Annotated in this window: 54 protein-coding genes, 1 other RNA gene and 1 riboswitch (2 of these 56 only partly in view); of the genes, 14 read left to right on the forward strand and 41 right to left on the reverse strand. The window is 69.5% G+C overall.

Annotation, left to right across the window (positions count from 1 at the left end; genetic code table 11):
• From AO398_RS13650 to rpmI, 7 genes are all read right to left on the reverse strand, one after another.
• Positions 1–383, reverse strand: the beginning of a protein-coding gene (locus AO398_RS13650) for a DUF1186 domain-containing protein (protein ID WP_058192659.1). 499 nt of this gene lie to the left of the window's left edge; only the first 383 of its 882 coding nucleotides appear in the window; the start codon lies at positions 381–383; its stop codon lies off the left edge, out of view.
• A 10-nt stretch (positions 384–393) separates the two neighbouring features.
• The gene (gene pheT / locus AO398_RS13655; RefSeq protein ID WP_058192660.1) at positions 394–2814 is read right to left on the reverse strand and encodes a phenylalanine--tRNA ligase subunit beta; all 2421 of its coding nucleotides are present in this window, start codon (positions 2812–2814) and stop codon (positions 394–396) included.
• Entirely contained in the window at positions 2811–3281 is a 471-nt protein-coding gene (locus AO398_RS13660) for a hypothetical protein (RefSeq protein ID WP_058192661.1), read from the reverse strand. The genes pheT and AO398_RS13660 overlap by 4 nt, the downstream gene beginning before the upstream one ends.
• 3 nt (positions 3282–3284) lie before the next feature.
• Positions 3285–3569 carry a hypothetical protein gene (locus tag AO398_RS13665; RefSeq protein ID WP_058192662.1) on the reverse strand — a complete coding sequence of 95 codons (285 nt, stop codon included), beginning with the start codon at positions 3567–3569 and terminating at the stop codon, positions 3285–3287.
• A 16-nt stretch (positions 3570–3585) separates the two neighbouring features.
• Positions 3586–4668: a phenylalanine--tRNA ligase subunit alpha gene (gene pheS, locus AO398_RS13670; protein WP_058192663.1), complete on the reverse strand. Its 1083-nt coding sequence runs from the start codon at positions 4666–4668 to the stop codon at positions 3586–3588.
• A gap of 161 nt (positions 4669–4829) precedes the next feature.
• Positions 4830–5207 (reverse strand): 50S ribosomal protein L20, encoded by a 378-nt coding sequence (gene rplT, locus AO398_RS13675; protein ID WP_007561402.1) that lies wholly within the window; start codon positions 5205–5207, stop codon positions 4830–4832.
• 50 nt (positions 5208–5257) lie between these two features.
• Positions 5258–5461, reverse strand: a complete 204-nt coding sequence (gene rpmI / locus AO398_RS13680) for a 50S ribosomal protein L35 (RefSeq protein ID WP_007561407.1) — start codon at positions 5459–5461, stop codon at positions 5258–5260.
• A gap of 384 nt (positions 5462–5845) precedes the next feature.
• Between rpmI and AO398_RS13685 the strand changes: the two genes are divergently transcribed.
• Both AO398_RS13685 and AO398_RS13690 read left to right on the forward strand, forming a co-directional pair.
• Complete coding sequence (locus AO398_RS13685) at positions 5846–6976, forward strand: glycosyltransferase family 4 protein (RefSeq protein WP_058192664.1); 1131 nt, start codon at positions 5846–5848, stop codon at positions 6974–6976.
• Positions 6977–7125: 149 nt separating this feature from the next.
• Entirely contained in the window at positions 7126–9468 is a 2343-nt protein-coding gene (locus AO398_RS13690; protein ID WP_058192665.1) for an amylo-alpha-1,6-glucosidase, read from the forward strand.
• Between the two features lie 55 nt (positions 9469–9523).
• Here the strand turns inward: AO398_RS13690 and AO398_RS13695 are convergent, their stop codons facing one another.
• Positions 9524–9823, reverse strand: a complete 300-nt coding sequence (locus AO398_RS13695; protein ID WP_160329331.1) for a PilZ domain-containing protein — start codon at positions 9821–9823, stop codon at positions 9524–9526.
• Between the two features lie 255 nt (positions 9824–10078).
• Between AO398_RS13695 and dapE the strand changes: the two genes are divergently transcribed.
• Positions 10079–11248 carry a succinyl-diaminopimelate desuccinylase gene (gene dapE / locus AO398_RS13700; protein WP_058192667.1) on the forward strand — a complete coding sequence of 390 codons (1170 nt, stop codon included), beginning with the start codon at positions 10079–10081 and terminating at the stop codon, positions 11246–11248.
• Positions 11249–11472: 224 nt separating this feature from the next.
• Here dapE and truA read toward each other — a convergent pair whose 3' ends face one another.
• The 4 genes from truA to recR form a co-directional block, all read right to left on the reverse strand.
• On the reverse strand, positions 11473–12225 hold the full coding sequence (gene truA, locus AO398_RS13705; RefSeq protein ID WP_058192668.1) for a tRNA pseudouridine(38-40) synthase TruA: 753 nt from the start codon (positions 12223–12225) through the stop codon (positions 11473–11475).
• On the reverse strand, positions 12225–13160 hold the full coding sequence (gene fmt / locus AO398_RS13710; protein ID WP_201025764.1) for a methionyl-tRNA formyltransferase: 936 nt from the start codon (positions 13158–13160) through the stop codon (positions 12225–12227). The genes truA and fmt overlap by 1 nt, the downstream gene beginning before the upstream one ends.
• On the reverse strand, positions 13160–13675 hold the full coding sequence (def, locus tag AO398_RS13715) for a peptide deformylase (protein WP_058192756.1): 516 nt from the start codon (positions 13673–13675) through the stop codon (positions 13160–13162). The genes fmt and def overlap by 1 nt, the downstream gene beginning before the upstream one ends.
• Positions 13676–13761: 86 nt before the next feature.
• Complete coding sequence (recR, locus tag AO398_RS13720) at positions 13762–14367, reverse strand: recombination mediator RecR (RefSeq protein WP_058192670.1); 606 nt, start codon at positions 14365–14367, stop codon at positions 13762–13764.
• Between the two features lie 410 nt (positions 14368–14777).
• Between recR and AO398_RS13725 the strand changes: the two genes are divergently transcribed.
• The gene (locus tag AO398_RS13725; protein WP_058192671.1) at positions 14778–16397 is read left to right on the forward strand and encodes a phosphoenolpyruvate carboxykinase; all 1620 of its coding nucleotides are present in this window, start codon (positions 14778–14780) and stop codon (positions 16395–16397) included.
• A gap of 58 nt (positions 16398–16455) precedes the next feature.
• On the opposite strand, the gene AO398_RS13730 is transcribed toward AO398_RS13725, so the two are convergent.
• The 4 genes from AO398_RS13730 to AO398_RS13740 form a co-directional block, all read right to left on the reverse strand.
• On the reverse strand, positions 16456–16779 hold the full coding sequence (locus AO398_RS13730) for a YbaB/EbfC family nucleoid-associated protein (protein ID WP_007561429.1): 324 nt from the start codon (positions 16777–16779) through the stop codon (positions 16456–16458).
• An 80-nt stretch (positions 16780–16859) separates the two neighbouring features.
• A complete protein-coding gene (locus AO398_RS13735; protein WP_058192672.1) occupies positions 16860–18758 on the reverse strand; it encodes a DNA polymerase III subunit gamma/tau in 1899 nt (632 codons plus the stop codon).
• Positions 18759–18793: 35 nt separating this feature from the next.
• Positions 18794–18892: signal recognition particle sRNA small type (gene ffs, locus AO398_RS27515), an RNA gene on the reverse strand.
• 41 nt (positions 18893–18933) lie between these two features.
• Positions 18934–19194, reverse strand: a complete 261-nt coding sequence (locus AO398_RS13740; RefSeq protein WP_058192673.1) for a PepSY domain-containing protein — start codon at positions 19192–19194, stop codon at positions 18934–18936.
• A gap of 157 nt (positions 19195–19351) precedes the next feature.
• On the opposite strand from AO398_RS13740, the gene AO398_RS13745 reads away from it, so the two are divergent.
• On the forward strand, positions 19352–20890 hold the full coding sequence (locus AO398_RS13745; protein ID WP_058192674.1) for a YifB family Mg chelatase-like AAA ATPase: 1539 nt from the start codon (positions 19352–19354) through the stop codon (positions 20888–20890).
• Positions 20887–22629 carry a bifunctional protein-serine/threonine kinase/phosphatase gene (locus AO398_RS13750; protein WP_058192675.1) on the forward strand — a complete coding sequence of 581 codons (1743 nt, stop codon included), beginning with the start codon at positions 20887–20889 and terminating at the stop codon, positions 22627–22629. The genes AO398_RS13745 and AO398_RS13750 overlap by 4 nt, the downstream gene beginning before the upstream one ends.
• Before the next feature lie 66 nt (positions 22630–22695).
• Here the strand turns inward: AO398_RS13750 and AO398_RS13755 are convergent, their stop codons facing one another.
• From AO398_RS13755 to AO398_RS13770, 4 genes are all read right to left on the reverse strand, one after another.
• A complete protein-coding gene (locus AO398_RS13755) occupies positions 22696–23415 on the reverse strand; it encodes a glutathione S-transferase (protein WP_058192676.1) in 720 nt (239 codons plus the stop codon).
• Positions 23416–23462: 47 nt separating this feature from the next.
• Entirely contained in the window at positions 23463–23909 is a 447-nt protein-coding gene (locus AO398_RS13760) for a hypothetical protein (protein ID WP_058192757.1), read from the reverse strand.
• 535 nt (positions 23910–24444) lie between these two features.
• Positions 24445–26325 carry a methylmalonyl-CoA mutase family protein gene (locus AO398_RS13765; RefSeq protein ID WP_058192677.1) on the reverse strand — a complete coding sequence of 627 codons (1881 nt, stop codon included), beginning with the start codon at positions 26323–26325 and terminating at the stop codon, positions 24445–24447.
• Between the two features lie 96 nt (positions 26326–26421).
• Complete coding sequence (locus AO398_RS13770) at positions 26422–27225, reverse strand: undecaprenyl-diphosphate phosphatase (RefSeq protein ID WP_058192678.1); 804 nt, start codon at positions 27223–27225, stop codon at positions 26422–26424.
• 255 nt (positions 27226–27480) lie between these two features.
• On the opposite strand from AO398_RS13770, the gene AO398_RS13775 reads away from it, so the two are divergent.
• From AO398_RS13775 to AO398_RS13785, 3 genes are read left to right on the forward strand one after another with little or no spacing between them, the layout of a single operon-like run.
• Positions 27481–28173, forward strand: a complete 693-nt coding sequence (locus AO398_RS13775; protein WP_058192679.1) for a glutathione S-transferase family protein — start codon at positions 27481–27483, stop codon at positions 28171–28173.
• A 29-nt stretch (positions 28174–28202) separates the two neighbouring features.
• A complete protein-coding gene (queG, locus tag AO398_RS13780) occupies positions 28203–29348 on the forward strand; it encodes a tRNA epoxyqueuosine(34) reductase QueG (RefSeq protein WP_082643278.1) in 1146 nt (381 codons plus the stop codon).
• Positions 29345–30208 carry an SDR family oxidoreductase gene (locus AO398_RS13785; RefSeq protein WP_058192680.1) on the forward strand — a complete coding sequence of 288 codons (864 nt, stop codon included), beginning with the start codon at positions 29345–29347 and terminating at the stop codon, positions 30206–30208. Before queG ends, AO398_RS13785 begins: the two co-directional genes overlap by 4 nt.
• Here the strand turns inward: AO398_RS13785 and AO398_RS13790 are convergent, their stop codons facing one another.
• From AO398_RS13790 to AO398_RS29680, 3 genes are read right to left on the reverse strand one after another with little or no spacing between them, the layout of a single operon-like run.
• Positions 30209–31033: a metal ABC transporter permease gene (locus AO398_RS13790; RefSeq protein ID WP_152997522.1), complete on the reverse strand. Its 825-nt coding sequence runs from the start codon at positions 31031–31033 to the stop codon at positions 30209–30211.
• A 47-nt stretch (positions 31034–31080) separates the two neighbouring features.
• Positions 31081–31887, reverse strand: a complete 807-nt coding sequence (locus AO398_RS13795) for an ABC transporter ATP-binding protein (RefSeq protein WP_058192682.1) — start codon at positions 31885–31887, stop codon at positions 31081–31083.
• Positions 31884–32018 carry a hypothetical protein gene (locus AO398_RS29680; protein ID WP_280139125.1) on the reverse strand — a complete coding sequence of 45 codons (135 nt, stop codon included), beginning with the start codon at positions 32016–32018 and terminating at the stop codon, positions 31884–31886. Before AO398_RS29680 ends, AO398_RS13795 begins: the two co-directional genes overlap by 4 nt.
• Positions 32019–32142: 124 nt before the next feature.
• Here AO398_RS29680 and AO398_RS13800 point away from each other — a divergent pair, with 124 nt between their 5' ends.
• On the forward strand, positions 32143–32628 hold the full coding sequence (locus tag AO398_RS13800) for a transcriptional repressor (protein WP_058192683.1): 486 nt from the start codon (positions 32143–32145) through the stop codon (positions 32626–32628).
• An 11-nt stretch (positions 32629–32639) separates the two neighbouring features.
• Here the strand turns inward: AO398_RS13800 and AO398_RS13805 are convergent, their stop codons facing one another.
• Positions 32640–34145, reverse strand: coding sequence for an undecaprenyl-phosphate glucose phosphotransferase (locus AO398_RS13805; RefSeq protein WP_058192759.1), 1506 nt, complete (start codon positions 34143–34145; stop codon positions 32640–32642).
• A gap of 427 nt (positions 34146–34572) precedes the next feature.
• Positions 34573–34920: an antibiotic biosynthesis monooxygenase gene (locus AO398_RS13810; protein WP_058192760.1), complete on the reverse strand. Its 348-nt coding sequence runs from the start codon at positions 34918–34920 to the stop codon at positions 34573–34575.
• A 487-nt stretch (positions 34921–35407) separates the two neighbouring features.
• Between AO398_RS13810 and AO398_RS13815 the strand changes: the two genes are divergently transcribed.
• Complete coding sequence (locus AO398_RS13815; RefSeq protein ID WP_058192761.1) at positions 35408–35815, forward strand: helix-turn-helix transcriptional regulator; 408 nt, start codon at positions 35408–35410, stop codon at positions 35813–35815.
• Positions 35816–35904: 89 nt separating this feature from the next.
• Here AO398_RS13815 and AO398_RS13820 read toward each other — a convergent pair whose 3' ends face one another.
• From AO398_RS13820 to AO398_RS13835, 4 genes are read right to left on the reverse strand one after another with little or no spacing between them, the layout of a single operon-like run.
• Positions 35905–37224, reverse strand: a complete 1320-nt coding sequence (locus AO398_RS13820; RefSeq protein ID WP_058192684.1) for a cobyrinate a,c-diamide synthase — start codon at positions 37222–37224, stop codon at positions 35905–35907.
• Positions 37221–37997 (reverse strand): precorrin-4 C(11)-methyltransferase, encoded by a 777-nt coding sequence (cobM, locus tag AO398_RS13825; protein WP_058192685.1) that lies wholly within the window; start codon positions 37995–37997, stop codon positions 37221–37223. The genes AO398_RS13820 and cobM overlap by 4 nt, the downstream gene beginning before the upstream one ends.
• Positions 37994–38398, reverse strand: coding sequence for a cobalamin biosynthesis protein (locus tag AO398_RS13830; RefSeq protein WP_244498768.1), 405 nt, complete (start codon positions 38396–38398; stop codon positions 37994–37996). The genes cobM and AO398_RS13830 overlap by 4 nt, the downstream gene beginning before the upstream one ends.
• Complete coding sequence (locus AO398_RS13835; protein ID WP_058192687.1) at positions 38395–39627, reverse strand: bifunctional cobalt-precorrin-7 (C(5))-methyltransferase/cobalt-precorrin-6B (C(15))-methyltransferase; 1233 nt, start codon at positions 39625–39627, stop codon at positions 38395–38397. Before AO398_RS13835 ends, AO398_RS13830 begins: the two co-directional genes overlap by 4 nt.
• On the opposite strand from AO398_RS13835, the gene AO398_RS13840 reads away from it, so the two are divergent.
• Positions 39626–40423 carry a cobalt-precorrin-6A reductase gene (locus AO398_RS13840; RefSeq protein WP_058192688.1) on the forward strand — a complete coding sequence of 266 codons (798 nt, stop codon included), beginning with the start codon at positions 39626–39628 and terminating at the stop codon, positions 40421–40423. The genes AO398_RS13835 and AO398_RS13840 overlap by 2 nt on opposite strands.
• Here AO398_RS13840 and cobJ read toward each other — a convergent pair.
• The 9 genes from cobJ to AO398_RS13885 form a co-directional block, all read right to left on the reverse strand.
• A complete protein-coding gene (gene cobJ / locus AO398_RS13845; RefSeq protein WP_058192689.1) occupies positions 40390–41151 on the reverse strand; it encodes a precorrin-3B C(17)-methyltransferase in 762 nt (253 codons plus the stop codon). The two genes, AO398_RS13840 and cobJ, sit on opposite strands and share 34 nt — an antisense overlap.
• Positions 41148–41927 carry a precorrin-2 C(20)-methyltransferase gene (locus tag AO398_RS13850; RefSeq protein WP_058192690.1) on the reverse strand — a complete coding sequence of 260 codons (780 nt, stop codon included), beginning with the start codon at positions 41925–41927 and terminating at the stop codon, positions 41148–41150. The genes cobJ and AO398_RS13850 overlap by 4 nt, the downstream gene beginning before the upstream one ends.
• Positions 41927–42607 carry a precorrin-8X methylmutase gene (locus AO398_RS13855; protein ID WP_058192691.1) on the reverse strand — a complete coding sequence of 227 codons (681 nt, stop codon included), beginning with the start codon at positions 42605–42607 and terminating at the stop codon, positions 41927–41929. Before AO398_RS13855 ends, AO398_RS13850 begins: the two co-directional genes overlap by 1 nt.
• Positions 42604–43962 (reverse strand): precorrin-3B synthase, encoded by a 1359-nt coding sequence (cobG, locus tag AO398_RS13860; RefSeq protein ID WP_058192692.1) that lies wholly within the window; start codon positions 43960–43962, stop codon positions 42604–42606. The genes AO398_RS13855 and cobG overlap by 4 nt, the downstream gene beginning before the upstream one ends.
• Complete coding sequence (gene cobN, locus AO398_RS13865) at positions 43959–47327, reverse strand: cobaltochelatase subunit CobN (RefSeq protein WP_058192693.1); 3369 nt, start codon at positions 47325–47327, stop codon at positions 43959–43961. The genes cobG and cobN overlap by 4 nt, the downstream gene beginning before the upstream one ends.
• A gap of 72 nt (positions 47328–47399) precedes the next feature.
• A complete protein-coding gene (cobW, locus tag AO398_RS13870; protein WP_058192694.1) occupies positions 47400–48434 on the reverse strand; it encodes a cobalamin biosynthesis protein CobW in 1035 nt (344 codons plus the stop codon).
• Positions 48431–48829 carry a DUF1636 domain-containing protein gene (locus tag AO398_RS13875; RefSeq protein ID WP_058192695.1) on the reverse strand — a complete coding sequence of 133 codons (399 nt, stop codon included), beginning with the start codon at positions 48827–48829 and terminating at the stop codon, positions 48431–48433. The genes cobW and AO398_RS13875 overlap by 4 nt, the downstream gene beginning before the upstream one ends.
• Positions 48822–49556, reverse strand: coding sequence for a CbtA family protein (locus AO398_RS13880; RefSeq protein ID WP_058192696.1), 735 nt, complete (start codon positions 49554–49556; stop codon positions 48822–48824). The genes AO398_RS13875 and AO398_RS13880 overlap by 8 nt, the downstream gene beginning before the upstream one ends.
• Before the next feature lie 16 nt (positions 49557–49572).
• Positions 49573–49755, reverse strand: coding sequence for a CbtB domain-containing protein (locus tag AO398_RS13885; protein WP_058192762.1), 183 nt, complete (start codon positions 49753–49755; stop codon positions 49573–49575).
• Between the two features lie 33 nt (positions 49756–49788).
• A riboswitch (cobalamin riboswitch) is annotated at positions 49789–49983 on the reverse strand.
• A gap of 225 nt (positions 49984–50208) precedes the next feature.
• On the opposite strand from AO398_RS13885, the gene AO398_RS13890 reads away from it, so the two are divergent.
• Together AO398_RS13890 and AO398_RS13895 are read left to right on the forward strand one after the other, a co-directional pair.
• On the forward strand, positions 50209–51243 hold the full coding sequence (locus AO398_RS13890; RefSeq protein ID WP_244498770.1) for a DUF4424 domain-containing protein: 1035 nt from the start codon (positions 50209–50211) through the stop codon (positions 51241–51243).
• 167 nt (positions 51244–51410) lie between these two features.
• Positions 51411–52763 (forward strand): discoidin domain-containing protein, encoded by a 1353-nt coding sequence (locus AO398_RS13895; protein WP_058192764.1) that lies wholly within the window; start codon positions 51411–51413, stop codon positions 52761–52763.
• A gap of 3 nt (positions 52764–52766) precedes the next feature.
• Here the strand turns inward: AO398_RS13895 and AO398_RS13900 are convergent, their stop codons facing one another.
• The 3 genes from AO398_RS13900 to AO398_RS13910 form a co-directional block, all read right to left on the reverse strand.
• Positions 52767–54356: a peptidase S10 gene (locus AO398_RS13900; protein WP_058192765.1), complete on the reverse strand. Its 1590-nt coding sequence runs from the start codon at positions 54354–54356 to the stop codon at positions 52767–52769.
• Between the two features lie 2 nt (positions 54357–54358).
• Positions 54359–54811, reverse strand: coding sequence for a DNA polymerase III subunit chi (locus tag AO398_RS13905; RefSeq protein ID WP_007561502.1), 453 nt, complete (start codon positions 54809–54811; stop codon positions 54359–54361).
• Between the two features lie 66 nt (positions 54812–54877).
• Positions 54878–55588, reverse strand: the final stretch of a protein-coding gene (locus tag AO398_RS13910) for a CTP synthase (RefSeq protein ID WP_058192697.1). It continues 918 nt past the right edge of the window; only the last 711 of its 1629 coding nucleotides appear in the window; its start codon lies beyond the right edge, outside the window; its stop codon occupies positions 54878–54880.

The following is a 55588-nucleotide window of genomic DNA, read 5'->3' on the forward strand; positions in this document are numbered from 1 at the left end:
CGGGTGAGGTCATCGACGGTGCTGTCGAGGATCAGCCGGAACAGGGGCTGGTGATCCCCGTCGAACAGGCTGCTGACGACCTTGGACAGGGTCGCGGTCACGGCGTCGCCCAGCACCGCGTCGAGCGTCTCTTCGTCCTGCCGAAGCAGCGTGAGGAGGGGGGGCAGGGCACGGGTATCGCGGGCCTGCGCCATGACGTGCAGGCCCCAGAACAGGAGGTTCTCCTGCTCCGGGGTGAGTTCGTCGCCCCTGGCCGCGGCCTCGATCAGCGGCAGTGTCGCCTCGGCGATCTCGGCCGGATGCGCCAGCGCCTCGCGCAGGGCCTTGGTCGGCCGGTACTCGGAGGCCGCCAGGTCTTCGATCAGCGCTGCGATTCGGCTCATGCCATCCTCCTCAAGCCCGCAGGGTCGCGCCGGGCGGGCGCGAGACCTCGGCCACGATCTTGGCGCTCACCGCCTCGATCTCGGCATCGGTCAGGGTGCGCTCCAGCGGTTGCAGACGCACGGCGATCGCCACCGATTTCGAGCCCTCCGGCACGCCGGGGCCCTCGTAAAGGTCGAACACCTCGACGCCGGTGACGAGCTTGCGCTCGGCCCCCTGGGCCGCCTTGACGATGTCGCCCGCCGGCACGTCACGGCCCACCACGAACGCGAAATCCCGGGACAGGGGCTGGAACTCGGACAACGCCAAAGCCGGTTTGGCCTTGGTCGGCTTGTGCTTGGGCAGAGGCAGCGCGTCGAGCACGATTTCGAACGCCACGAGGCTGCCCTTGAGGTCGAGGGCCTGCAGGGTCCTGGGATGGACCTCGCCGAACCAGCCGATCTCGGATTTCGGTCCGAAGCGCAGGGTGCCCGAGCGGCCCGGATGGAGCCAGGACGGCCCGCCCGCGGTCACCTGCAGGCCGCCGGTCGGCACGCCGAGGACACCCAGCAGCGCAAGGGCATCGGCCTTGGCGTCGAAGACGTCCACATTCTTGGTCGCTCCGTCCCAGTGACGCCCAGCGCCCGCCAGGATGGCACTGCCCCGCCGCACCGCCGCCGCGCGGATGCTTTGTCCCTCCGGCTCGTCCGTGGCGAAGCACTGGCCGACCTCGAACAGGGCCGTGTCCGGGTAGCCCCGGTCGGCGTTGCGCTGCGCCGCCCGCAGGAGCCCCGGCACCAGGCTCGGACGCATGTCCGACAGTTCCGAGGCGATCGGGTTGGCCAGCACCAGATCGGCACCACCGCCGCCGAACAGCTCGGCATCTGCGTGCGGGACGAACGACCAGGTCACCGCCTCCATCAGGCCACGGCTCGCGAGGGCGCGCTTGGCGATGCGGGTGCGCTTCTGCATCACGGTGAGCAGCGGCCGGCCGATCCCGGCGAGCCGCGGCAGAGGCTTCGGCTCAATCCGGTCGAGACCGGTGATGCGGATGACCTCCTCGACAAGGTCGGCCTTGCCCTCCACGTCCGGCCGCCAGGACGGCGTCGACACCTTCACCCGGTCGCCGGTGCCGGAGACGTGGAAGCCCAGCGTCTCGAGGATCAGCTTGATCTCGATCTGCGGCAGCTCGATGCCGGCCAGCCGCCGCACCTCGGTCCATGGGAAATCGATGATCCGTTCGGAGTCCGGCGGTTCGCCGGCGATCTTCGCCTCGGAGGGCGTGCCGCCGCACAGGTCGATCACGAGGCGCGTCGCCAGGTCGAGGCCCGGCAGCGTGAAGGCCGGATCGACGCCGCGCTCGAACCGGTACCGGGCATCGGTGATGATGCCGAGACGCCGCCCGGACTGGGCGATGTTGGCCGGATCCCACAGGGCCGATTCGATCAGCACGTCCGTGGTTGTCGCGTCGCAGCCGGAGGCCTGCCCGCCCATGATGCCGGCGATCGATTCGACGCCCGCCTGATCGGCGATCACCACGGTGTCGTCGGTGAGGGTGTAGGTGCGCCCATCCAGCGCCAGCAGGCTCTCGCCGTCCCGCGCCCGTCGAACCGTCACGCTGCCCGAGACCTTGGCGGCGTCGAACACGTGCAGCGGCCGGCCGCGATCGAAGGTGACGTAGTTGGTGATGTCCACCAGCGCGTTGATCGGGCGCAGGCCGATCGCCCGCAGGCGGGCCTGCATCCAGGCCGGCGACGGGCCGTTCTTGACGCCGCGTACCAGCCGGAGCGCGAAGAGCGGGCAGAGATGCCGGTCCTCCGGCGCGAGCGGCAGGCCGATCTCGACGGGGCAGGGGCCTTCGCCGCGCACGCTCGGCTGGGCCTCGTGCTTGAGCGTGCCGATCCCGGTCGCCGCGAGGTCGCGCGCGATGCCGTGCACCGAGGTGCAGTCCGGCCGGTTCGGCGTCAGGTTGATCTCGATGACCGGATCGTCGAGCCCGGCATAGAGCGCGTAGCCCTGGCCGACCGGCGCTTCAGCCGGAAGTTCGAGGATGCCGTCATGGTCCTCGCCGAGCCCGAGCTCAGAACCGGAGCACAGCATGCCGTGGCTCTCGACGCCGCGGATCGTGCCGACCGAGAGCGTGATCGCCTTGCCGGGCACGTAGGTGCCGGGCGGCGCGAACACCGTGACCAGGCCGGCCCGCGCGTTCGGCGCGCCGCAGACCACCTGCACCGGCGCGCCGGCGCCGGTCTCGACGGTGCAGACCCGGAGCCGGTCGGCGTTGGGATGCTGCTCGGCCGTCAGGATCCGGGCGACGACGTAGGGCTTGAGGGCGGCCGCCTTGTCCTCGACGCCTTCGACCTCGAGGCCGATCCGCGTCAGCGTCTCGGCGATGGTGTCGAGGGACGCCTCGGTGTCGAGGTGATCCTTGAGCCAGGAGAGGGTGAATTTCATTTTTTTCTTGGGGGAAAGAGGAGGTTCAAGGCCAGGGTTCGGCGATCCTGAGCAGTCAAGCTCGCAAGGCGTGAGAGGATTTCGCGAGCCCGCTCGACATGCTCCCGCGCTTTCGCCAGCGTGACTACGTTTGGCCGGGGCGGCGCATAATCCGCGAGTTTTCGGGCATCCTGTAACCGAATGATATCGTCGCCGATCTGCCTCAGCGCACTGTTTCGCTTCAAGGGGCCGTCGCTCACGAAAGCCTGTTTGAGCGGCCCGTGATCGATTTGACGATAGACGCGCTCGAACTCGGCGGACGCAGCGTCCGAACCAGGCAGGATTTCGTCTGCGCAAAGTTGCATGACGGCGTGGAACGCCGCGTAATAGGCTCCACTGACCGCACGCCGCTTCGCTGCCGAACTACCCGGGTTCCGCTCGATCAACTCCGTTGCTTGGTCGAGCATCTGTAAGACCATTGCGGTCATAGGCTATTCGACATCTTCCTCGACACGGCGCTCATCGGCAACTTCGTTGTCCAAGAACACCAATCGACTCTCTCCGCGCTCGATGAGGGCGGAACGGAGATCGTGAACGGCCGTGATCAGGGGATCCGGTCTCATGCTCGGCCGATGATCGTAGCGCGCGGTCACGCGGATGATCGGATCTCCGTCAAAATCGGTGTCCGACCAAACGTCCGCACTTCTGAACCTGGCCGCTGGAAGCCGGTCGCGCAGGACGCGATCAACGATCAGACTGATTTCCTGGTCGGTCATGACAACCTCCGTGGCCTTACCCCGTCAAACCCCCGATCAGGCTCGGCACATCCAGCGGCCGGAAGCCGTAATGATCGAGCCAGCGCACATCCGCCTCGAAGAACGGGCGCAGGTCCGGCATGCCGTATTTCAGCATGGCGATGCGGTCGATGCCGACCCCGAAGGCGAAGCCCTGCACCGCGTCCGGATCGAGGCCGCAATTGCGCAGGACGTTCGGGTGCACCATTCCGCAGCCCAGGATCTCCAGCCAGTCGGTGCCCTCGCCGAAGCGGATCTCACCGCCCTTGCGGGAGCACTGGATGTCGACCTCGGCCGACGGCTCGGTGAACGGGAAGAACGACGGGCGAAAGCGCATCTTCACGCCGTCGACCTCGAAGAATGCCTTGCAGAATTCCTCCAGCACCCATTTCAGGTTGGCGATATTGGCAGCCGTGTCGATCACCAGCCCCTCGACCTGATGGAACATCGGCGTGTGGGTCTGGTCGGAATCGTGCCGGTAGGTCCGGCCCGGGATGATGACGCGGATCGGGGGCGTCTGCGCACGCATCGTCCGAATCTGGACGGGTGACGTGTGGGTGCGCAGCACCTTCCGCTTCCCGGTCTGGTCCGGCGCCAGGAAGAACGTGTCGTGCATCTCGCGGGCCGGATGGCCGGGCGGGAAGTTGAGTGCGGTGAAGTTCAGCTCGTCGGTCTCGATATCCGGGCCCTCGGCCACGGCGAAGCCCATATCGGCGAAGATCGCGGTAATCTCGTCGATCACCTGCGTGATCGGATGGATCCGTCCGCGCACTTCCGGCGCCTCGCGCATGGGCAACGTCACGTCGACCCGCTCGGAAGCGAGGCGAGCCTCCAGAGCGGCCTCCACCAGGGCGGTCTTGCGCTCCGTGACGGCGCCCTGGATCCTGTCGCGCAGGCCGTTGATCAGCGGGCCGCGTTCCTTGCGCTCCTCGGGCGTCATGGAGCCCAGGGTCTTGAGCAGATCGGAGACGCTGCCCTTCTTGCCGAGCGCGGCCACGCGCACCGCGTCGAGGGCGGCCTCGTCGGACGCAGCCGTCACCTGGGCCAGGAGGTCGCGTTCGAGGGTGTCGAGATCGGTCATCGCTGTCTTCGAGCAGGGTTGTCGGAGCCGCCGTCGCGGCGTGCTCTCGCGCGTTGTTCGCCGTCACGCAAGCGCGTGCGTTCAACTGCGGCGTGAGAACGACGAAGGCGCGACTCTCGGGGGAGAGCCGCGCCTTCGGATGTCTCGCCGCGGGCCTGGGGTCAGGCGGCCTTGGCGGTGGTCTCGGGGAGGGCGGCCTTGGCCTTCTCGACCACGGCGGCAAAGCTCGCCGGCTCGTGGATCGCCAGTTCGGACAGCGCCTTGCGGTCGACGACGATGCCGGACTTGGCGAGGCCGTTGATGAAGCGCGAATAGGTCAGGCCATGCTCGCGCACGGCTGCGTTGAGGCGCTGGATCCAGAGAGCGCGGAACGTACGCTTCTTATTCTTACGGTCGCGGTAGGCATACTGCATGCCCTTCTCGACCGCCTGCTTGGCGATCCGGATCGTATTCTTGCGCCGGCCGTAATAGCCCTTGGCGGCCTTCAGAACTTTCTTGTGCTTCGCGTGACTGGTCACGCCGCGTTTGACGCGGGCCATCGGTTATCTCCTGGTTTCGACGAAAGACAGTGGCAACGGGTGCAGAAGGCTTACCGCGCGTTCGGCAGGAAGTACTTCTTCACGTTGGCGGCATCGCCCTCGAACAGGGTCGTGGTGCCGCGCAGGTTGCGGATCTGCTTGGTCGTCCGCTTGATCATCCCGTGGCGCTTGCCGGCCTGGGCGTACATAACCTTACCGGTGCCGGTGATCTTGAAGCGCTTCTTGGCGCCTGATTTGGTCTTCAGCTTGGGCATTTGGCTCTCCGTTGCGCGAAAATTCCTCTGAGCCGACCCGCGAGGGTCGGTTGAGGTGTGCGCGATGATGCTTCTGGTGGAGCAGCACGAGCCGCCACGGCAGCCCTATCGGCCGGGCGGTTCGACGCGGTGCGGCTTATGACAGAAACGCGCAGCCACGGCAACGGCTTCCGTCGCAGCAAGGCACCGCACCGCCAAGGTGCGGCCACGGCCGGGGGCAGGCGCGCATCGGGGAATGCGGGGACAGCTTCCGCGCTGCACAAAACTTGTCGAGACAACCTGCGGGCGCAGGAACCATAACCTTGGCCGTCGGTTTCATTCATGTCCCGCTCAGGCCGGCAGGGTTAGACCCCCCGTCAAATTCGGCCAACCAGGAGACACTTCGTGCGCATTGCCCAGATCGCTCCGTTGTCGGAGGCCGTTCCTCCGAAGTTCTACGGCGGCACCGAGCGCGTCGTCAGCTGGATCACAGAGGAACTGGTTCGCCAGGGCCACGACGTCACCCTGTTCGCCAGCGGCGACTCGGAGACGTCGGCGAAGCTGGCGGCTTGCACGCCGGAGGGGCTGCGGCTGCTGGGCTACCGCGATCACACGGCCAGTCACTTGGCCATGCTGCATCAGGTGCATCGCCGGGCACACGAATTCGACATCCTGCACTTCCACATCGACCTGCTTCAGTATCCCATGTTCGAGGATCTGAATCACAAGTGCATCACCACGATGCATGGTCGGCTCGATGTGCCAGACTTCATGCCGGTCTACCGGACCTTCACCGGCATGCCGCTCGTGTCGATCTCTGACAACCAGCGCGAGCCGATGCCGCCGAACGTCAACTGGCTGTCGACGATCCATCACGGTCTGCCCTCCCAGAATTGCCCCTACAGCCCCGAGGCCAAGGGCGGTTACCTGGCGTTCCTCGGTCGTATTTCGCCCGAGAAGCGCCCCGACCGGGCCATCGAAATGGCGATCCGTTCGGGCACGCCGCTGAAGATCGCCGCTAAGGTCGACAAGGCGGACCAGGATTACTGGGACGAAGTCATCGAACCGATGACGCACCACCCGCTGGTCGAATACATCGGCGAGATCAACGAGGAGCAGAAGAAGGCCTTCCTGGGCAATGCCCTGGCGCTCGCCTTCCCGATCGACTGGCCGGAGCCCTTCGGCCTGGTCATGATCGAGGCGATGTCGGCCGGAACCCCGGTGATCGCGTTCCGCAACGGCTCCGTGCCGGAAGTGATCAAGGACGGCGTGAGCGGCGTGCTCTGCGAGACCATGGACGACGCCGTCGAGGCGGTGGCCAAGGTCAAGGTCATGAGCCGCGAGGGGGTGCGCAAGCACTTCGAGAGCCAGTTCACCGCCGAGTGCATGGTCAAGAAATACGTCGCCGCTTACGAAGCGTTGCTCGCGCGCGGCGCCGACGTGATCCAGCTGCCGAAATCCGGCTTCACGCCGCAATACGGCGACGTCAATGGCTCGGCGCGGCCGTCGATGACGGTCGCGGCGATGCCGGCGTAATCTCTGGCCTCGGGCTTGCGAGCAATCGCCGGCCCGGCCTAGCGTCGTAAAGGCGCCTCATCTGAATGGTCACCAGGGGCCGCCGCATCCGAGCCGATGCGGCGGCCCTCTCGATTCGTACCCCACACACGCACTCGGAGACGTTCTGCATGGCGGCGGAGAATACGGCGGCACACGACGCGACCGCGCGGACACAGGCCAGCAACGTCACGGTGGCGCCCGGCTTTCAGGACGCTGACGATGTGCTGCCGACCTACCACATCGAGGCCCATACCTCCTTGGTCGAGCGGCCCCTGCGCGCGCTGAAGTTCGGTGAGGCCTTCGGGGTTTTGGATTCCTACGGTGATATCGGCGTCCAGCCTGGGCCGGAGGGCCTGTATTTCCAGGATACCCGCTATCTCTCCCGGCTCGAACTGACTGTCGAGGGCCAGCGTCCGCTGATGCTGTCCTCAGTGATGCAGGATGACAACGGCGCGCTCAGCGTCGACATGACGACGCCCGACATCCGCCTCGAGGCCCATGACGAGACCTCGATCCCCCGTGAGACGATCGCGATCGAGCGTACCAAGTTCCTGTTCCGGGGCGCCTGCTACGACCGGATCGGCCTGCGCTCCTTCGATTCCAAGCACCGCCGCCTGCGCATCGCCGTCACCTTCGACGCGGATTACCGCGACCTGTTCGAGGTGCGCGGCACCGACCGCAAGGAGCGCGGCAAGCGCGGCGTCCTGGTGGCGAGCGACCGGGAGGTGCAGTTCCGCTACGTCGGCCTCGACGAGATCGTGCGCACGACCTCGCTTCACTTCGGCCCGAAGCCGGATCAGATCGAGCCCGGCCGCGTCGTCTTCGACGTATCCCTGCCGCCCGAAGGCCGCGCGTCGCTGTTCATTCGCGTGTCCTTCGAAGCGCACCGGGCCTTCACGAAGCCGCCGAGCGGCGAGATGGTGGGTGAGGATGCCGCCGCGAAGCTGACCCTGGCCGCCAATGTCGGCGGCGCCCGGCGAGAGGCGAAGGATCTCGCCGAGGGTACGATCTTCGCCCGTGCCTACCGCGATTCGCGCCGCGACCTGCGCGAGATGACCGCCGGCATCACCACGATCATCTCGTCGAACGACCAGTTCAACGAGGGCCTCTGCCGGGCCACCGCCGACCTCTACATGCTGGCGAGCCGGACGCCCGAGGGGATCTACCCGTTCGCCGGCATACCCTGGTACTCCACGGTCTTCGGCCGGGACGGCATCATCACCGCCCTGATGGCGCTGTGGATCGACCCGAAATTCGGTCGCGGCGTCCTGCGCTATCTCGCGGCGACCCAGGCCAAGGCGGTCGATCCCGCGGCGGATGCCCAGCCCGGCAAGGTGCTGCACGAGACCCGCCGGGGCGAGATGGCCATGCTCGGCGAGGTGCCGTTCCGCCACTATTACGGCACCATCGACGGCACGCCGCTCTTCGTGATGCTGGCCTGGGAATACTACGCCGTCACGGGCGACCTAGAGACGATCCGGGCGATCTGGCCGTCCCTCGAGCTCGCACTGGAATGGATGGACCGCTACGGCGACCGGGACGGCGACGGCTTCGTCGAATACGCCCGCGACACCGACAAGGGCCTGGAGAACCAGGGCTGGAAGGACAGCCACGATTCGATCTTCCACGCCGACGGCCAGCTCGCCAAGGGCCCGATCGCGCTCTGTGAGGTCCAGGGCTACGTCTATGCCGCCAAGAAAGGCATGGCCAAGCTCGCGGCCCTGCTCGGGCACGACCCGATGGCCGAGCGGCTCTCGCAGGAGGCCACCGCCCTGCGCGAGCGCTTCGATGCGGCCTTCTGGAACGAGGAGATCGGCACCTACGCGCTGGCGCTGGACGGCGCCAAGAAGCAATGCGCGGTGCGCTCCTCGAATGCCGGGCACGCCCTGTTCACTGGCATCGCCAAGCCCGAGCGGGCGGCCCGGGTCGCCGAGACCCTGCTGGGCAAGGACGGCTTCAACGGCTGGGGCGTGCGCACCATCGCCAAGGGCGAGGCGCGCTACAACCCGATGTCCTACCACAACGGCTCGATCTGGCCGCACGACAACGCCCTCGTCGCGATGGGTCTCGCCCGCTACGACCGGAAGCACGAGGCCGCGCGCATCTTCCAGGGGATGTTCGACACCTCGCTCTACCAGGACCAGAAGCGCCTGCCCGAGCTGTTCTGCGGCTTCATGCGCCGCAAGCAGCGCGGTCCCGTGGCCTACCCGGTGGCCTGCAGCCCGCAGGCCTGGGCGGCGGCGGCACCGTTCGCGTTCCTAGCCGCCTGTCTCGGCCTCGAACTCGACCACGACCGCAACAGCGTCCGGCTCAAGAACCCGATCCTGCCGGGCTTCCTCGACGGCGTGACGCTCTACAACGTCAAGCTGGGATCCTCGCGCCTCGACATCCGCTTCCAGCGCTACGACGACGACGTCACGGTGTCGGTGATCCGCCGCCATGGCGACGTGCAGGTCGTCGTGACGAAATAGGCCCACGACCCCGCCGCAGCCTCACGATCAGGCTGCGGCGGCGAACGTCCGGCAGTCAGGACCCGGTGATTTCGGGCAGGTCGAGGACGACACCGGCGGCGTCGGCGCGCTGCCAGACGCGGCGGACGGGATAGCGCGTTTCGTGGCCCGTCACCGAGAGCGTGAAGGTCGGAGGCAGACGATGCCGACGGGAGACCGACAGCTTGGCACCGCCCGGTGACATATCCCGCAGGATGCAGCTGATGGATTCGCCGTCGGGGCACCGAATCGTCGCCGGAATTAGAACCTCCCGCCGATCGCCGTCGCGCCTGTTGGCCGCCGCATCGACCGGGAAGCCGGACTCGTTGCCCCTCATCTGCGCCATCCCATTGCGCTCTACTTAATTGCGCGCATGATGCGGCGGAAACGACTGACAAAGTCTGACTGCGCCGCCATGCACATCGGTCTTCACGCATTCGTGCGAGCGGTGAGCGTGTGGCGCCGGGAACTCGTTATGCCGACCCGGCTGCAGGGGGGCGGTCGAGCGCAGCGGAGGAATGGCGCACCATCCTCGGATCCCGCCGACTTGGTGTAAGGGGCAACGCGAGATTCTCCGTCCTGGGACCCGTGCATGCCGGCCGACCATTCCGCCCTGTCGCTCGCCCAAGAGCTGATCCGCTGCCCCTCGGTCACGCCGGAGGATCGCGGCGCCCTCGACGTGGTGGCGAAGGCGCTGGCCGAGGTGGGTTTCGCGATCGAGCGGCCAATCTTCTCCGAGCCCGGCTATCCCGATACGCCGAACCTCTACGCCCGGCTCGGCGCACGCGGGCCCTGCCTGGTCTTCGCCGGCCATACCGACGTGGTGCCCGAGGGCGATGGCGCCTGGCGCCATGGCCCGTTCGAGGCGGCGGTCGCGGATGGCCTGCTCTACGGGCGCGGCGCCGCCGACATGAAGGGCGGCATCGCCTGCATGCTGGCGGCGACCCTGGCCTTCGTCCAACGCCGGGGCGGAGCGTTTCCGGGCTCCATCGCCTTCCTGATCACCGGCGATGAGGAGGGGCCGGCCGTCAACGGCACCGTCAAGCTGCTCGACTGGGCCCGCGCCCGGGGTGAACGCTTCGATCATTGCCTGCTGGGCGAGCCGACTAATCCGGGGCGGCTCGGCGAGATGATCAAGATCGGCCGCCGCGGCTCGCTCACCGGCAAGCTCACGGTGCTGGGGCGCCAGGGCCACGTCGCCTATCCACACAAGGCCGAGAACCCGATCCCCGGGCTGCTGCGGCTCGCCTCGGCGCTGGTTGCCGAGCCGCTCGACGGCGGCACCGCGCATTTCGACGCCTCGAACCTCGAATTCACGACGATCGACGTCGGCAATCCCGCCACCAACGTGATCCCGGCCACTGCCCGGGCGACGTTCAATGTCCGCTTCAACGATGATTGGACCGCTGCCAGCCTCGGGGCCGAACTCCAAGAGCGGCTGGAGCGTGCAGCCGGCAACGCCGTGCGCTTCAGCCTCGACCTGCAGCCGTCGAACGCCCCGGCCTTTCTGACCCAGCCGGACGCTTTCGTGGATCTCGTCTCCCGGGCGATCGAGGCCGAGACCGGGCTGACGCCGACTTTGTCCACCACCGGCGGCACCTCGGATGCCCGGTTCATCAAGGATGCCTGTCCGGTGATCGAGTTCGGCTTGGTGGGCGAGACCATGCACCAGGTCGATGAATGCGTGGCCGTGGCGGATCTCGACCGCTTGACCACGATCTACGAGCGGGTGCTGGACGCGTATTTTTCGGCCTCGGATTGAAGGCGCTCGGCGCGCCGAGCCTATCGACCAATCCGTCCACCCCGCGCCCTTATCTTGAAGTGTCCGCGCCAGCGGGCCGCGCAGGAGCTGCCGGAACGGCTCAGCGAGCCCTGGAGGGCTGCTTCGCGGCGTCCGCTTTGCCAAGTCCCTCAGGATGAGGGGTCAGATCGGGATCCGCGTTGCTCGGACCGTCTTCCGCCTGAGATCAGGCCGTCAGAACGATCTCAGGCGTAATCCACCCCCACGAAGGTCAGCCCAGCCGCCGGCGCCAGCGGCCCGCACCGGCGCTTCTCGCGGGACTCCAAAATATCGGCGACGTCGTCGGCCGAGAGGCGGCCGCAGCCGGCGAGCATCAGCGTACCGACCATGGCCCGCACCTGGTGATGCAGGAAGGAACGCGCGCAGGTCGTCACCACGATCTCCTCGTGCAGCGCCATCGTGGCGCGCGCCACGTCGAGCCGTTCCAGTGTCCGCACGGGGCTGTTGGCCTGGCACTCGGCGGCCCGGAACGCGGAGAAGTCGTGCAGGCCGACGAGACGCTGGGCGGCGCGATGCATCGCCTCTGGATCGAGCGGCCAGTGCACCTGCCAGACATGCGCGCGGGTCAGCGCGGCCGGGCTGCGGCGGTTCAGGATGCGGTAGCGGTAGTGCCGGCGGATCGCCGAGTGTCGGGCGTTGAAGCTCGGCGGGACGATCTCGGCGGAGAGTAGCGCCACGGGATGCGGCCGCAGATGCGCGTTGATGGCGTCTCGCACCGTGTCGGTCCGCCAGTCCTTCGTGAGGTCGAGATGGGCGACCTGATGGATGGCGTGGACGCCGGTATCGGTCCGGCCCGCGCAGGTCAGCCGGGCATCCTCGCCGGAGAAGCGCGTCACCGCCGCTTCGATCGCCCCCTGCACCGTGGGTTGATCGGCCTGACGCTGCCATCCGGAGAATGGGCCTCCATCATACTCGATGACGAGCTTATAGCGTGGCATCAGCCGAGGCTTGCGCCGGGCGCGATGCGCGCGCCGCGCACGAACTCGGCTCCGCTGGCGCTGCCGCCCTTGCCGGCGCGGCGCAGTTCCAACAGGCGGACCGCCCCCGCGCCGCAGGCGACGAGGCCCTCGGCATCGAGGAGGGTTCCCGGCGTACCCGCGACGTCGCTGGCCGAGGCGCGCAGCACTTTCACCCGCTCCGGCCCCTTGCCGAGATCCACCTCGAAGAACGCTCCCGGGAACGGCGACAGGCCGTTGATCCGGTTCGCGACCTGCGCCGCCGGGAGCGACCAGTCGATCCGCGCCTCCGCGTTGTCGATCTTGTGCGCGTAGACGACACCCTCCTGTGCTTGCGACGTGAAGGTCAGGTCGCCGCGGTCCAGGCGTTCGAGGGCCTGGGACATCAGCTCGGCGCCGACGGGCATCAAAGCATCGTGGAGCGCGCCTGCGGTCATGCCCGAAGCGATCGGGACGTGCCCTTCCAGGGCGACGGGGCCGGTATCGAGGCCCGCCTCCATGCGCATGATTCCGACGCCGCTCTCGGCATCGCCCGCCATCACGGCGCGCTGGATCGGCGCGGCACCGCGCCAGCGCGGCAGCAGCGACCCGTGCAGATTGAGGCAGCCGTGCTTCGGCGCGTCGAGGATCGCCTGCGGCAGCAGCATCCCGTAGGCCACGACGACGCCGATATCGGCCCGATGCGCCGCGAAGGTCTCGGCCGCCTCGGGCGACCGCAAGGTGGCCGGCGTCAGGACCGGGATCCCGAGCGTGTCGGCCAGCATGTGGACCGGAGAGGGCCGCAGGCTCATTCCGCGGCCGGCCTTGGCGGGCGCGCGGGTATACACGGCCACGATGGTGTGGCCGTCCTGCGCGAGCCGCGCCAGCGTCGGCACCGCGAAATCCGGCGTGCCCATGAAGACGACGCGCATCGGGATCAGGCCGCGTCGCGCTTGGCAGCCTTGGTGAAGCGCTTGATCACACGGTCGCGCTTCAACTTCGAGATGTGGTCGATGAACAGCACGCCGTTGAGGTGGTCGATCTCGTGCTGGATGCAGGTCGCCAGCAGGCCGTCGGCCTCGATCTCCTGCTCGGTGCCCTCGAGATCGCGGAACTTCACCCGGACCCGGTCCGGCCGCTCGACCTCGGCGTAATATTCCGGGATCGACAGGCAGCCCTCGTCGTAGACCCGCTTCTCGTCCGAGGTCCAGACGACCTCCGGGTCGATGAAGACCCGCGGCTCCCGCACGCCCTCTTCCTTCGAGGTGTCGATGGTCACGACCCGCTTGGCGACGCCGACCTGGATCGCTGCGAGCCCGACGCCCGGGGCGTCGTACATCGTCTCGAACATGTCGGCCACAAGGGTACGGATCTCGGGCGTGATCGGCCCGACCGGATCGGAGACGCGGCGCAGGACGGCGTCGGGGAGGATGACGAGCGGGCGAATGGTCATGGCGGAAACCGGCGAGGGGAGCGCCACAGACGCGGACTCCGAGGATTCCGAGGCAATATGGCGTGGGTCGGGGCCGGTCAAATACCTCAGAAGGCCGTGCGGCTGCGGATCGCCGCAGTGAGCGTCCCCTCGTCGAGGTAGTCGAGCTCGCCGCCGACCGGGACGCCGTGCGCGAGGCGCGTCACCTTGCGGTCGAGGTGGCGGATCGACTCCGTGACGTAATGGGCGGTGGTCTGGCCGTCGACGGTGGCGTTCAGAGCCAGGATGATCTCCTTCACCGCCGGATCGGCCGCGCGCTCGACCAGGCTGGCGAGGTTGAGGTGCTCGGGCCGCACCCCGTCCAGCGCCGAGAGAACGCCGCCGAGCACATGGTAGCGCGACTTGACCGCGCCGGAGCGCTCCAGCGCCCAGAGGTCCGACACGTCCTCCACCACAACGAGGGTCGAGGGATCGCGCTCGGGATCGCGGCAGATCGTGCACGGCTCGGACGTATCGACGTTGCCGCAACTGGTGCAGACCACGATGCGCTCGGCTGCCACCCGCATGGCATCGGCCAGGGGGGCCAGCAGCGTCTCGCGCTTCTTGATCAGCTGGAGCGCGGCCCGCCGCGCCGAACGCGGTCCGAGGCCCGGCATCCGGGAGAGAAGCTGAATCAGGCGCTCGATTTCGGGGCCGGCGACGGCTTGGGGCATCGTGCCTCTTGGGCGGGGGCGAGGATCTGCGAAACGTCCGGCTGGGCATAGCGGCCGGGGGGCGCTGCGCAAGGGCGCATCTCCGCCCACCTCCGAGATGGGTATTTCCAGCCGACTTTGCCGAAGCCGGAATTATGAATACCCAGTTCCAACTGGTTACAGCTGCAGCCTCTTGAGGTCAGCACAGTGGTCAAGCCCGCTGGACCACGTTGCAGACGCCCGGGCACACCCCGTAAGACAGCAACGCTTGGCCGCCTATCCAGTATGGGGGCGAGCGACCGGGGAACGGTGATCCAGCGTGCGGCGGTCCTGTCCGACTGCACGGACGGACCCTGGTGCAATCCCGGATGCCGGAGGCGTCCGGTCTTGTCGCGTCGACGGCACGAACAGGGGCCTCGGGAGATACGCTCTTGACCAACATCGGTGATCACAACGCGGCCCACGATGCGGAGGCCGCCAGCTTTCGTGCGCTGAAGGCCGTCCACTGGAACTTCGAGGCGCCGCGCCTCTACGAGGAGGCGCTCGCCCGCACGGAGGGCCAGCTCGCCCGCGGCGGCGCCTTCGTGGCGACCACCGGCAGCCATACCGGCCGCTCGCCCAAGGACAAGTTCGTGGTGCGCGACGCCGCCACCGAGAACGAGGTCTGGTGGGAGAATAACGGCGCGATCACGCCCGAGCAGTTCGCGACCCTGCACCAGGATTTCCTGAAGCATGCCGAGGGCAAGGAGCTGTTCGCCCAGGACCTCTATGGCGGCGCCGATCCGGCCCACCGGGTGAAGGCCCGGGTGTTCACCGAGTTCGCCTGGCACTCGCTGTTCATCCGCAACCTGCTGATCCGGCCGGACCGCGCCGAGCTCGCGTCCTACGTGCCCGACCTGACGATCATCGACCTGCCGAGCTTCCAGGCGGATCCCGCCCGGCACGGCTGCCGGTCCAAGACCGTGATCGCCATCGACTTTTCCAAGAAGCTCGTGCTGATCGGCGGCTCGGCCTACGCGGGCGAGATGAAGAAGTCGGTCTTCACCTACCTGAACTACATCCTGCCCGGCCGGAACGTGATGCCGATGCATTGCTCGGCCAACGCGGCGCTCGATGCCGAGGGCGGCTCGGCGATCTTCTTCGGCCTGTCCGGTACCGGCAAGACCACCCTGTCGAACGATTCCTCGCGCCAGCTGCTCGGCGACGACGAGCACGGCTGGTCGGACGCCGGCATCTTCAACTTCGAGGGCGGCTGCTACGCCAAGACGATCCGCCTCTCGCGCAACGCCGAGCCCGAGATCTACGCCACCACCGAGCGCTTCGGCACGGTGATGGAGAACGTGGTGATCGATCCGGTGACCCGGGTGCCGGATTTCGACGACGGCTCGCTGACCGAGAACACCCGCTGCGCCTACCCGCTCGACTTCATCGCCAATGCCAGCGCCACGGGCCGGGCCGGGCATCCGAAGAACATCGTGATGCTGACCTGTGACGCCTTCGGGGTGATGCCCCCGATCGCCAAGCTCACCGGCGCCGAGGCGATGTACCACTTCCTCTCGGGCTATACCGCCAAGGTGGCCGGCACCGAGCGGGGCCTGACCGGGCCGGAGGCGACCTTCTCGACCTGCTTCGGCGCGCCGTTCATGCCCCGGCACCCGAGCGCCTACGGCAACCTGCTCCGCGACCTGATCGCCAAGCACAGCGTCGATTGCTGGCTGGTCAATACCGGCTGGACCGGCGGCGGCGTCGGGACCGGCCGGCGCATGCCGATCCGGGTCACCCGCCGGCTTCTGACCGCGGCGCTGGACGGCTCATTGGCCCAGGCCGAGTTCCGCCGCGACCCGTATTTCGGCTTCGCGGTGCCGGTCTCGGTCCCGGGCGTCGGGCCGCACATCCTCACCCCGGTCAAGACCTGGGGCAACAAGGGCGCGTTCGTCGAGACGGCGGCCCGGCTGGTGAAGATGTTCGACGACAACTTCAAGCGCTTCGAGGCTCATGTCGATTCCGACGTGCGCGCCGCCGGGCCGACCGCGCAGGCGATCGCGGCCTGACAACACCCCGATCGGGCGGCCCGCAAGACCGCCCGACGTCATCGCGCAGACGCGGATCCTAGAACGGCAGCTTCATGCCGGGCGGCAGGGGCAGGCCCTTGGTCAGCTCGGCCATGCGCTCCTGCATGGTCGCCTCGGCCTTGCCGCGGGCGTCGTTGCAGGCGGCGACGATCAGGTCCTCGAGGATCTCGCGCTCGTCGGCCACCATCAGGGACGGATCGATGCTGACGCCCTTCATCTGGCCCTTGGCGCTCATGGTGACGCGCACGGAGCCGCCGCCGGAGGCACCAGTCACCTCGATCTCATCGAGCTCGGCCTGCAGGGAGCCCATCTTCTCCTGCATGGCCTGAGCCTGCTTCATGATGCCCATCAGGTCGCGCATGCAGCTCTCTCTCGTCGCGTGAAGGTCACTGGAGATGGGGATGGTGTCGGCGCGTCGCCACGTGCGGCCGCGCCTGCGCCTCAGAAGTCGTCGTCCGGGACCTCGTCCGCCGGCACCGGATCGCCGTCCTCCATGATCGCCGGTTCGGCGGTCGGCGGGGGCGCGGTCTCGCGCACGTCGACGATCTCGGCGCCGGGAAAGCGCGTCAGCACCTCGCGCACGAACGGATCGGCGGCGGCGTTCTCGCGGCGGGTCTCGGTTGCGGCCTTGACGGTGGCATCGAGGGTCGGGGCACCCTCTTCCTTCGAGACCGAGACGACCCAGCGCTGTCCGGTCCAGCGCAGAAGCGCGGAGGCGATGTCGGTGGCCAGGCTCGACCGGCCGCCCTGAGCCAGGCGAAACTCGATCCGCCCTTCCTCGAAACGAACCAGGTGGACGTCGCGCTCCAGCGCGGTCTTCAGCAGGATGTCGCGGTTGGCGTCGGCCAGGGCCACGACGTCCTCGAAGCGGGTGAGCCGCGGTGCGGGCGGTGCGGCCGGCCGTTCCGACGGGACGGCCATCGGGGTTGGGGCCGGCGCCGACATCGCCACGGGCGCGGGCATGGGGGCCGCCGCGGCGGACGCCATCGGAGCAGCGACCGGCATCGGACGGGGCGCGACGGCGGCCGCCGTCTGGCCGCCGCCGCGCAGGTCCGGAATCGGCGGCAGGGGCGGGCGACCGGAGGAGGATGGGGCCTCCTCGATCGGCGCCGCGGCGGCCTCGGCCTTCAACAGGCGCAAAGCCTCATCGGGTGTGGGCAGATCGGCTGCGTAGGCGAGGCGCACGATCGCCATCTCGGCCGCTGCCAACGGACGCGGCGCGGCCTGGACTTCGGGAATCGCCTTCAACAGGATCTGCCAGGCCCGCGACAGGGCGCGGATCGAAAGCTTCTCGGCGAACTGGCCGCCGCGCACCCGCTCGGTCTCGCTGAGCGTCGGGTCGGAGGCGGTCTCGGGCACGACCTTGAGCCGGGTGACCAGATGCGTGAACGCGGCGAGGTCGGACAGGACCACCGACGGGTCGGCCCCCGAATCGTACTGCGCCCGCAATTCCGCGAAGGCCGCCGGGACGGCGCCGCGCATCACCGCCTCGAACAGGTCGAGAATGCGCGCTCGGTCGGCGAGTCCCAGCATGTCGCGCACGCTCTGGGCGGTGACCGCACCGGCGCCGTGGGCGATCGCTTGGTCGAGCAGCGAGAGCGCATCGCGCACCGAGCCTTCGGCCGCCCGCACGATCGCGCCGAGCGCCTCGTCCTCGGCCTCGACCTTCTCCGCCGCGCAGACCTTGGCGAGATGCGCGTGCAGGATCGGCGCCTCGACCCGGCGCAGATCGAAGCGCTGGCAGCGTGACAGGATCGTCACCGGGACCTTGCGGATCTCCGTTGTGGCGAACACGAACTTGGCGTGCGGCGGCGGCTCCTCGAGCGTCTTCAGGAAGGCGTTGAACGCCTTCTCGGAGAGCATGTGGACCTCGTCGACGATGTAGACTTTGTAGCGTGCAGAGACCGGCCCGTAGCGGATCCCGTCGATGATCGCGCGCACGTCGTCGATGCCGGTATGCGAGGCGGCATCCATCTCCAGCACGTCCATGTGCCGGGATTCCATGATCGCCGCACAATGGAGGCCGAGTTCCGGCATCGACACGGTCGGGCCGGTATCGGGGACGCCGGCGCGGGCGTAGTTCAGGCCGCGGGCGAGGATACGGGCCGTGGTGGTCTTGCCGACCCCGCGCACGCCGGTCAGCATCCAGGCCTGCGGGATGCGGTTGGCCGCGAACCCGTTGGCCAGGGTCCGCACCATGGCGTCCTGGCCGATCAGGTCTCCGAAATTGGTCGGGCGGTATTTCCGCGCGAGCACCCGATAGGGCGTCGCCGCGCTGGCGGGGCTTGCGAACCCGGGCAGGCCCGGCTCGTCGTCAGGCGTGCCGGTCGAAGCGTCCATGCGTGTCGGGTCGGGCTTCCGAGCGCCAGGAATTGAGGTGGGAGGCTGGACGAAGACCCGCTCGGTCTCGTTAGGGCTGCTTCCTTCCGGACCTGACCCGGTTGGCGAGTGAAACGTCCCTCGCCAACCCCCCGCCGGCTATATGGCCGGGCTCTTGGCCGAACGCAAGCGCCGGCTACTCGGCCTCGCGCTTCACCACCGCCAGTGTCTTCGGGTCGAGCTTCAGGTCGAACTGCTTGCCGTTCGCGTCGATCGCATCGTCCACCTCGATCATGCCGTCGTCGAGCTCGATCTCCTTCCACTTGGTGAAGCCCTCCTGGCGCAGCATGGCCTCGACCTTGGCCTGCTGATCGGGCGGGAGTTTTTCGTCCGCGCGGGCGGTGGCGGTGAGGCCCGTGACCAGGGTGAGGGCGAGAAGGGACGTCGCAAGGCGCATGGCAATCTCCGGTGTGTATGGCGTGCCGGCTTTGAACAGGAACGCGGCGTCCTGGTTCCGACAAAACAGCGATCCTCTTGAGCGCGCTTCGAATTTCCCGCACAGCTAAGGCTGCTCACGGCAGCGCCTCGGCTCAGAGGCTCAGGACTACCGACCTATGGTCACACGCGTTGCCACCGTCGCGTTCGAAGGGATCGAGGCTCGGGCCGTCGACGTGCAGGTCCAGATCATCCCGGGCAACGTCGTGTTCAACGTGGTCGGCCTGCCCGACAAGGCGGTTGCCGAATCGCGCGAGCGGGTCCGCGGTGCCCTGATCGCCTCCGGCCTGGCGCTGCCGGCCAAGCGCATCACCGTCAACCTCGCCCCGGCCGACCTGCCCAAGGAGGGCTCGCATTACGATCTCCCGATCGCGCTCGGCGTCATGGCGGCGATCGGGGCGATCCCGGCCGATGCCCTCGGCGGCTATTGCGTGCTCGGCGAGCTGGCGCTGGACGGCAGCATCACGGCGGTGAACGGCGTCCTGCCGGCGGCCATCGCGGCGGGAGCCCGCGGGCTCGGGTTGATCTGCCCGGCCGCGACCGGGTCCGAGGCGGCCTGGGCCGGGGGCGATCTCGACGTGCTCGCTCCGCGTTCGCTGATCCAGCTCGCCAACCACTTCAAGGGCAGCCAGGTCATGGCCCGGCCGGAACCCTCGGTGGCCGGTCAGGCGGGGCCGCTGCCGGACCTCTCCGACATCAAGGGCCAGGAGGGGGCCAAGCGTGCCCTCGAGATTGCGGCGGCAGGCGGTCACAACCTGCTGATGAACGGGCCGCCCGGCTCCGGAAAATCGATGCTCGCGGCCCGGATGCCCTCGATCCTGCCGCCACTCTCGCCCCGGGAATTGCTCGATATCTCGATGATCCAGTCGGTGGCGGGCGAGCTGAAGGACGGGGCGCTCTCGAACCGCCGGCCGTTCCGGCAGCCGCACCATTCCGCCTCCATGGCGGCGCTGGTCGGCGGTGGCCTCGGGGCCAGGCCCGGGGAAGTGTCGCTCGCCCATGGCGGCGTGCTGTTCCTCGACGAGCTGCCGGAGTTCACCCCGCAGGTGCTCGACAGCCTGCGCCAACCAATGGAGACCGGGGAAGTCATGATCGCCCGGGCGAACCACCGGGTGACCTATCCGGCGCGCTTTCAGCTCGTGGCGGCCATGAACCCGTGCCGCTGCGGCCAGGGGCTGGAGCCGGGCTATGCCTGCCGGCGGGGGCCGAACGCGCGCTGCATGGCGCAGTACCAGGCCCGGATCTCCGGGCCGATGCTCGACCGGATCGACCTGCGCATCGAGGTGCCGGCGGTCACCGCCGCCGACCTCATCCTGCCGCCGCCGGCCGAGGGCTCCCGGGAGGCCGCGGCCCGGGTCGCGGCAGCCCGCACCCTCCAGACGGCGCGCTACGCCGCCCGCGCCCTGCCGGCCGCCACGACCAATGCCACCTGCCCGGCGACGCTGATCGAGGAGGTCGCGAGCCCCGATGCCGAGGGGACGGCCCTGATCCGCCAGGCTGCCGAGAGCATGCGGCTCTCCGCCCGCGGCTTCCACCGGACCCTGCGGGTTGCGCGCACGCTCGCCGATCTCGACGGCGAGGCGCAGGTGCGCCGGCTGCATCTGGCCGAGGCCTTGTCCTATCGCGGCCGGGGCGACGCGTCGGCGGCGGCCGCGTGAGTGCGGACCTGATCGTCACGATCGGCCAGGCCAGCGCGGCCGGGCGGAAGGAGGCCAACCAGGATTTCCACGGCGCCCTGGTGCCGTCCCAGCCGGCCCTCGGCTTGAAAGGCATCGCGGTGGCGGTCGCCGACGGGATCAGCAGCAGCGCGGTCGGCGCGCTGGCGAGCGAGACCGCGGTCAAGAGTTTCCTCAGCGACTACTACGCCACCCCCGACACGTGGTCGGTGAAATCCTCGGCGCAGCGCGTGATCGCGGCGACGAATTCCTGGCTCTACGCCCAGACGCGACGGGGGCGCGATCCGCACGATCCGGACAAGGGCTACGTCACCACCTTCGATGCGCTGGTGTTGAAGGCGCGCACCGCACACCTCTTCCATGTCGGCGACGCGCGGATCTGGCGGGTGGACGGCCGGTCGCTGGAACAGCTCACCGAGGATCACCGCGTCGTGGTCTCGGCGGCGGAATCCTATCTTGGGCGCGCCCTGGGGGCGGGCGGGCATGTCGAGATCGACTACCATGCCGTGCGCGTCGAGGCCGGCGACGTCTTCGTGCTGACTACCGATGGCGTCCACGAGCATGTCCGCCCGCGGGACGTGGTGGCGATGATCGCGGCGGCCGGGGGCGATCTCGATGCGGCCGCCCGGGCGATCGTGCAGGCCGCGTTCGAGGCTGGCAGCGCGGACAATCTGACTGTCCAGATCGTACGGATCGAGGCCGTGCCCGATGGCGATCCCGCCGACCTGCTCGGCGGCGTGGCGGGCCTCGACCCGGCTCCGCTGCTCGAGCCGCCGGCCGAGTTCGATGGATACCGGCTGCTGCGCACGCTGCATTCCGGGCCGCGCAGCCGGGTCTACCTGGCGATCGATGCGGAAACGGGGGACCCGGTCGCGCTGAAAGTCCTGTCGCTCGACCTGCGCGACGACCCGGCCCAGCGCAAGCGCTTCGCGCTGGAGGAATGGATCGCCCGGCGGATCGACAGCCTGCACGTGCTCAAGGCCCATCCGCAGGCGCGCCGACGCAGCCACCTCTACACGGTCATGCGCTACGTCGAGGGCCAGACCCTGACCCAGTGGATGCGCGACCACGCGGCCCCCGAGCTGGAGGCGGTGCGCGGCCTCATCGAGCAACTGGCGAAGGGCGTGCAGGCCTTCCACCGCCGGGAGATGGTCCATCAGGATCTGCGGCCCGACAACGTGCTCATCGACAGGGCCGGGACCGTCCAGGTCATCGATTTCGGCGCCACCAAGGTGGCCGGGGTGGTGGAGGGCGATCCCCGGATCGAGGCCGCCGAGATTTTGGGGACGGTGCAGTATACCGCGCCCGAATGCTTTCTGGGCGAGCCGTCCACGGCCGGCGCGGATATCTTCGCGGTGGGCGTGATCGCCTACCAGATGCTCACCGGCCGGCTGCCCTACGTTGATCGGGTGCCCCGGGCGTTGACCCGGGCGGCCCAGCGCAGGCTCCGCTACGCCTCGGCCCGGACGACCCGGCCGCTGCTTCCGGCCTGGGTCGACGGGGCGCTCCGGAAGGCCGTGCATCCCGATCCTGCCCGGCGCTACCAAGCCCTCTCGGAATTCATTCACGATCTTCGGCACCCGAACCCGGCCTTCACCGAGACGCGCCGCGCCGCGTTGCTGGAGCGCGACCCGCTGCTGTTCTGGCGGTTGCTGTCGCTGGTGCTGGGGCTCATCGCCCTCGGGCTCGCTGGGATCCTGGTCGCCCACCTGCCGCCATGAGGTGGAGCCGGGCTTGCGCCGCATCATCGGTTCCGAAAGCCCGCGGCCACCGTTCTGGATGATGCTCTAGCCGTCGAGCTCCGGGTACCGGCGAAAGATCCCGTCCTCGTTGAACGGTATTCGCCGCTCGCTCCCCAAGTAGGCGGCGATCCGCGGGCGCTGCGCCACCGCCTCGTGCAGACGGGCGACCCGGGGCGTATCGCGCAGGACCGCCGCGGTGGCCTTCGGGAAGGCGTAGCGCAGGCCGGCGACGAGCTGGAACAGGGAGAGGTCGGCATAGGACAGCGTTGCGCCGACCAGATGCTCGCCGCCGTTCCCCTCCAGCACGCGCTCGAAATAGCCCAGGAATTTGGGGATGCGCTCTGCGCAAAACCCCTGCGCCCGGCGCAACGCCTCCGGCTTCTGGTCGGCGTAGTACAGGCTCACGCCGAGGGGGTGATGGGTGTCGTGGGCCTCGTCCACGGCATCCGCGATGGTGAGCTGGAGCTGGTGCGTCCAGATCCGGTCCGCTTCCCTGTCGCCGACGAGGCCGAGGCGGGGCCCGAGATAGAGCAGGATCGCTGCGGTCTGGCCGATCATGACGGCGCCATCGCGCAGGAAGGGCGGTGCGAAGGGCGGGCGCGGATCGTGTGGATCGGCGAGGCGGTCGAGCATCGGCTCGATGCCGCCGGCATCGTTGTCTTGGCGCGCCACGTCGACGTAGTCGGCGCCGGCTTCCTCGAGGGCGAGGCGGACGAACTCGCCGCGCCCCTGGATCATCGGCCAGTAATGCAGCTCGTAGGGCATCGTGTCTCCTCGACCGAGACAACGCCGTGCCCGCGCGCGGTTCCCGCTCAGTTGGCCGGAGCGTCACCGTCCGTGGCCTTCTCGGGCGGCGGCTCGGCGCTGGCCACCGTCTTGTGGGCCAGCATCGGCTGCAGATGCTCGGCGAGCTGCTGGTCGAGGTGCTTGACGTAGGCGCCCTTGAAGTAGCGCTCGCCGGTCTTGGCACCGTAGATCCGGTCATGGGCCTGGATCATCGCGGCGACCTCCGGGCGGCACAGGAAGCCGGTGATGCCCACCGCCTCGTACCAATGGCCGGCCCGGGCCTCGGCGGTCGCCTTGGGGTTGGCCAGCACGGTCTCGGCGAAGCATTCCGTCGCCGCCTGCCGCAACGGGGCCAGGATCTTCTCAGCCTCCGCCTGATTCACGGCGGGAGGGGGGGGGTGGTGGTGGGGACGGGCCTGCGCCGTGGAAACCAGCGTGAGGACGGCGAAAGTGGCGAGGATCGTGGACTTCATGCGGGCGGCCTCGTCGGGTGTCCGAACGGCGTTCAGCATTCCCTCATGATTGCGTCGGGATCGGGGCTGAGGGAAGACTGCATCCGCCCGATCTCGGGCAAGAGACGGACCATTTCACGACGGGGTCAGCGGCGGCGCTCAGGCCGCCCGCCGCCGCGGCATGCGTCGGCGCCGGAGGCGACCCAGGTGCCGGTCCCGAACCGGTCGAGCCGAGGCGGCCGGCGCCGTCCGCGATGGCGGCGATGCCGCTGGCGATCGTGCCGCGTACCCCGCCGTTTCCGGCATCGTTGCCCTGCACGACAAAAGCGGTTCCGACGAACCGCGCTTGGCTGTCCTCGATTCGCACCGGGTCGCATGCGCAGGCCTTCGTGCGGTTCTCGACGCTCCACGTGCCGTCGAACCGACCCGGGATCGGGACGCCCCGCAGCAGGGCCGTCGCGAGGATAGAAGATCCGAGGATCAGCTTGCCCCGATCAGCCGCCCGAAACGGTGTCGGATCATGGCGACGGTCGGGGCAGGCGGGTTCGCGGTCGTCTCAGTTCTTCGGGGAAGGCCGCATGGCGGCGCGAAGGGCGCCGTTGAGCAGGGCCACCAAGTCGCAGCCGGCGTGCAAGAAAGCGTGCACGCCAGCGGCCTTCAGCGGATCCAGAAGATCCGTCGGTTTGCCGGCAAGATAGATCGTTCCGGCGCCCGCCTGATTCAGGGCTTCGGCGGCCGGCACCGCATGATCGGCATAGATCTTATCGGTGGAGCAGATGCAGGCGAGCGCGGCGCCGGACTCCTTGAAAGCCCCCGCGAGGGCAGCCGGATCGGTGAAGCCGTCGTTCGACACGGCCTCGATGCCGCCGGCGGCGAAGGCGTTCGCCGCGAAGGTCGCCCGGGCGTTGAACGCCGAGACGGAGCCGAGATTGGCGAGGAACACGGCCGGTCGGCGGCCGGTCTTGGCGAGGTAGGCGTCGGAGGCGTCGCGCAACGCCTCGAAGGGCTCCGCCAGACGGATCGACGGGAGCGCATCGCAGGCCACCGCCGAGCCCGAGCCGAAATTCGAGCTGGGGCCGGCAGTCACCGGTTTCACGTCGAGCACCGTGACCGGCTTCTCGGCGAGATTCGGGAACTCGCTCGCGCCGGTCAGGGGCTCTCGGCGGGTCGCCACCGCCTTGGCCCGGGCCTCGCGGGTGGCCTCGATGCGCCGCTGCAGCTTGCCGACGCTGAGCGAGGCGACGATGCCGCCCTCGGCCTCGATCGCCTGGAAGGCCTCCCAGGCCGCCTCGGCAAGCTGGGCGGTCAGGGTCTCGAACCCGCCCGCACCGGCTGCGGGATCGCTGACCCGGGCGAGGTGCGATTCTTCGAGCAGGACGATCTGGCTGTTGCGCGCCACCCGTCTGGCAAAGGCGTCGGGCAAGCCGAGCGCCTGGGTGTAGGGCAGCACCGTGACGGTATCGGCCCCGCCCATACCGGCCGAGGCGGCGGCCATGCCGGTGCGCAGGATGTTCACGAACGGATCGCGCCGGGTCATCATCCGCCACGCGGTCTCGGCGTGGAGGCGCAGGGGCTTCGGCTCCAGACCGCAGGCCTGCTCGATCCGGGCCCAGAGCCGGCGCAGGGCGCGGAACTTCGCCACCGTCACGAACTCGTCGGCATCGGCGGCGACCAGCACCGAGATCCGGTCGCGGGCTGTGGCGAGGTCGTGGCCGGCCGCTTCCAGGCCGCGCAGGTAGGTGACCGCGGTGGCGAGCACGGCGGCCAGCTCCGCTGCCTCGCCGGCCCCGGCCTCGTGATAGGGGCGGCCGTCGGCCACGAAAGCCCGGCCGGTGAAGCCCGCCGCTTCGAGGTCCGACACGGTGGCGGCCAGCCGCGGGGCGATCTCGCTCCAGACCGCGCCGAGGCTGCCGGTGGCGGCCAGCGTGCCGACCGGATCGATGCCGAGGTCGAGATTGTAGCTGGACAGGTCCTCGCCCCGGTGCGCCGCCAGGCCCTTCACCAGGCCGGCGACTTCGAGACCGCGCGCGCCGGCATCGAGGCGCAGGCTGATCAGCGGCAGCATCACGCCCTTCAGCACGGCGTCGAGATCCGCGACGCTGCCGGCGGTCAGGCCGTAGCCCCGGGCGGCGGCTGAGCCGGCAAACACGAGTGCGAGCGCGTCGGCGCCGCCTTCGAGGTCGGTCATCGCCTGCGCGTTGGCGGCGGCGATCTCGGGGTGGTCGACCCGCTGGGAAACCCGCCAGGGCCCCGGCTCGCGGAAGGGTTGGGCGGTCGGCTCGGCCCGGGGATAGAGCGGCTCGATCCGCAGGCCGTCGCTCGTCCGGGAGACCAGCCGCTTCTCGAAATCGGCGCCCTTCAGGACATTGTCCACGAGGCCGAGCCAGCGCGCCCGGTCGGCGGGCTCGAACAGGTCGGCGAGCTGTGTGTCTTCCATCGGAACGTCCCTGGGCGCGGCGTCTTGTGCACCGCTTTCAGGGACGTGCGTCGCATGCCGCTCGGCCGGAGGCAATCGCCCGAGGGCTGAGGATTGTTATCCGAGGATGATCAGCCCGGCGAAGCCCAGGGCACCGACAATGATCCGCCACCAGGCGAACAGCCGGAACCCGTGGCGCGATACGTAGTCGAGCAGCACGCGGACCACGAACAGGGCCGAGATGAACGACACGATGAAGCCGATCACGATCAGGCCGACATCGTCGCGCGACAGGTATTTGTAGTTGTCGAACAGGTCCTTGGCGAAGGCGCCCGCCATGGTCGGCATCGCCAGGTAGAACGAGAACTCGGTGGCGGAGCGCTTGTCGGCGCCCATCAGCATCGCGCCGACGATCGTGGCGCCCGAGCGCGAGACGCCGGGGATCATGGCGAGGCACTGGAAGATGCCGATCTTCAGGTCCATCGGCAGGGTGAAGTCGTAGACGTCGGTCTTCTTCACCTCGAGGTCGGTGTCGTCGAGGACGAGAAGCACCAAGCCGCCCGCCACCAGAGTCGCACAGACGATCCATGGGTTGAACAGGTAGGCCTTGATCACCTTCGAGAAGAGCCCGCCGATGATGGCGGCCGGCAGGAACGCCACCAGGATGCCGATCACGAAGCGGCGAGCCTGCGGATTTGTCGGCAGCGCCGTGGCGATGCCGATCAGCCGGCGGAAATACACCGCCAGGATCGCCAGGATCGCTCCGAGCTGGATCAGCACCTCGAAGGTGTTGTTGGGCGAGTGGAACCCGATGAAGTGGCCGACCAGCAGCTGGTGGCCGGTGGATGAGACTGGGATGAACTCGGTCGCGCCCTCCACCAGGGCGAGCAGGACCGCCTTGCCGATGCTTGCCGGATCCATTGTCGAGCCTCGCGCCGCGGGCGCACGACCGCTCCTCGTGAGCGCGCCGCGGACCATGGGAAAATTGCGCCCGGAGGCTTCGCCCATCAGGGTTGACGGGCAGTTACCGGAACAGGCAGCGCGTGTTAAGGGCTCGGCAACGATCGAGCAATAACGCTCGCTCTGAAGTCCTGCGCGCCGAAGACCTGCGCGCCTGGGCCGACGACCGGCGCGGGACTGGCCGCGCCGTCAGACCGAGCAGTCCTGACGGCCTCAATGGCGACCCTCTACCACTTCCCCTTCTGCGCGAACTCTCGGTTCATCCGTCTCGTCCTGGCCGAGATGGGCCTGGAACCGACGCTGTTCGAGGAGCGCCCCTGGGAGCGCCGGGACGACTTCCTGCTGATCAATCCGGCAGGCTCCACGCCCGTGCTGCTGGAGCAGACCGGTCTCGTGGTGCCGGGGGCCGGGGTCATCGCCGAATACCTCGACGAGACGCGCGGGCTCGGCCTCTCGGGACGCCGGATGCTGCCCGACGACACGGTCGAGCGCGTCGAGGTCCGGCGCCTGCTCGACTGGTTCCTGATCAAGTTCGACTCCGAGGTGACCGGCTACCTGGTCAACGAGAAGATCTCGAAGCGCTTCATGTCGTCCCACGAGGGCGGCGGACCGCCGGACATGAACGCGATCCGGGCGGCGCGCACCAACGTGCGCTACCACCTCAAATACATCGGCTACCTGATCGCGCGGCGGCGCTGGCTCGCCGGCGACAACCTGACCTATGCCGATCTGGCGGCGGCCGCCCACCTCTCCTGCGCCGACTACCTGGGCGATGTCCCGTGGGACGAGGACGAGATGGCGCGCAACTGGTATGCTCGGGTCAAGTCGCGGCCCTCGTTCCGGGGGCTGCTGGCCGACCGGGTGGCTGGCATGCCGCCGGCGGCCCATTACGCGGATCTGGATTTCTGAACCCGAGACGGACCTATTTCGGCGCTGAGCTGCGTCGCCTCGTCGAGGCGCGGGCGCAGCATCTCGGCTTCTGCGGGCTGCGGATCACCCGGCCCGACCGCCTGCCGGACCTGCCCGGCCGGCTGACGGCGTGGCTCGAAGACGGCGCTCACGGCACGATGGACTGGATGGAAGAGCGCGCCGATCAGCGCGCCAGCCCGGTCGGCCTGTGGCCGGGCCTGCGCAGCATCCTGGTGCTCGCCATGAGCTACCGCCCGGACGACGATCCGCTCGAGCTTGTGACCCGAACGGATCGTGGCGCCGTCGCCGCCTACGCCAGGCGGCGCGACTATCACGAAGTGTTGAAGGGCAAGCTCAAGGAACTCGGCGGCTACCTGTCCGCCAAGGGCGACGTCCGGGTGAAGGTCTTTTGCGACACCGCGCCGGTGATGGAGAAGACGCTCGCCGAGGCCGCCGGCCTCGGCTGGCAGGGCAAGCACACGGTGCTGCTGTCCCGCGAGCACGGCAACTGGCTACTGCTCGGGGCGATCTACACCAGCGCCGAGTTCGAGCCGGACGAACCCGGGCGCGGCCATTGCGGCTCCTGTCGGGCCTGCCTCGAGATCTGCCCGACCGACGCGTTCCCCGCACCCTACCGCCTCGATGCCCGTCGCTGCATCTCGTACCTGACCATCGAGCATGCCGGGCCGATCGCGGAAGAATTCCGGACGGCGATCGGCAACCGCGTGTTCGGCTGCGACGACTGCCTCGCCGTCTGCCCGTGGAACAAGTTCGCCCGCACCGCCGCCGATGCCCGGCTCGCCGCCCGGGCCGATCTCGAGGCCCCAGCCTTGGCCGATCTCGCCGAATTGGACGACGTATCCTTCCGGAAATTCTTCGCCGGGACGCCGGTGAAACGCACCGGCCGGGACCGGTTTCTGCGCAACGTGATGATCGCGGTGGGCAATTCCGGCGATCCGCACCTCGCCGCATCGGCGATCGCGCGGCTGGAGGACAACTCGCCCCTGGTGCGTGGCATGGCGGTCTGGGCCTGCGGCCGGCTCCTGACGCCGGGCGCCGTGCAGGCGCTGCATCGCCGGCACGCACCGGCCGAGACAGATTCGCACGTGCGCGACGAGTGGATCGCCGCCACCGCCTTGACGGAGACCCGGGCCGGCGAGACATCCGCGGCATGAACCTTTTCATCTTCGGGCTTGGCTTCACCGGCCGCCGTTTCGCCGAGCGGGCGCGTGACCGCTTCCAGACTGTGCGGGCCACCGTCACCGATCCGGCGGCTGCCGCGCGGCTGGCTGCCGAGAGCGGCTTCACGGTGCGCGCCTTCGGGCCGGAGGCCGACGATCCCCAGATCGCGGACGACCTCGCCGACACCGACGTGCTCCTCGTCTCGGCACCGCCCTCCGAGCAGGGCGACCCGGTGCTGCGGCGCTACGCGGAGGCGATCGCGGCGAGCCGGATCGGCTGGATCGGCTACCTCTCCACCATCGGCGTCTACGGCGACCAGGGCGGCGCCTGGATCGACGAGACCACGCCGGCCGCGCCGCGCAGCGCCCGGTCTCGGATCCGGGTCGAGGCCGAGGCGGCCTGGTTCGATTTGGGCGCCCGGACCGGGAAGGCCGTGCAGGTGTTCCGGCTGTCCGGGATCTACGGCCCGGGGCGCAACCCGATCGTGAAGCTGCGCGAGGGCCGCTCGCAGCGGATCGTGAAGGCGGGGCAGGTCTTCAACCGCATCCATGTCGACGACATCGCCACGACGCTGCTGGCCTCGCTGGATCGGCCCCGGCCAGGCGCGGTCTACAACGTCACCGACGACGAGCCGACGCCGCCCCAGACCGTGACAGAGCACGCCGCTTCGCTCGCCAACCTGCCGCTGCCGCCCGAGATCAATTTCGAGACCGCCGACCTGTCTCCGATGGCGCGCAGCTTCTACGGCGAGAACAAGCGCGTGCGGAACCAGCTGATCCGGGACGAACTCGGCGTCACACTCGCCTATCCGACCTATCGCGAGGGGCTCGCCGCGCTCAAGGACCAGGCCTGATCAGGCTTCGAGGTGGCGCGGCCGGATGAGGCGGCGGAGCAGGCCGCCCCGCGGTCCGGCCAGCATCGAGACGAGGTAGAGCGCCCCGGCGGCCAGCACGATGGCCGGGCCGCTCGGCAGGTCGAAGTGGTAGGACAGGCTGAGGCCCGTCACGCTCGCAATCGCAGCGATCAGCATCGAGACCGGGATCAGGCCGCCGAGGTCGCGCGCCCAGAACCGGGCCGCCACCGCAGGCAGCAGCATCAGGCCGACCGCCAGCAAGGTCCCCAGCGCCTGGAAGCCGCCCACGAGGTTCACAACCACCAGCGCCAGGAAGGCGAGGTGGACCGGGCCGCCGCTGCGGCTCACCGTGCGCAGGAACAGCGGATCGACGCATTCCATCACCAGCGGCCGGTAGATGGCGGCTAGCGCCACCAGCGTCAGCGTGCTGATGCCGCCGAGCAGGATCAAAGCAGCATCGTCGAGGGCCAGGACCGAGCCGAACAGGAAGTGCATCAGGTCGATCTGCGAACCGCGCAACGACACGAGCAGCACGCCGCCGGCGAGCGAGATCAGGTAGAACGCCGCGAGGTTGGCATCCTCGCGCACCACGGTGGCCCGGGTGACCGCTCCGGCGAGCAGCGCCACCGCCAAGCCGGCCACTAGGCCGCCGAGGGTCATGGCCGGCAGCGACAGGCCGGCGACGAGAAATCCCGCCGCCGCGCCGGGCAGGATCGCGTGGCTCATCGCGTCGCTCATCAGGCTCATCCGGCGCAGGGTCAGGAATACCCCGACCGGCGGCGCCGAGACCGACAGCGCCAGGCAGCCCGCCAGGGCACGGCGCATGAAGCCGAACTCTACGAACGGCGCGAGGATCGGCCCGAACGGATCGATCACGCGGCGTCCTCGTGATGGTGGGTGTCCAGGCCGTGAGACCCGTGATCGTGGCCGTCCACCGGGCGGGGACCGCCGCAGATTGCCGCGCCCTCGTCCCAGGCTTCGGAGAGATTGCGGGCGCGCACCAGATTCTCCGCAGTCAGAACCCGCGCGGTCGGGCCCCAGGCCACGGGTTCGCGGGCGAGCAGGAGCGTCGTCGGGAAATGCTCGCGCACCTGGGTGAGGTCGTGCAGGGCGGCAACGACGGTGCGGCCCTGGCCGTGCCAGAGGCGGATCAGGGCCAGCAGATCCTCGACGGTGCGATTGTCGATGCCGGTGAACGGTTCGTCGAGGAGCACCACCGGGCAATCCTGTAGGATCAGCCGGGCGAACAGGGCCCGCCGGAACTGGCCGCCGGAGAGGGTGCTGATCGGCCGTGCCTCGAACCCGCCGAGCCCGACCGCGTCGAGGGCCGACCCGATCTCCGGTCGCCACCGCGTCAGGCCGCGCCAGGATCCGGCCTTCCGCCAGAGTCCCATGCCGGCCAGGTCCATGACGCTGAGTGGAAAGCTGCGGTCGATTTCGTCGGCCTGCGGCATGTAGGCGAGGGTGCCGAAGCGATCGATGTGACCCTCCAGGCAGGGGATCTCGCCGGCCATGCCTTTCAGCAGGGTCGACTTGCCGGCCCCGTTCGGCCCGACCAGAGCCAGCAGGTCGCCGGCACGCACGACCCCGGAGAGGTGGTGGACCGCCGGATGCCGGTCGTAGCCCAGGGTCAAGCCGACGAGCCGGAACGCATCCTGTGTCGCGGGCCGGATGCTCATGCGGCAAGCGCCCAGGCGATGAGCAGCCAGACTATGGCCGAGAGGCCAGCGGCGAAGGCGAGGCGCGGGCCGATGCCACTGCGGAACAGGGATCGCGGAGCCGCCGGGCTGGGATGGCGATGGGTGTTCAAGACGTCCTCGTCGCGCGCTCGGACCGGCGCGGGGACCTTTCGGGCTACTGGTGCGGTCCGGGGCAGCGGTGATACACTGTAACATTCCCGCCGGACAACCGGCGGTTTTCCGGTTGGAGCGATCATGCACCGTCACGAGGGTCACGACGCGTGCCACACAGGCGTCGGCGACATGCTCGCGCGGGCGGAGACCATCTGCCGGGAGCGCGGGCTGCAATTCACGCCCCTGCGCCGCGACGTGATGGAGGCAGTGGCCGAGGCCGGGAAGGCCCAGGGCGCCTACGATATCGCCGAGAAGCTCAGCGCACGGGGAAAGCGGGTGGCGCCGGTCTCGGTCTATCGCGCCCTCGATTTCTTGATGGAGCAGGGTCTGGTCCATCGGATCGCGAGCCGCAACGCCTTCATTCCCTGCCCCCACGGGCACGCCCCGGGGGAGGGGGTGGTCTTCCTGATCTGCCGCACCTGCGGCGTCGTCGACGAGGCGTCGTCGGAGGAATTGGAGGACGGTCTCGACCGCACTCTGAAGCGGGCGGGCTTCACGCCGGCCCACAGCATCCTGGAGGTTGAGGGCGATTGCGGCGCCTGCCGGGAGCGCCGGCAGGATTCCTGAGGCGCCCTCGCTCAGCGGGCGTTCTTGTAGGCCCGGCGCGAGACGATCGTCTGGATCATGATCTGGATGTCGAACCAGATCGACCAATTGTCGATGTAATGCAGATCGCAGGCAACACGCCGCTCCATGTCCAGGTCGGTCAGGGTCTCGCCGCGATAGCCGTTGACCTGCGCCCAGCCGGTGATGCCGGGGCGCACGTTGTGCCGCCGGGCGTAGAGCGCGATCCGCCGCTCGAAGCTGCGATCATGCGCGAGCGCATGGGGCCGTGGGCCGACCAGCGACATCTCGCCCCGAAGGACGTTCAGGAGCTGGGGCAGCTCGTCGAGATTGGTCCGACGCAGGATCGCACCGACCTGGGTGATGCGGCTGTCGTTGCGGGTCGCCTGCTTGAACACCGTGCTGGCATCCGCCCGCATCGAGCGGAACTTGAACACGCCAAAGGGCTGCTGATTGAAGCCATAGCGCTTCTGACGAAAGAAGACCGGCCCAGGGCTGTCGAGCTTGATCGCCACCGCGATGAAGGCAAGCAGCGGCGAGAGCGACACCAGGGCGATCGCCGCCACGACCAGATCGAGGGCGCGCTTCAGCACGATCTCGGCGACGTTGAGCGGCCGGCGCCCGATATTGATGCCGGACACACCGCCGACCCGGGCGACCTGCATATCGGGGAATCGATCGAGCACGCTGCCCGGTCGAAGATGCAGGGCGGCCGGCACGCGCAGGAACGCATCGATGCAGCGCTCCACCTCGGCAGTGTCGGTCCACGGCACCAGCACGAAGACGTCGTCCGGCCGCAGGAACCGGACCACCGACACGGCGAGGTCGAGATCCTCCTGCAGCTGGTCGTGCCGCGACACGGTATCGGCGCCCGGGTCGACCCGGCGCAGGTAGCTAGTGCCGACGATCCGGGAGCCGAGCTGGTCAGCCTCGTGGCTCGCGTAGAACTTGGCAATGTCCTCCTCGTAGCCGACCAAGTGGACGCGGCTGGCCGAGGCCGAACCCGAGGCAAGGCTGCGCCGCACCAAACGGGTCGCCACCGTGCGGGTCGTCACCAGGGCGGGCAGTCCGAGGACGAAGGCGGTGATCGAGACGATGCGCGAATAATCGTTGGTGGTCTTGGTCAGGAAGCCGACGACGAGCACTGCGGCCCAGGCGACCAGCCAGAGCGAGGCCATGCGCTGAAAGTTCAGCCTCTGCGCCATGATGCCGTCGAGGCTGTAATCCTCTCGCAGCACGTTCGTCGCGACGATGATGGCGCTGAGCAGGGCAGCGAGCCGCAGGCTGCGGAAGCTGGTCACCCAAAAGCTGTCGCCGGCGAAGGCGAGTTGGTAGCCGAACTCGACGGTCAGGATGACGACGAGGATCGCCGCGATGTCGGCCAGAGCCAGCGATGACGACAGGGCCATCCGCGCCACCGCGCGACCGCGACGCGGCAGGAGCGCGGACCATACGCTGCGACGGCGTTCGGCCGAGGTCGGCAAGGCCTGAAACGTCTCCGGAACCCGCTCGTGAAACATCTGGCCCGCCACGTCCCGGTTTGATCGGACTTTGTACCGGTCTGAAACACGAAAGATTTCAGCGCCGGCATCTGCCGATGACGGAGCAAGGGGTGAGCCGCGACGTACAGTGATTCGGCCACTTCGGAATGGGCGCCCATGTAGGCGAACGCCTGGCCGCCGGCAATACATGGTAAATGCTGAGTCACCGGAATACAGACACATACCGTTCGCCCCGGCACCAGAGTCTGATACCAGCGGTTGCGTTGTAATGTCGGTTTCTTGCTAGACGGTTGAATTCCGTCGCAGCGCGAAGCTTGGCCATTGCGGCTGTAAAGCCGAACGAATCGACGCCGCTGGTTTTGCGTGCCGGGCAAAGAGTCTGGCAATAAAAAACGCCCGCCGCCGATCCGGCAGCGAGCGCCTTCAAATGGTATGTCCTGCGGCGTCAGACGGCGTCGGCGTGGGGTCTGGTCTCGCTCGCACCGCCGACCGTTTGCACCATCTCGAAGCCCTCGAATTGCGGATGACCGAGATAGAGTGGCTTGGTCGACGGCGCCCGGCTATGCGCCTTGCGGAACTGCTCTGAGCGGGTCCACGCCTCGAAATCGCTCCGTGACCGCCAGACGGTGTGCGAGGCGTAGAGGACGTGGTTCTCGTGCTCGGGCCCACGCAGGAGGTGAAACTCCACGAAGCCCTCCATTTCGCCGAGATGGCTGTCGCGGCCGAGCCAGACGGCCTCGAAGTCCTCGGTCGCATCCTTAACGACCTTGAAGCGATTCATCGCGATAAACATGATGTTCTCCATTCGCACATCGGATTTAGGCCCTGAACCCCGCGCAGGCGAGCCCTGCTGCGGCGACGCGGCGCGCGGGATGGACTGCGCACAGTTTGCGGATCGACATTTCCGCAACAATGTTTCGGAGATACGTCAGGTTAAACCACAAGATGTAGACTTAGACTTGCGGAGCTTAACAACTTCGTGTCCAATTGCCTGACGGTTCGTATTGTGTCGCAGTCGGGCTGTTGGCCGACTGCTATAGCGCTCAGGGTCGATGTGGATTGTTTGTCGACGGAAGAGAGCGGATCACAATAAGGGCTTAGAGCTGTGGCCGATTGCAATGCAGGCGGCGGCTGCTCTAGCGTGTGGCACCGCACTCTAGGTGTAGACAGGATATGAGATTGAGGGTCGGACGGTGAAGCGGCGCGATAGCGAGGCGAGAGCACCGGATCCGCAAGGGGACGCTGTTCAGGCCGCGGAAAAGGATGTGAACAATCAGACGATGCCGAAGCAGACGACCGACGTGGATCGTCTGGTGGGTATTCGCATCACCGCTCTGCGGAAAGCGCGCGGTCTGAGCCAGACCGCCCTCGGCAATGCTGTTGGCGTCACGTTCCAGCAGGTGCAGAAGTACGAGAAGGGCCAGAATCGGGTCGGCGCCGGCCGGCTGCGCGAGATCGCGCGCCTGCTCGAAGTGCCGGTTTCTGCCTTCTTCGAGGAGAGTGAGCCCCGCGAAAATTCGCAGGAAGACGTCTTCGGCTTTCTAAGCGCGCATGGCGCGATCGAGCTGCTTCGCGCCTACGCACAGATCGAGGACGAGCAGATGCGCCGGGACGTACTGGCGCTGGTGCGCAGCGCCGCGCGCCTTGCGCAGTCCCGCTCCGTGGCGACCGCGGCGGACTCCGCCTGATCTTCGGCCCTGGCAGGACGGACGGGTCGCCCCACGATCAGCCTGATCGGGGGAGGCTTTTGCTTCGGGCATGACGCTCGAATGGCGTCTCACCCCTCGTCCGCCGCGATGAGGTGGAAGAAGCTCCCCCCCACATATCCGACCCGATGACCGGCCAAGCCCTGATCCGTGCCCTCCGCGTCGGTGACGCGGGCCAGGGCATCCGCCGCCGCGGCGACTGGCGAGAGTTCGCTGGCATAGTGGAATTCGTGGCCGACGACCCGTGCACCCTGCCGGCCCAGCGGGCCGTCGCTGCAGAGCCGGGCGACGCGATAGCCGAGATGCAGCTTCCGCTTGCGGTAGGACGTGGCGACCGGCAACAAGCCCGCCATGGCGTGGGTGGTGCCGTCCGCATCCTCGAGGGTGCGCCCGAGGACCATGTAGCCGCCGCACTCGCCGTGGATCGGGCGCGTGGTCGCGAAGGCGCGCAGGCCCTCGAGGAATCGAGTGGCGGCGGCAAGTTGGCCCGCATGCAACTCCGGATAGCCGCCCGGTAGCCAGCAGGTGTCGCACGACTCGGCCGGCGCCTCGTCGGCGAGCGGGGAGAAGGGTACAATTTCGGCCCCGGCCAGACGCCAGCCGGCTTCGAGGTGCGGGTAGAGGAAGCTGAACGCCGCATCGCGGGCCACGGCGATGCGTTGCCCAGGGGGGCGCGGCAGGATTCCGGCTGACGCGGCGGCGCCGCCGCCCGCGCAGGCGAGCACGGCGTCGAGATCGATGCCGGCTTCGGCGAGGTCGGCCAGCCGGTCGAGGCGCGCTTCGAGATCGGCGGTCTCGCCGGCCTGAGCGAGGCCGAGATGGCGCTCGGGCAGGACCAGCTCGGCATCGCGCATCAGCACGCCGAGGACCGGAAGCCCCACGCGCTCCATGCCGGCCTCCACCAGCCGGCGGTGGCGGGCACTGGCAACTTTGTTGAGGATCACCCCGGCGATGCGGATCCGCGAGTCGTAGAGCTTGCAGCCGAGCGCCACGGCAGCTGCCGACTGCGCCGCGCCGGAGACGTCGACCACGAGCACCACCGGCCAGCCGTAGCGGGCCGCGATGTCGGCATTCGCCCCGGTCCGGCTCTCCGCCGCCCGGACGCCGTCGAACAGGCCCATCGAGCCCTCGGCGACCACGATGTCGGCCTGCGCGGCCGTTTCACCCGCCAGCGCGTCGAGGAGGCCGGGCGCCATGGCGAAGCTGTCGAGATTGAAGCTCGGCTGTCCTGTGGCTGCGCGATGGAAAGCCGGATCGATATAGTCCGGCCCGCATTTCGCACCCCGGACGCGCAGGCCCCGCCGGCTCAGCGCCCGCATCAGCGCCAGCGTGACGGTGGTCTTGCCGGAACTCGAGCGCGGCGCCGCGACCAGGAGGCCGGGGGCGCTCATACTGCGCGCCCCACGGTCCCGCCCGGCCGGCAGGGACGTCCGTAATCGGGCGCGTAGAGCGCACTCTCGCGGAAATCGGCGGCGCCGAGAGCCGGACCGACGAGGATCAGAGCGGTGCGTTCGAGACCGGCCTCGGCGACGAGGGCCGGCAGCCCGGCGAGGTCGCCGACCAGGGCCCGCTCATCCGGCCAGGAGGCGCGGAACACTGCGGCGGCCGGGCAAGCGGCGCCGTAGAACGGGATCAGCTCGGTCGCGACCTTCTCCACGACGTGGATCGAGAGGTGGACCGCCAGCGTCGCCCCGGTGGCCGCAAAGGCCGCCAGCGTCTCGCGCTCCGGCATCGCGCTCGCCCGGCCGGAGGTGCGGGTCAGCACGACGGATTGCGACATGCCCGGCACAGTCAGCTCCCGGCGCAGCAGGGCAGCGGCGGCCGCGAAGGCCGGGACGCCCGGGGTCACCGTGTAGGCGATGCCGAGCCGGTCGAGCCGGCGCATCTGCTCGGCCAGCGCGCTCCAGATCGACAGGTCGCCCGAATGCAGCCGCGCCACATCCTGCCCGCGCGCGTTCGCAATCTCGATCTCGGCCATGATCGCGTCGAGGTCGAGGGGTGCTGTGTCGACGATGCGCGCACTCGGCGGGCACCAGCCCAGGATCTCGGGCGCCACCAGGGATCCCGCATAGAGGCAGACCGGGCAGGCGGCGATGCGGTCGCGGCCGCGTACCGTGATCAGGTCGGCAGCGCCGGGGCCGGCGCCGATGAAATGGACGGTCATGTGTGCCGGGCTATGGGGTGCAGGACGGCGAGGGCGCAGGTTGCGCCACCGCTGGCGATACGGGGAAGGGCGAGGTGGCTGCCCGGTCCCGCCGCCGCCAGGGCCGCCGCCTCGGCGAGCGAGCCGACTCCACGCAGGCGTTCGATCCGGGCAGAGCGCGTGACGATGTTCGGATCGCAGGCTTCAAGGGCCCTCGGTTCGACCGGGCAGGGCGAGAGGCCGAATTCCGAGGCCGCCTGGCGGATGGACGGTTCCGCAGCCCGGTCGGCTGCGGTGGCGATCGCTGCGAGGTCTGTGCGCGCGGCGCCGATCGTGCCGAGCGCACGGCTGATCAGCGCGGCGATCTCGTCGGCGCCCGTGCCACGACGGAACCCGACCCCGGCGACGATCCGGTCGGTCATGGCTTGGTCCAGGCCCATTGGGTCACCGGCATCGCGGGCCGCCAGCCGTGCAGGCCGCCCACCGGACTCGCGCGGTCGACCGAGAACCGCCGCAGACTGCCGCCATGGTTCGCGAAGGCCGCGAGCAGGGCGGCCTCGCCCTCCAGCGTCACGGCGTTGGCGACGCAGCGCCCGCCCGGCCGCAACGCGGCGAGGGCCGTCGTCAGGATACCGGGCTCCGAGACGCCGCCGCCGATGAAGATTGCGTCCGGATTGGTCAGGCCGGCGAGCGAAGCCGGGGCCGCGCCGGTGACTACCGCTAGATCCGGAACGCCCATAGCCTGCGCGTTCCGAAGGATCCGCTCGGCCCGGTCGGGGCGCGCCTCGATGGCGGTGGCCCGCAGGCTCGGGTCGCGCAGCATCCACTCGATCGCGATCGAGCCCGCACCGGCCCCAACATCCCAGAGATGCAGACCCGGATGTGGCCGCAGGGCCGCGAGCGTCATCGCCCGGATCTCGGCCTTGGTGAGTTGCCCGTCATTCTCGAAGAGGCCGTCGTCGAGGCCGGGCGCCAGCGGCAGCGCGCGTCCTGCACCGTCGACGGTGATCGCCACGGTGTTGAGCGGGTCGATTGCCGGGAGATCAAAGGCCTCGGCTTTTGCCGCACGGATCCGCTCGCGCGGACCGCCCATCGCCTCCAGGACGGTGAGGGTCGACGTGCCGAAGCCGCGCTCGGTCAGCATCGCGGCCAGTGCCGCCGGCGTCGTGCCGTCCCAGGACAGCACGAGGAGGCGCGCGCCCGGCTGGATATGCGGGATGATCCGTGCCAGCGCCCGGCCATGCAGGGTGACGAGGCCACATTCGGCCAATGGCCAGCCGAGCCGCGCGCAGGCGAGGCTGAAGGCCGAAGGTTGGGGGAAGGCCCGGATCTCGGCGGGCGGCACCAGCCGGGCGATCTCAGCGCCGATCCCGTAGTGGAACGGATCGCCGGTGGCGAGAATGCAGGTCGGATTCCCCCGTCGGGCCAGGATTTCCGGATAGGCCTCGTGGATCGGGCTCGGCCAGGGCGGGGCGTCGGCGTCGAGGGGTGCAGCCAGATCCAGGTGGCGGCGACCGCCATAGACCACCCGCGCGGCGTCGAGCGCGGCGGCGGCTGCCGGCGCGAGCCCGGCCCGCCCGTCCTCGCCGATGCCGACGATCGCGCCCCAGCGCCCGGCCGCAGGCGGGCTCGACAGGGGCTCAGCGCTCATGGACAAGGCCCCCATGACCGGTGGCGCGATGCGAATCCTGATCCTCGGCGGCACCGGCGAGGCGAGCGCCCTGGCACGGGCTTTGGCAGGTCGGGCAGATTGCGCCGTGACTCTGTCCCTCGCCGGCCGGACCGCTGCGCCGAAGATCGAGCCTGTCCCGACCCGGATCGGCGGATTCGGTGGTGCCGAGGGCCTTGCTGCGTTTTTGCGCCGCGAGCACATCGACCGTCTGATCGACGCGACCCATCCCTTCGCGGCGACCATCTCGGGCAACGCTGTTGCCGCAGCGGTGGCGGCGGGCGTGAAGCTGCTGGCGATCCGCCGGCCGGCCTGGCGTCGCGAGCCCGGCGATCTCTGGACCGAGGTACACAGCATGGAGGAGGCGGTCGCCGCGCTCGGGCGTGAACCCCGGCGCGTGTTCCTGACGATAGGCCGGCAGGAAGCCGGCGCCTTCGCAGCGGCCCCGCACCATGCCTACCTCGTACGCACGGTCGAGCCGCTGGAGGGTGCGCTGCCGGTGCCGCACCTCACCGCCATCGAGGCACGCGGGCCGTTCGATGCGGCGGCCGAGGCGGATCTGATGCGCACCACCCGCACCGAGATCCTGGTCAGCAAGAATTCCGGCGGCGCGGCGACCTACGGCAAGATCGCGGCGGCGCGCAGCCTCGCGATTCCCGTGATCATGGTGTGCCGGCCGGAGAAGCCCGAGGTTGCGAGCGTCCCCAACGCCGCGGGCGCACTGCGCTGGCTCGATGCCGGCGATCATACCGGTCCCGCGACTTTGCGCGACGTGTAGACGAAGGGCAGTCCGTCGGTTCGCGGAATCAGCCGCGTGGTCGAGGCGCCGAGGATCACCATCGTGGCCATGTCGGCCGGCACGTCCCGTGCCTCGGCGAGGGTCGACACCCGGATCGCCTCGTCCGGCCGGCTGATCGCGCGGGCGAACATCACCGGTGTCTCGGGCGCCCGGATGGTGGCCGCGTGTTCGAGCGCTGCCCCGAGCTGCCAGGGCCGCGCGGTGGAGATCGGGTTGTAGAGCGCGATCACGAAATCGGCGCGCAGCACGGCGTCGAGCCGGGCGATGACCACCGGCCAGGGTTTCAGATTGTCCGACAGGGACAAGGCGCAGAAGTCGCCGCCCAGCGGCGCCCCGAGCCGGGCTGCGGCGGCCAGCATCGCCGTGATCCCAGGCTCGACCGTGATGGAGAGGTCGCGCCATCCGGGCTCGCCGTGTTCCACCGCCTCGAACACCGCCGAGGCCATGGCAAACACGCCGGGATCGCCGCCCGACACCACCGCGACCCGGCGGCCGGCGGCGGCAAGCTGCAGGGCGTGGCGGGCGCGGTCGACCTCGACGCGGTTGTCGCTGGCATGCCGGATCAGGCCCGGACGCTCGGGCACGCGGGCCACGTAGGGAAAGTACCCGACCAGATCCTCAGCAGCGTCGAGAGCCCGGCGGGCGGACTCCGTCAGCAGCCCCGGATCCCCGGGGCCGAGGCCGACCACCGTAAGGCTGCCGCTCACGGCCGCCGCCCCTCGCCGGGCAGGAGGACCATAGAGAAGTAGGGGGCGTCGTCATCCGCCTTGTCGGCGAGCATCACGACGCGCTCGCCCGCCATCGTGCCGCGCTCGACATAGATCGCGCGATCGATGAGCCCGGCGGCGGTCAGCGCAGCGCGGACCTTCGGCAGGTGTCGACCGAGCTTCATCAGCACGGCGGCGTCGGTGCCGCGCAGGCGCTCGGTGAGCGCGTCGAGCGGCAACGTCGCCGGCAGGACCGTCAGGATGTCGTCGCCCCAGGTGATCGGCGTGCCGGCCCGGGTCCAGCAGCCGGACATGCCGGTGACGCCCGGCACCACCTCGACGGGAAAACGGTCTTTGAGGCGCCGCCACAGATGCATGAACGAGCCGTAGAAGAACGGGTCGCCCTCCGACAGGATCGCGACGTCGCGCCCTGCGCCGAGATGGTCGGCGAGCTGTCCGGCCGCGTCGTCGTAGAAGGCTGCGAGCGCTGCCACGTAATCCGGGTGCTCCGGATGAATCTCGGTGGTGTAGGGATAAGCCAGCGGCATCTCCCGGGCCGGGTCGTGCAGGATTGCGTCCGCGATGGTGCGGGCATTGCCGCGCCGGCCGCGCTTGCAGAAATGCACCAGCACCGGCGCGCGCATCAGGATGCGCTGCGCCTTGACGGTGAGCAGTTCCGGGTCACCCGGACCCATGCCGACCCCGTAGAGGGTACCGGTGACGGCGGCAGCGGGCATCTCCTCGACGGGGGCTTCGACGCGTTCGAACCCGTCCATCACTCGACCTCGCAGGCCAGCGCGTTGACGGCCGCAGCGGTCATGGCGCTGCCGCCGCGGCGGCCGTGAACGACGACGAACGGGACCCGGCCGTCCCGGGCCAGCGCGTCCTTGGACTCGGCGGCGCCGACGAAGCCGACCGGGATGCCGATCACCGCGGCCGGCGGCTTCACGCCGGCATCAAGCAATTCGAGCAGGCGAAACAGGGCTGTCGGGGCGTTGTCCACCGCCACGATGCTGCCCGGCAGGTGTTCGCGCCACAGCTCCATGGCGGCGGCCGAGCGCGTGGTGTTGAGGCTTTTGGCGAGATCCGGCACGCGCGGGTCGCCGAGGGTGCAGACGACGGGATTGTTGGCCGGCAGCCGCGTCCGGGTGACGCCGTCGGCAACCATCCGGACATCGCACAGGATCGGGGCCCCGGCCTGGAGCGCCGCCACACCGGCCTCGGCGAAGCCGTCCGACATTTCCACGTCGGCGGGGAGGTCGGTCATGCCACAGGCGTGGATCATGCGCACGACCACGCGCTCGGCCGCCCCAGACCAGCGCACGAGGTCGGCCTCGGCCCGGATCATCGCGAAGGAGCGCGCGTAGATCGCGGCGCCGTCACGGATATATTCGTAGCGAGAGGTGGCCTCCGGCTCCGAACCTGCCTGGCGCAGGGCATTCTGGCTCGCGCTCATGCCGGACTCCCGTTCCTCCCAATATCGGTCATGGCGCGATCCGGCGCGAAGGCGGCGGCGAGCCCGATTGTCTTGGCCCTTCCTAACCGCTCCAGTACCGCATCGATAGGGAGGTGCATGGCCGGCTCATCGCCTGGCGCACCGCCGATGACAGTACCGTACAGTCCCGCCCGGCCTATCAGCGTCAGATCTGCGGGACCCGGCTTGGCGCAGCCCTTCGCGCAGCCTGAGACATGGGCCGAGCGCCCCGCCGCGGCCAGCGACCCGAAAGCCTGCGCGAGAAGCGCGGCATCCGCGAGCGTCGATGTCGACCCGGACGCACAGGCCGGCGCGCCCGTGCAGGCGGCGACGCTGCGACGGGGGTCGTCGGGTGCGACGATGAAGTTTTCCGCCAGTGCCGTCAGATCGGCGGCAGACGGATTTTTGAGCAGCAGCACGAAGCCGCGGGCCGGTGACAAGCGGATCTCGTCCGTGCCGAGGCGGGAGGCGAGATCGGCGAGGTCATCGAGGGCATTGGCCGTGCAGCGTCCGAACGGCGCATCCGCGGTGAGAACGGCCATGCCGGGCGCCAGCCATCGGGTGCCGGCTGGCGGTGAGAAGGGCACTGCGCGTGGAGAGACAGCGTCGGACATCCCCTCCCGTCCGGGAGAGGGAACCCGCGTCTGCATCGCAAGCCGCACGGCATCCGCCACTGCGCCGAACGCATCCGGCGGGAGATCGCGCATACGTCGCCGTCCGGTCCGGACGAAGGCCTCCAGCAGCGCCACGACGACGGCCGGCGTCTCCCCCTCGGTACAGGTGGCGACATCGTGAAAACCCTGTCCCGCGGCAATCGCGATCGCGATGCCGCCGGAGGCACGCGGCGACACGTAGGCATCGCCGTCCGGCCTCTCTGCCTCGGGGCGGCCTTCGACCACCACCAGCATCTTGGCCGGTAGTCCCGGAACTGCGAGCCCCGCTGCCTCGATGGCGCGGGCGAGGGTCGGGACGTCGAGCGTCTCGGCCGGATCGTGGCCGGCTAGGGGGCTGGTCAGCGTCAGGCGCTGCGGGCCGCCATCGGCCCGCGTGTCGCCGAGACCGGCAGCTTCCAGCATGCGGGCGAGCGGTGCGCGGGTCGCCTCCGAGACGCCGCGGATCTGAAGGTTGGCGCGGGCGGTGAGGTCGAGATGGCCGTTGCCGAAGCGGCGCGCGCCCTCGGCCACCGCGCGCGCCTGCGGCACGGTCAGGATCCCCAGGGGCGGATGCACGCGGGCCAGCAGGCCATCCCCGGTGGGCATGGGCCGGCTGAGCCCGGGACACCAGCCCCGGCGTGCAGGCGCCTGCGGAAGAACGCGGCGATGCGCGGAGACGCTCATTCGGCGGCCTCCGGCATCAGCGCGTCGGCTGGCAGCGCGTTGCGCTGGCTGTGCCACAGGCCGCGGTCGCGCGCCTCGTCGAACCGCTCCAGGATGGCCCGGGTCGCGTCCGGGTTGGCTGTCCGCAGGCGGTCGAACACCTCAGGGTCGGCGATCCAGGCGGCGTAGAGGCGGTCGAACCCGGCATCGGTCACGGCGTCGCTGGCGGCGGCGAGCACGAACACCGCGTCGAGCCCCTGGGCCAGCTCCTGAGCGCCCCGGTAGCCGTGGCGCAGCTGCGCCGCGATCCAGCGCGGATCGGCCAAGCGTCCACGGATCAACCGGGCGGCATCCTCCCGGGCGGTGCGGGTCTTCGGCCGCTCGGGAACCGATACATCGAGGCTGTAGAGATTGGGGCTGGCGCCTTGAAGCGTGGCGGCGGCCGCGAAACCGCCCATGGCGTCCACCGCGGCATCGCCGTCCAACAGGTCGCGCTCGGCCACGTCGAAGGCGTGCAGGTAGGCATCCGCCGCTGCGACCCGCGCGCCGAAGGTCGCATCCGGTCCCTCACGGTCGCCATAGGCATGGCTGCTTGCCGCGAGATAGGCCCGACCGAGATCGCCCCGGTTGTCCCAGGCGCCGTCGAGGGCGGTGGCGGCGGTGCCGGCCCCGTATCGGCCGGGAGCCGCGCCATAGACCCGGGCAACCGCCTCGCCGCGGCGTCGAGCCGCAGCCAGGGGGTTTTCGAGATCCTCCTCGTCCCGGTCGGCCACCGCCCGGGCGGCGCGGTCGAGGAGCGCCAGCGTGTCCGGGAAGGTGTCGCGGAACGCACCCGAGACGCGCATGGTCACGTCGATCCGGGGGCGATCGAGCATGGCAAGGGGCAGCACCTCGAAGCCTGTGACCCGGGTGCTGGCATGGTCCCAGACCGGCCGCACGCCCATCAGTGCCAGGGCGTGGGCGACATCCTCGCCACCGGTGCGTAGGGTTGGCGACGCCCAGAGATCCATGACGATCCGGGCCGGGTACTCGCCCTCGTCCTGGAGGTAGCGGGTCACCACCGAGGCGGCGGCGCGTTCGCCCAATAGCGCCGCGGCGCGGCTCGGAATCGCCCGGGGATCGAGGGTCGCGAGATTGCGCCCGGTGGGCAGCACGTCGGCCCGGCCACGCGACGGCGAGCCCGCGGGGCCCGGCGGCACGAAGCGGCCGTCCAGAGCAGCCAGGAGTCCCGCCCGCTCGCCGGCAGCGCTTGCCGTGACAGGTTCGAGCGCAGCGTCGTGGGCCCGTCCGAACACGTGCAGGCCGTCGCGGAACGTGGTCTCGCCGAGGTCGCAGAGATGGGCGTCGAGGCGGGTCAACGCCTCCTCCATCGGTGTGTCGGGGCCGATGCCGGCGCCGTCGAGCAGCCCGGCGGCGTCCGCATCTTCCAGGATCGCGCCGGCGATCAGGCCGGCCCGGCGCGGATCAAGCACGCTGGCGGCGGAGTACTCCTCCACCAGCTCGCGCAGACGCGCAGCCTCGGGCGACAGGGCATGCACCTCCGTGTCGGGCGTGAGGTGGCCGAGGGCGATCCCGCCCAGGCGACGCTTGAGCGGGGCGGCTTCGCCCGGATCGTCAACGATGAATGGGTAGATCACCGGCAGCCCGCCGACGCAGAGCGCCGGAAAGCAGTCCGGCGACAGAGCCACCGCCTTGCCGGGCAGCCATTCGGTGGTGCCGTGGGTCCCGAGCTGCACCAGCGCATCGAACTCGCGGCGAAGCCCGAGGTGGAACGCCAGGTAGGCGTGGGTCGGGATCCGTTCCGGATCGTGATAGCCGGTTTTCCGGTCGGCATCGCGGCCGCGGTCGGGCTGGAGGAAGAGGGCGAGTCGGCCCCCTTCGGCCAAGACCGACGGGGGAAGGTGCGCGGCCTCGGCCGTGACCATTCGGAACCAGAACATGCCGTCGCGGCAGGTCGGATCGGCGGCGGGCTCACCCCAGGATTCGATGAGCGCATCGCGCGTGTCTGCCGGCAGCCCGGCAAGCCAAGCGCCATAATCGGCGAGCGGTACCGTGAACCCCGCCTCGCCCGCGGTGAGCGCCTGCATCAGCGCGCCCGACTCGGGCAAATCGCCGGTCGCGTACCCCGCCTGGGCAAGATCCAACAGGATCGCGCGGGCGCTCTCGGGCGTGTCGAGGCCCACCGCGAAGCCGGCCCTGCCGCCGCGGGCGGGATAATCCGACAGGACCACGGCCACCCGCCGCTCGGCGCGGAGCTGGCCGGCGAGGCGCAGCCAGCCCGCCGCCCGCTCGGCCAGAGCGTCGATGCCGGCGGGATACGGTACGGCCCGGCGCTCGGCGAACCCGGCGACCTCCGGGGCTTCCTCTTTGAAGGAGATCGGGAAGCCGGAGAGCCGTCCATCGAATTCCGGCAGGGCGACCTGCATGGCGAGGTCCGCGGCCCCGAGACCGCGGGCCGAGGCTTCCCAGGCCGCCCGGGGCGATCCGACGGTGAAGGCCTGAAGCACCGGACAATCGGCACCGTCGAGCACGAAATCGATCCCGTCCTCCCGCGCCGAGAAGGCGGTGGCGGCGATGACGAGATCCGGCTTGCGGGTCCGCACGGCCTCGGCCACGGCCGTGGCAGCCCCTGGCTCCTTGAGGCTCGAGACCGCCATCGGCAGCACGCCGATGCCGCGGGCGCGCAGGGCGGCGGCCAGGGCGTGGAACAGCGCCGCATCGCCGCCCAGCACCGCGGAGCGGTAGACCAGCAGCAGAGCCAACGGTGTTGTCGCCGTTTGCCGGGTTGTCAGCGGCACCGCCGTCTCGGCGGCGTCGATCGCGGTGGCCAACGGCAGCACGCCGCAGCCTGCGCACCAGGGAAAGCCACGCGGCAGCGGCTGGGGTGGTTCGACCGCCCCGCCAGCGCCGATCCGAGCCGCCAGCAGCCGCAGCATCCGACGGAGATTCTCCGGACCGCCAGCCCGGAAATAGCCGTCGAGCTCATCAGCAAAGTGCGGGTCTGTGGAGAAGCCGGCGAGCCGCGGGTCCGGCCGGTCGTCGCCCGGCAGCACCGCCAGCACGACTCCATATGCCCGCGCCGCGGCGGCGCAGCGCTCGATCCCGTAACGCCAGTAATCCAGGCCGCCGAGGCAGCGGATCACCACGAGCTTCGCCCGGGACACCACGCGCTCGACATAGAGATCGACCGACATCGGATGCCGGAGCTTGGCGAGCGTGGCGAGCCGCAGGCTCGGCAGGCCCGGCTCGGCGGCCTTGGCCAGTCCGATCCCGGCAAGGTCGCTGTCGGTGAACGACAGCACGACGAGGTCTCCGGGCTCCTGCCCAAGATCCACGGCCGCCTCGCCCTCGTCGAGGGAGACGGTATCGATACGGACAAGATGCATGGCGCGCCTCCTAGGCCGCGCCGAAATGGGCGCGCGCGCAGCGTCTCAGCGAGGGAGCGCGCGCGAGCTCCGTCATCCCGCGAGCGCCGCGGCGACGGCGCCCTGGTCGAACCCCTTCAAGCCGATCACCACGAGGCGCCCGTCACGGCTCTCGCCCGCCCGCCAGGGCCGGTCGAAATGGTGGACGACGCGTCGGCCGACGCCCTGCACCACGAGGCGCATGGCCTTGCCCTCGACCTCGGCAAACCCCTTGATGCGCAAGACGCCCGCGGCTTCCGCAGCTTTTTCGACCCGGGCCGCCAGGTCGCCGGCCGTGATGGCCGGGCGGATCGGGAGGGCCACGGTCTCGAAGTCGTCGTGGTCATGATCCTCGCCGTCGCCGTGATGCGAGGGACGGGCGTCGAGGTCGTCCTCGGCGGCGGCGCCCAGCCCGAGCAGCACCAGCGGATCGATCGCACCGTTCTCGGTCTCGACCACCTTCACGGCGCGGGGCAGGTGCCCCTCGACTTCAGCGCGCACCCGTGCCCGGGTCTCGGCATCAAGCAGGTCGGACTTGTTGAGCACGACAAGGTCCGCGCAGAGGAGCTGGTCCTCGAACACCTCCTCCAGCGGGTTGTCGTGGTCGACCGCGGTATCGGCGGCGCGCTGGGCGGCGAGCGCCTCGGGATCCTCCGCGAAGGCGCCGGCGGCGACGGCTGGTCCGTCCACCACGGCGACGACGCCATCGACGGTGACCCGCGAGCGGATCGCAGGCCATTGGAACGCCTGGACCAGCGGCTTCGGGAGGGCGAGGCCGGAGGTCTCGATCAGGATATGCTCCGGCGGCTCGGCCCGGCCGAGCAGCGTCTCCAGCGCCGGCACGAAATCGTCTGCCACGGTGCAGCAGATGCAGCCGTTCGGCAGCTCGACGATGGCATCCTCGGTGCAGCCCTCGACACCGCAGGCGGCCAGGAACGACTTATCGAAGCCGACATCGCCGAACTCGTTGACCAGGATCGCCAGGCGGCGGCCCTTCGCGTTTTCGATCACGTGGCGGACCAGCGTCGTCTTCCCGGCGCCGAGGAAGCCGGTGACGATGGTGCAGGGGATCTTGGTCACGATGGTCATTCCGCAGCCTCCAAGGTGCCGGCCGGAAGCGGGCGGGGATCGGGAAACGGCGGGATCCGGGCGATCACGCCGGTCTTGAAGGCAGCGGGCCGCTCCCGCCACGGCACGATGCCGTCCTGCGTGGCCGCGTAGGACGAGAGGCCGCCGAGGATAATCGCGGCGGACTCGATCGGGTCCATGTCGCCGTAGACGTAGGTCCATCGGTTTTCGGAGGCGACCGCCACCGAGCAGGGCCGCTTGCACACCGACAGGCATTCGACCCCCTCGATCCGCAGGTCCGGCGCCGCGTTGCCCGCACGCAGGGCGTCGAGCAGGCGCGCCCCGGCTCGGGGGCCGTCCGGGTCGTCGCCCGGGCGGCGGCAGGTGGTGCAGACGTAGAGGACGGTCTCAGGCATGGGCCGTCCCGCGCGCCGGACCCCGGGCGAAAGCCTGCCAAGCCCATCCGAAGCCGAGGCCGATCAGCAGCCAGAAGACGAAGCTGATCGCCAGCGACCGGGCCGCGAACTGTGCCGCCAGCGCCGCCGGAAGCTCGGAGGCGGCCTCGGGTGCCTGCGGCGCGCCAACCACGTGCGGGGCGATGATCAGCACGAGCCCGCCCATAGTGGCGATCAGCGAGCGCCGGATCGCGATCAGGTACAGGCCCATGCCGGTGGCGGCCGCCGTCATCACCCACCACGCTTGTCGGGTGGCCAGTGGCGCGGCCTCGCTGCCCGGCAGTTCCGGCGGCAACCCGAGTCCCGGGGCGAGGGCGACGCTGGCGAAGCCCGCGATCGCGAAGGCGACGCCCACCTGCCGGGTCGGCTCCCGACCGCAGGCGAGGATCGCCGCACCGAGCAACAGGGCATAGCCCACCGCGCCAACGAGGGTCGCCAACGCCGTGAACGCCATACGAGGCAGGCCCTCGCCGGGCTGCCACTCGGGCGCGGTATCCGGCGCGGCGTGATCGTGTCCGGCATGAGCCAGGACGATCGGGAGGCCGCGCTCGGCCTGATGCGTCTCGTGATTCTCGTAACGCTCGGCCGCCACGATGAGCGGCGAAGTCAGCGTCAACTCAAGGCCAGTCACGACGACGGCCGCGAGGAAGCCGGCGGCCAGAGCCGCCGACAGAAGCCGGATGATCATCCCTGGGGTAGGGGCGTCAGTGGCAGGGAAAGTTCTGGGTATGCCGGAAATCGTGCGCGGCGTTGTGCAGCGCGATCGCCGGCGAGAAGCCCGCCATGAACAGCAGGCCGAGGCCCAGGAAGGCCGCCAGCGCAACGGCGACCGGGCGCTCCGCGGCGCGGGGGCCGGTGGTGACGGGGGCAAGGGTCGAGGTGGTCATCAACATGTCTCCAGCCGCCCCACCGGCGGCATTGCGGGATCTCATCGCGACGGCAGGTCTCCTGGCTCGCGGCTCGGCGCGCCTGCCGCCTTCCCGGATCGCTCCGGTGGCCACTGGCAGACGCTCGCCGCTCACAGTTGCGGGGGCAGCCGCGGATTCGGAACTTGCGTTCCTCACCGCATTCCCTTTTCACCCCGTCGCCGGGGCACCGTCACGCCATCGTTGTAGACGCATGACAGCTCTCGCACAACGGAGGCGCGGCGGAATCGTTTCCGACCCTTCAGGAAACGGCGCGGACATGCAGGTCGAGCGGCGGCGACGGGACGGCAACCGTTTCCGTGAGCGGGACGCCAAGATGGGATTGTACCCCCAGCGCACCCTCAGCGGCGCGAGCCGTGGCGACCGCATCCTGACGGTCCCGGCTGCAGCATTCTACCCGAACACAAGAGCGTGATGTCGATGCGTACCTTGTCGCTGGTCTTGTCGCCGGTCCTAGCAGTCCTGGCGGCTGCGTCCTTACCTGCCCGGGCCGATGACAGCGTTGTCGCGCTCGCGGCCGGCGGCCTCGTTCTGGAGAAGACCGACAAAATCGCTTTGGTCTCCGAGGATCTATACCTGTCGGAGAAAGCCGTGCGGATCGACTACCGGCTCCGCAATCTGACCGACACGGATGTCGAGACGACCATCGCATTCCCGATGCCCGACATCACCGGGGATCCCGCGCGGCTCGCCTCGATCCCTGATCCGGCGCATGACAATTTCCTCCGGCTCGCCACCACGGTCGAGGGCCAGCCTGCGGCCTCGCAGGTCGAGCAACGCGCCTTCTCGCTCCGGAATGGAAAGACGCCGATCGACATCACCGATCGGCTGAGAGCCCTGTCCATTCCGCTGGTGCCGACCGTCGAGGCGACGGAGGAGGCCTTGCGCCGCCTCGGCGAGACCCAGCGTTTGGCCCTGATTGCGGACGGCATCCTGGTGCGGCAGGAGCACAAGGACGGCACGCTCGCGGATGTGCCGCTCTGGACACTCACATCGACGTTCTGGCGCCGGCAGGTTTTCCCGGCCGGCCGGGAGATCGCGGTCCGGCAGAGCTACGTGCCAAGCCTGGGTGGACAATCCAGCCTGTCCTACGGCTCCCCGGACCTGGATCCGCCGCGGAAGGCTCAGTACGCGAACCGGTACTGCACGGATCCCGCGTTCGAGAAAGCGGCCCAAGCCCTGTACCGCCGGGCGAGCGCCGACGGCAGCCGCGCGTTCCAGGCCTATGAGCAGAATCTCTCCTACGTGATTGCCTCCGGCGACAAAGAGGCCGGGCCAATCGGGACGTTCAGGCTGATCGTAGACAAGGGCGATCCGGCGACCTTGGTCTCGTTCTGCGCGCCCAACGCGAAGAAGATCGGCCCGACAACCTTCGAGTCGATCCTGAAGGACCACGTGCCCCAACGCGATATCGATGTCCTGTTCCTGAAAATCGGGACGGGCGATTGAGGCGCCGTTTTGCATCGGCGGCAAACGGCTGAGTTCCTTTCCGGAGCTGATCCGCGCGGCGGCCGAAGCGCCCAGGCTTGACGGGCCCGTCCCGATGCGGGCACCGCCGGGCGCACCGTTCGGCCGTGTCCCCGGCGCGACCGGCCCAGATCCGCCCCGGAGACATGATGGCCCCGGCAGACGCTTCGAATCTCGCCCTCGTCGAACTCGCCGTCGGCCGCCCGTCGCGGGCTGTGGTGATCGACGGCACGACGTGGCTGGAGATCGATCTCGCCGGCCGCTTCCCCGTCCATTCCGTCACCGTGGTCCTGGGCGAGGCCGGGACGCCGGCGGCCGACCACGCGATCCAGTTCTCACGGGACGGCACTGCCTGGACGGAGCCCGGCATCACGTCGAGGCGGGTTGCGGCGAATACCGGCACGGCGGTGATAGAGGCTGACGAGCGCGCCTGGGCGAGGCTGGTTCGCGTCGCGGTGTCGAAGACCGCCCCCGTCGTCGCGGCGCGGGTTTGGTCCGAGGCGGCGGCGATCGACCTGATCGCGCTGCGGGCGACGCTCGACCTCGACGTGACGCTCCTCAACGAGAAGCCGGGGGCCAACCGTTACATCGCCTACAGCCTCGAGAGTGGAGCCGATCGGGTCAGCCGCACCCTCGTCGGCCTGTCGCTGTTCGAGAACGGTGCGTTCGGCAATTGCCTCGTCCAGTACATCATCGCGATCTCGGTGGCGAAGGCACTGAATCTGAAATACATCAAGGTTCCGAAGGTCGACCGCAGCAAGGTGATCTTCCTGACCGAGCGGCTCACCCGCGACGGCATCACCTTCATTCCGCCGGACGCGGACCTGCCGGCGGACGGCTACTTCCTCTCCGGTCTTTATTTCGATCCGACACAGTTCCAGCGGCTCGTGGGACTCCATACGCCGCCGGACTCGCAGGCGATCATCCAAGAGATCATCCGCCCGCTATTCAACGGGCTGCCGGCGACCTTCCCGAAGAAGCCCGACGACCAGCTCCTGATCCATATCCGATCGGGCGACATCTTCAGCACCTGGGTCGATCCGCACTATCCGCAGCCGCCTTTCGCCTTTTACCGCATGGTCATCGACCGGCTGCACAGCGAGGGTCGGATCCGGTCGGTGAAGCTGGTCTTCGAAAACCGGCTGAACCCGGTGATCGCCGAGGTTGAGGCCTATGCGAAAGGTCTCGGCCTGCCCGTGGAGATACAGAGCGAGTCGCTCGTGGCCGATGTCGCGGCCCTGGTGGGCGGACGCTACCTCGTCTTCGGCCTGGGCACCTTCGGCCCGGCGATCTGCCACCTGTCGGACACGGTCGAGCAGGTGTTCTACTTCGCGTCCAATTGGCCGCAGGCTTTCCACGGCATCGAGACTATCCGCAAGCTGGTGGAGGTCCGGGACATCGAGGGCCGCTACATGAAGGTCGGCGAGTGGCAGAACACCGATGCTCAGCGCCGCATGATGATCGATTACCCGGCCGAGGCGCTGGCCTTCGACGACACCTGACGCTCAGGGCGTGTCCTTGAGGCGCTCGGCCGGCGCCCCGGCCGGAGGCGCGGAGCCGGCCTCGCGCGCCTTCAGGGCGTCCTGATAGAGGTTCTGGACATCGCGCTTGAAGGCGGCCCGGGAATCGTCACGGGAATAGAACATGTGCCCCCCGGGATAGACCGCAAGGCTTAGCCGACCGGCGCCGTAGGCCGGGACCTGCGCCAGCAGCAGTTTCGAGGCGTAGTACGGCGTGACGAGATCGGTGAAGCCGTGGGCCACCAGCACCCGCAGGTGTCCGTCCAGCGCGAGGGCACCCTTGAGGTTCGAGAGCACCTCCGGCGCCTGCCGGCCCGAGCCCCAGCTCCAACCGCGGTTCACCGCGTTGCTCAGCAACTCGTAACGCAGGTTCGGCACAGGCCATTTCAGCGTGCGCGCGTAGAGGTCGATCATCGCGCTGGTCAGCGGAGCCTGGAGCGCCGTGAGCTGCGGATCCTCAAAGCTCGCCTGCGCAGCGTCCGGATTCGGGTCCCAACCCGTGATGCCGGTGTCGTAGGCGCTGGTGACGCGGCCTTCCGTGCGGTCGACCTCCCGCTGGATGCTGCGGGTGGAGAGGCGCCCGGCCTGGGCGCGGACGAAAGCCGGATCGAAGCCCGTGAGCGGCGCGACCTTGTCGGTTATCCGGGCGACGGCGCCCGTATCGCTCGGGCCCTTGAGCAGGTCACTCAGATACGGCCCGGCCGCGTAGGCCTCAGCCTCGCTGAGCAGCGCCGGGGTCGGGATGGTGCCGGCCAGCTCCAGCGCACCGGCGGCCAGGGAGGGCAGCTTCAGCACGTAGCCCCACGGGTTCGCCCGCGGAGTCTCGAGCCAGCCGAAGTCCAGGACGGGCGAGAGCAGCACCATCCCTGAGAGTCCGATCCCGATCTCTTCCTGCAGCTTCTCGGTGATCAGCGGCCCTCGGAAGCCGCCATAGCTCTCGCCGACGTAAAATTTTGGGCTCGCCATCCGCTCGTTGACCCGCAGGTAGCGGGCGATGACGGCGGCGAGCGTCGAAGCATCGCTGTCGATGCTCCAGTAGGTCTTGCCGTTGCCGTCGCTGGCGCGGCTGTAGCCGGTGCCGACCGGATCGATGAAGACGAGGTCGGTGAAGTCGAGCCAAGTGCCGTCGTTCGGCGTCAGCGCCACTGCTTGGGACGGACTGATGCTGGTGCCGCCGGTGGGCAGTCGCCAGGGGCCGATCGCGCCGATATTCAGGTAGGCCGAGGCCGCGCCCGGACCTCCGTTGATCGCGAAGGTGACCGGTCGTGCGCGCCCGGCCTCCGGGGCCATGGTGTAGGCGACATAGGCGATCTCGGCCTGGAGCTTCCCGGCCTCGTCGACGAGGGGCAAGCTGCCGGCCGTGGCGGTGAAGTCGAGGGTCCGTCCGTCGGGGAGCGTGATGCTCTGCCGGGTGGTCGAATCCGGCGGCAGGCGGCGGCCTTCCGGGCCCCGCGGTGCCGGCTTCGCCTCGGCCTGTAGCCCCGCATGGTGGGCGTCCTGCGCCTGGAGCGGCAACGGCGCCGTCGCCAGGGTGAAGCCGAGCGCGAGGCGCGCGAGACGCTTGTTGAGGAGCACGATCAAGCCTTCTTGTTCCAGCGGCCCGAATCGTCCTGCTGCCAGTAGGCGACGGCATGACCCGCCTCCTTGGCCTGGCGCCACTGCTCGCGGGCGCGCAGCAGGGCGTCCTGGTCGGTCCCGTCGAACAGGATGCAGATCCGCTCGTAGCTCTCTGCGTCGGGCGGCAAGTCGGCGCCCTCGACCAGGAACCGGATCGAGGCGGTGTTGGGGTTCACGTCGCGCAGGGTCAGCACCACCGGCTGGCCGGCCGCATCGGGATCCCGGTCGGTGCCGTGCGGCAGGAAGCTTTCGTCGGAATAGGTCCAGAGGTGGTCGTCGAGGGCCTGCAGCCGCTCCTCGGTGGCCGCCTGGATCGCGGCCTGCCAGCCCCGGCCGAGCGAGCGCTCGACGAGGTTCGGCAGCACCTTCTCCAGCGGCTGGCGCTGCATATGGTAGAACAGGATCTCGGTCACGATCCGACCGATATAGGGTTCAGACCCGCCACGCGAGCAGCGGCGCGCCGCCGCGCCTCGCCTGTCTTAGACCAGCCGGCTCTGCTCGATCGCCGCGCCGACGAAACCCTTGAACAGCGGATGCGGCTCGAACGGGCGCGACTTCAGCTCCGGGTGGAACTGCACGCCGATGAACCACGGGTGCCCGACATGCTCCACCGTCTCGGGCAGGAGCCCGTCCGGCGAGAGCCCGGAGAAGCGCAGGCCCTTGGCTTCCAGCCGCTCGCGATAGGCCATGTTGACCTCGTAGCGGTGGCGATGGCGCTCGGAGATCCGGTCCGAGCCGTAGATCTGGGCGATCTTCGAATCGGGGTCGAGCTGCGCGTCGTAGGCACCGAGCCGCATCGTGCCGCCGAGATCGCCGACCGCGGCGCGCCGCTCCAGCTCGTTGCCACGCAGCCACTCGGTGAGCAGGCCGACCACCGGCTCCGAGGTCTCGCCGAACTCGGTGGAGTTGGCGTCCGGGACGCCGGCCAGCGAGCGCGCGGCTTCGATCACCGCCATCTGCATGCCGAAGCAGATGCCGAGATAGGGGATGCGCTTCTCGCGGGCATACCGGGCTGCGCGGATCTTGCCCTCGGCGCCGCGCTGGCCGAAGCCGCCGGGCACCAGGATGCCGTTCAGTCCTTCGAGGAACGGCGCGGGGTCCTCGCGCTCGAACACCTCGGCCTCGATCCATTCGAGGTTGACCTTGACACGGTGGCTGATGCCGCCGTGGATCAGCGCCTCGGTCAGCGA

It is taken from the genome of Methylobacterium sp. GXS13, from assembly GCF_001455965.1.
GTDB lineage: Bacteria > Pseudomonadota > Alphaproteobacteria > Rhizobiales > Beijerinckiaceae > Methylobacterium.

Bases quoted from the DNA above. Each gene is read 5' to 3' on its own strand.
- cobN (WP_058192693.1), bottom strand. From the start codon at position 47,327: ATGCATCTTGTCCGTATCGATACCGTCTCCCTCGACGAGGGCGAGGCG.
- cobW (WP_058192694.1), bottom strand. From the start codon at position 48,434: ATGACCATCGTGACCAAGATCCCCTGCACCATCGTCACCGGCTTCCTC.
- AO398_RS13800 (WP_058192683.1), top strand. From the start codon at position 32,143: ATGCACCGTCACGAGGGTCACGACGCGTGCCACACAGGCGTCGGCGAC.
- rpmI (WP_007561407.1), bottom strand. From the start codon at position 5,461: ATGCCCAAGCTGAAGACCAAATCAGGCGCCAAGAAGCGCTTCAAGATC.
- def (WP_058192756.1), bottom strand. From the start codon at position 13,675: ATGACCATTCGCCCGCTCGTCATCCTCCCCGACGCCGTCCTGCGCCGC.
- AO398_RS13790 (WP_152997522.1), bottom strand. From the start codon at position 31,033: ATGCGCCGTGCCCTGGCGGGCTGCCTGGCGCTGTCGGTCTCGGCGCCG.
- AO398_RS13660 (WP_058192661.1), bottom strand. From the start codon at position 3,281: ATGACCGCAATGGTCTTACAGATGCTCGACCAAGCAACGGAGTTGATC.
- AO398_RS13830 (WP_244498768.1), bottom strand. From the start codon at position 38,398: ATGACCGACCGGATCGTCGCCGGGGTCGGGTTCCGTCGTGGCACGGGC.
- AO398_RS13840 (WP_058192688.1), top strand. From the start codon at position 39,626: ATGGACAAGGCCCCCATGACCGGTGGCGCGATGCGAATCCTGATCCTC.
- dapE (WP_058192667.1), top strand. From the start codon at position 10,079: ATGCCGGCCGACCATTCCGCCCTGTCGCTCGCCCAAGAGCTGATCCGC.
- AO398_RS13890 (WP_244498770.1), top strand. From the start codon at position 50,209: ATGTCGATGCGTACCTTGTCGCTGGTCTTGTCGCCGGTCCTAGCAGTC.
- rplT (WP_007561402.1), bottom strand. From the start codon at position 5,207: ATGGCCCGCGTCAAACGCGGCGTGACCAGTCACGCGAAGCACAAGAAA.
- AO398_RS13880 (WP_058192696.1), bottom strand. From the start codon at position 49,556: ATGATCATCCGGCTTCTGTCGGCGGCTCTGGCCGCCGGCTTCCTCGCG.
- AO398_RS13665 (WP_058192662.1), bottom strand. From the start codon at position 3,569: ATGACCGACCAGGAAATCAGTCTGATCGTTGATCGCGTCCTGCGCGAC.
- AO398_RS13835 (WP_058192687.1), bottom strand. From the start codon at position 39,627: ATGAGCGCTGAGCCCCTGTCGAGCCCGCCTGCGGCCGGGCGCTGGGGC.
- AO398_RS13740 (WP_058192673.1), bottom strand. From the start codon at position 19,194: ATGCGCCTTGCGACGTCCCTTCTCGCCCTCACCCTGGTCACGGGCCTC.
- AO398_RS13760 (WP_058192757.1), bottom strand. From the start codon at position 23,909: ATGAAGTCCACGATCCTCGCCACTTTCGCCGTCCTCACGCTGGTTTCC.
- AO398_RS13765 (WP_058192677.1), bottom strand. From the start codon at position 26,325: ATGGAAGACACACAGCTCGCCGACCTGTTCGAGCCCGCCGACCGGGCG.
- AO398_RS13770 (WP_058192678.1), bottom strand. From the start codon at position 27,225: ATGGATCCGGCAAGCATCGGCAAGGCGGTCCTGCTCGCCCTGGTGGAG.
- AO398_RS13810 (WP_058192760.1), bottom strand. From the start codon at position 34,920: ATGTTTATCGCGATGAATCGCTTCAAGGTCGTTAAGGATGCGACCGAG.
- AO398_RS13855 (WP_058192691.1), bottom strand. From the start codon at position 42,607: ATGAGCGCGAGCCAGAATGCCCTGCGCCAGGCAGGTTCGGAGCCGGAG.
- AO398_RS13795 (WP_058192682.1), bottom strand. From the start codon at position 31,887: ATGAGCATCCGGCCCGCGACACAGGATGCGTTCCGGCTCGTCGGCTTG.
- pheS (WP_058192663.1), bottom strand. From the start codon at position 4,668: ATGACCGATCTCGACACCCTCGAACGCGACCTCCTGGCCCAGGTGACG.
- AO398_RS13885 (WP_058192762.1), bottom strand. From the start codon at position 49,755: ATGACCACCTCGACCCTTGCCCCCGTCACCACCGGCCCCCGCGCCGCG.
- AO398_RS13850 (WP_058192690.1), bottom strand. From the start codon at position 41,927: ATGGACGGGTTCGAACGCGTCGAAGCCCCCGTCGAGGAGATGCCCGCT.
- AO398_RS13785 (WP_058192680.1), top strand. From the start codon at position 29,345: ATGAACCTTTTCATCTTCGGGCTTGGCTTCACCGGCCGCCGTTTCGCC.
- AO398_RS13875 (WP_058192695.1), bottom strand. From the start codon at position 48,829: ATGCCTGAGACCGTCCTCTACGTCTGCACCACCTGCCGCCGCCCGGGC.
- AO398_RS13735 (WP_058192672.1), bottom strand. From the start codon at position 18,758: ATGGACGCTTCGACCGGCACGCCTGACGACGAGCCGGGCCTGCCCGGG.
- recR (WP_058192670.1), bottom strand. From the start codon at position 14,367: ATGCCCCAAGCCGTCGCCGGCCCCGAAATCGAGCGCCTGATTCAGCTT.
- AO398_RS13895 (WP_058192764.1), top strand. From the start codon at position 51,411: ATGGCCCCGGCAGACGCTTCGAATCTCGCCCTCGTCGAACTCGCCGTC.
- AO398_RS13745 (WP_058192674.1), top strand. From the start codon at position 19,352: ATGGTCACACGCGTTGCCACCGTCGCGTTCGAAGGGATCGAGGCTCGG.
- cobM (WP_058192685.1), bottom strand. From the start codon at position 37,997: ATGACCGTCCATTTCATCGGCGCCGGCCCCGGCGCTGCCGACCTGATC.
- pheT (WP_058192660.1), bottom strand. From the start codon at position 2,814: ATGAAATTCACCCTCTCCTGGCTCAAGGATCACCTCGACACCGAGGCG.
- AO398_RS13775 (WP_058192679.1), top strand. From the start codon at position 27,481: ATGGCGACCCTCTACCACTTCCCCTTCTGCGCGAACTCTCGGTTCATC.
- AO398_RS13820 (WP_058192684.1), bottom strand. From the start codon at position 37,224: ATGAGCGCCCCCGGCCTCCTGGTCGCGGCGCCGCGCTCGAGTTCCGGC.
- AO398_RS13805 (WP_058192759.1), bottom strand. From the start codon at position 34,145: ATGTTTCACGAGCGGGTTCCGGAGACGTTTCAGGCCTTGCCGACCTCG.
- AO398_RS13815 (WP_058192761.1), top strand. From the start codon at position 35,408: ATGCCGAAGCAGACGACCGACGTGGATCGTCTGGTGGGTATTCGCATC.
- AO398_RS13755 (WP_058192676.1), bottom strand. From the start codon at position 23,415: ATGCCCTACGAGCTGCATTACTGGCCGATGATCCAGGGGCGCGGCGAG.
- cobG (WP_058192692.1), bottom strand. From the start codon at position 43,962: ATGAGCGTCTCCGCGCATCGCCGCGTTCTTCCGCAGGCGCCTGCACGC.
- truA (WP_058192668.1), bottom strand. From the start codon at position 12,225: ATGCCACGCTATAAGCTCGTCATCGAGTATGATGGAGGCCCATTCTCC.
- AO398_RS13695 (WP_160329331.1), bottom strand. From the start codon at position 9,823: ATGAGGGGCAACGAGTCCGGCTTCCCGGTCGATGCGGCGGCCAACAGG.
- AO398_RS13690 (WP_058192665.1), top strand. From the start codon at position 7,126: ATGGCGGCGGAGAATACGGCGGCACACGACGCGACCGCGCGGACACAG.
- AO398_RS13730 (WP_007561429.1), bottom strand. From the start codon at position 16,779: ATGCGCGACCTGATGGGCATCATGAAGCAGGCTCAGGCCATGCAGGAG.